The sequence below is a fragment of the Stenotrophomonas sp. genome, assembly GCF_050737075.1.
Lineage (GTDB): Bacteria > Pseudomonadota > Gammaproteobacteria > Xanthomonadales > Xanthomonadaceae > Stenotrophomonas.
On the sequence record NZ_JBOHXV010000020.1, the window covers coordinates 1 to 55,028 of the forward strand.

General features: G+C 65.2%; 58 protein-coding genes, 2 tRNA genes and 1 pseudogene (1 of these 61 running past the window's edge). 41 read left to right on the plus strand and 20 right to left on the minus strand.

Annotated features, from left to right (window positions below; genetic code table 11):
• Positions 1-27: 27 nt before the first annotated feature.
• A tRNA-Ser gene (locus ACREPD_RS07085) sits at positions 28-120 on the minus strand.
• Positions 121-255: 135 nt separating this feature from the next.
• Here ACREPD_RS07085 and dnaX point away from each other — a divergent pair.
• From dnaX to ACREPD_RS07105, 4 genes are read left to right on the plus strand one after another with little or no spacing between them, the layout of a single operon-like run.
• A complete protein-coding gene (dnaX, locus tag ACREPD_RS07090) occupies positions 256-2,184 on the plus strand; it encodes a DNA polymerase III subunit gamma/tau (protein WP_431598665.1) in 1,929 nt (642 codons plus the stop codon).
• A gap of 6 nt (positions 2,185-2,190) precedes the next feature.
• Entirely contained in the window at positions 2,191-2,511 is a 321-nt protein-coding gene (locus tag ACREPD_RS07095) for a YbaB/EbfC family nucleoid-associated protein (protein WP_421568606.1), read from the plus strand.
• A 2-nt stretch (positions 2,512-2,513) separates the two neighbouring features.
• Positions 2,514-3,110, plus strand: coding sequence for a recombination mediator RecR (gene recR, locus ACREPD_RS07100; RefSeq protein WP_431598666.1), 597 nt, complete (start codon positions 2,514-2,516; stop codon positions 3,108-3,110).
• A 17-nt stretch (positions 3,111-3,127) separates the two neighbouring features.
• Entirely contained in the window at positions 3,128-3,487 is a 360-nt protein-coding gene (locus ACREPD_RS07105; protein ID WP_431598667.1) for a histidine triad nucleotide-binding protein, read from the plus strand.
• Positions 3,488-3,542: 55 nt separating this feature from the next.
• Here ACREPD_RS07105 and ACREPD_RS07110 read toward each other — a convergent pair whose 3' ends face one another.
• From ACREPD_RS07110 to ACREPD_RS07125, 4 genes are read right to left on the minus strand one after another with little or no spacing between them, the layout of a single operon-like run.
• Positions 3,543-4,067, minus strand: coding sequence for a Slp family lipoprotein (locus ACREPD_RS07110; RefSeq protein ID WP_421568601.1), 525 nt, complete (start codon positions 4,065-4,067; stop codon positions 3,543-3,545).
• Positions 4,064-6,010 carry a transglutaminase TgpA family protein gene (locus ACREPD_RS07115; protein WP_431598668.1) on the minus strand — a complete coding sequence of 649 codons (1,947 nt, stop codon included), beginning with the start codon at positions 6,008-6,010 and terminating at the stop codon, positions 4,064-4,066. The genes ACREPD_RS07110 and ACREPD_RS07115 overlap by 4 nt, the downstream gene beginning before the upstream one ends.
• Complete coding sequence (locus tag ACREPD_RS07120) at positions 6,003-6,941, minus strand: DUF58 domain-containing protein (protein WP_431598669.1); 939 nt, start codon at positions 6,939-6,941, stop codon at positions 6,003-6,005. Before ACREPD_RS07120 ends, ACREPD_RS07115 begins: the two co-directional genes overlap by 8 nt.
• Positions 6,942-6,978: 37 nt before the next feature.
• Positions 6,979-7,932: an AAA family ATPase gene (locus ACREPD_RS07125; RefSeq protein ID WP_431598670.1), complete on the minus strand. Its 954-nt coding sequence runs from the start codon at positions 7,930-7,932 to the stop codon at positions 6,979-6,981.
• 40 nt (positions 7,933-7,972) lie between these two features.
• On the opposite strand from ACREPD_RS07125, the gene ACREPD_RS07130 reads away from it, so the two are divergent.
• The gene (locus ACREPD_RS07130) at positions 7,973-9,814 is read left to right on the plus strand and encodes a glycosyltransferase family 39 protein (protein WP_431598671.1); all 1,842 of its coding nucleotides are present in this window, start codon (positions 7,973-7,975) and stop codon (positions 9,812-9,814) included.
• Positions 9,815-9,817: 3 nt separating this feature from the next.
• Here the strand turns inward: ACREPD_RS07130 and ACREPD_RS07135 are convergent, their stop codons facing one another.
• Positions 9,818-10,390, minus strand: coding sequence for a Maf family protein (locus tag ACREPD_RS07135; protein ID WP_431598672.1), 573 nt, complete (start codon positions 10,388-10,390; stop codon positions 9,818-9,820).
• Between the two features lie 113 nt (positions 10,391-10,503).
• Here ACREPD_RS07135 and ACREPD_RS07140 point away from each other — a divergent pair, with 113 nt between their 5' ends.
• From ACREPD_RS07140 to ACREPD_RS07225, 18 genes are all read left to right on the plus strand, one after another.
• A complete protein-coding gene (locus ACREPD_RS07140; protein WP_431598723.1) occupies positions 10,504-11,013 on the plus strand; it encodes a YceD family protein in 510 nt (169 codons plus the stop codon).
• Positions 11,014-11,121: 108 nt separating this feature from the next.
• Positions 11,122-11,319, plus strand: a complete 198-nt coding sequence (rpmF, locus tag ACREPD_RS07145; RefSeq protein WP_017357626.1) for a 50S ribosomal protein L32 — start codon at positions 11,122-11,124, stop codon at positions 11,317-11,319.
• A gap of 88 nt (positions 11,320-11,407) precedes the next feature.
• Entirely contained in the window at positions 11,408-12,385 is a 978-nt protein-coding gene (locus tag ACREPD_RS07150) for a beta-ketoacyl-ACP synthase III (RefSeq protein ID WP_431598673.1), read from the plus strand.
• A 90-nt stretch (positions 12,386-12,475) separates the two neighbouring features.
• A complete protein-coding gene (locus ACREPD_RS07155; RefSeq protein WP_431598674.1) occupies positions 12,476-13,258 on the plus strand; it encodes a serine/threonine protein phosphatase in 783 nt (260 codons plus the stop codon).
• An 83-nt stretch (positions 13,259-13,341) separates the two neighbouring features.
• Complete coding sequence (gene fabD, locus ACREPD_RS07160) at positions 13,342-14,286, plus strand: ACP S-malonyltransferase (RefSeq protein WP_431598675.1); 945 nt, start codon at positions 13,342-13,344, stop codon at positions 14,284-14,286.
• A gap of 75 nt (positions 14,287-14,361) precedes the next feature.
• Positions 14,362-15,105, plus strand: a complete 744-nt coding sequence (fabG, locus tag ACREPD_RS07165) for a 3-oxoacyl-ACP reductase FabG (RefSeq protein WP_431598676.1) — start codon at positions 14,362-14,364, stop codon at positions 15,103-15,105.
• A 152-nt stretch (positions 15,106-15,257) separates the two neighbouring features.
• Complete coding sequence (gene acpP / locus ACREPD_RS07170; protein ID WP_421568588.1) at positions 15,258-15,497, plus strand: acyl carrier protein; 240 nt, start codon at positions 15,258-15,260, stop codon at positions 15,495-15,497.
• A 136-nt stretch (positions 15,498-15,633) separates the two neighbouring features.
• On the plus strand, positions 15,634-16,896 hold the full coding sequence (fabF, locus tag ACREPD_RS07175; RefSeq protein WP_431598677.1) for a beta-ketoacyl-ACP synthase II: 1,263 nt from the start codon (positions 15,634-15,636) through the stop codon (positions 16,894-16,896).
• A gap of 88 nt (positions 16,897-16,984) precedes the next feature.
• Positions 16,985-18,340 (plus strand): aminodeoxychorismate synthase component I, encoded by a 1,356-nt coding sequence (locus ACREPD_RS07180; protein WP_431598678.1) that lies wholly within the window; start codon positions 16,985-16,987, stop codon positions 18,338-18,340.
• Positions 18,341-18,484: 144 nt separating this feature from the next.
• On the plus strand, positions 18,485-19,543 hold the full coding sequence (gene mltG / locus ACREPD_RS07185; protein ID WP_431598679.1) for an endolytic transglycosylase MltG: 1,059 nt from the start codon (positions 18,485-18,487) through the stop codon (positions 19,541-19,543).
• Entirely contained in the window at positions 19,540-20,208 is a 669-nt protein-coding gene (gene tmk, locus ACREPD_RS07190; protein ID WP_431598680.1) for a dTMP kinase, read from the plus strand. Before mltG ends, tmk begins: the two co-directional genes overlap by 4 nt.
• Positions 20,201-21,160, plus strand: coding sequence for a DNA polymerase III subunit delta' (locus ACREPD_RS07195; RefSeq protein ID WP_431598681.1), 960 nt, complete (start codon positions 20,201-20,203; stop codon positions 21,158-21,160). The genes tmk and ACREPD_RS07195 overlap by 8 nt, the downstream gene beginning before the upstream one ends.
• Positions 21,157-21,510 (plus strand): PilZ domain-containing protein, encoded by a 354-nt coding sequence (locus ACREPD_RS07200; protein ID WP_421568579.1) that lies wholly within the window; start codon positions 21,157-21,159, stop codon positions 21,508-21,510. The genes ACREPD_RS07195 and ACREPD_RS07200 overlap by 4 nt, the downstream gene beginning before the upstream one ends.
• A 65-nt stretch (positions 21,511-21,575) precedes the next feature.
• Positions 21,576-21,650 (plus strand) — tRNA-Val (locus ACREPD_RS07205).
• A 188-nt stretch (positions 21,651-21,838) separates the two neighbouring features.
• Positions 21,839-21,994: a YodC family protein gene (locus tag ACREPD_RS07210; protein WP_431598682.1), complete on the plus strand. Its 156-nt coding sequence runs from the start codon at positions 21,839-21,841 to the stop codon at positions 21,992-21,994.
• Between the two features lie 47 nt (positions 21,995-22,041).
• A complete protein-coding gene (locus ACREPD_RS07215) occupies positions 22,042-22,224 on the plus strand; it encodes a hypothetical protein (RefSeq protein WP_431598683.1) in 183 nt (60 codons plus the stop codon).
• A 545-nt stretch (positions 22,225-22,769) separates the two neighbouring features.
• Complete coding sequence (locus ACREPD_RS07220; RefSeq protein WP_431598684.1) at positions 22,770-23,561, plus strand: NYN domain-containing protein; 792 nt, start codon at positions 22,770-22,772, stop codon at positions 23,559-23,561.
• Positions 23,562-23,991: 430 nt separating this feature from the next.
• Positions 23,992-24,699 (plus strand): toll/interleukin-1 receptor domain-containing protein, encoded by a 708-nt coding sequence (locus ACREPD_RS07225; protein ID WP_431598685.1) that lies wholly within the window; start codon positions 23,992-23,994, stop codon positions 24,697-24,699.
• A gap of 322 nt (positions 24,700-25,021) precedes the next feature.
• Here ACREPD_RS07225 and ACREPD_RS07230 read toward each other — a convergent pair whose 3' ends face one another.
• Entirely contained in the window at positions 25,022-26,404 is a 1,383-nt protein-coding gene (locus ACREPD_RS07230; protein ID WP_431598686.1) for a phage major capsid protein, read from the minus strand.
• Positions 26,405-26,982: 578 nt separating this feature from the next.
• Between ACREPD_RS07230 and ACREPD_RS07235 the strand changes: the two genes are divergently transcribed.
• The gene (locus ACREPD_RS07235) at positions 26,983-27,279 is read left to right on the plus strand and encodes a DUF3892 domain-containing protein (protein ID WP_431598687.1); all 297 of its coding nucleotides are present in this window, start codon (positions 26,983-26,985) and stop codon (positions 27,277-27,279) included.
• Positions 27,280-27,626: 347 nt separating this feature from the next.
• Here ACREPD_RS07235 and ACREPD_RS07240 read toward each other — a convergent pair whose 3' ends face one another.
• The 6 genes from ACREPD_RS07240 to ACREPD_RS07265 all read right to left on the minus strand — a co-directional run bounded on the left by ACREPD_RS07240 (position 27,627) and on the right by ACREPD_RS07265 (position 29,430).
• Complete coding sequence (locus ACREPD_RS07240; RefSeq protein WP_431598688.1) at positions 27,627-28,139, minus strand: hypothetical protein; 513 nt, start codon at positions 28,137-28,139, stop codon at positions 27,627-27,629.
• Positions 28,132-28,329, minus strand: coding sequence for a hypothetical protein (locus ACREPD_RS07245; RefSeq protein WP_431598689.1), 198 nt, complete (start codon positions 28,327-28,329; stop codon positions 28,132-28,134). The genes ACREPD_RS07240 and ACREPD_RS07245 overlap by 8 nt, the downstream gene beginning before the upstream one ends.
• A complete protein-coding gene (locus tag ACREPD_RS07250; protein WP_431598690.1) occupies positions 28,326-28,592 on the minus strand; it encodes a hypothetical protein in 267 nt (88 codons plus the stop codon). The genes ACREPD_RS07245 and ACREPD_RS07250 overlap by 4 nt, the downstream gene beginning before the upstream one ends.
• Positions 28,589-28,741, minus strand: a complete 153-nt coding sequence (locus ACREPD_RS07255) for a hypothetical protein (RefSeq protein ID WP_431598691.1) — start codon at positions 28,739-28,741, stop codon at positions 28,589-28,591. The genes ACREPD_RS07250 and ACREPD_RS07255 overlap by 4 nt, the downstream gene beginning before the upstream one ends.
• Positions 28,738-29,139 carry a hypothetical protein gene (locus tag ACREPD_RS07260; RefSeq protein ID WP_431598692.1) on the minus strand — a complete coding sequence of 134 codons (402 nt, stop codon included), beginning with the start codon at positions 29,137-29,139 and terminating at the stop codon, positions 28,738-28,740. Before ACREPD_RS07260 ends, ACREPD_RS07255 begins: the two co-directional genes overlap by 4 nt.
• A 78-nt stretch (positions 29,140-29,217) precedes the next feature.
• The gene (locus tag ACREPD_RS07265; protein WP_431598693.1) at positions 29,218-29,430 is read right to left on the minus strand and encodes a helix-turn-helix domain-containing protein; all 213 of its coding nucleotides are present in this window, start codon (positions 29,428-29,430) and stop codon (positions 29,218-29,220) included.
• Between the two features lie 102 nt (positions 29,431-29,532).
• Here ACREPD_RS07265 and ACREPD_RS07270 point away from each other — a divergent pair, with 102 nt between their 5' ends.
• Complete coding sequence (locus ACREPD_RS07270; protein WP_431598694.1) at positions 29,533-29,961, plus strand: Arc family DNA-binding protein; 429 nt, start codon at positions 29,533-29,535, stop codon at positions 29,959-29,961.
• 2 nt (positions 29,962-29,963) lie between these two features.
• Here the strand turns inward: ACREPD_RS07270 and ACREPD_RS07275 are convergent, their stop codons facing one another.
• A complete protein-coding gene (locus ACREPD_RS07275; protein WP_431598695.1) occupies positions 29,964-31,136 on the minus strand; it encodes an integrase arm-type DNA-binding domain-containing protein in 1,173 nt (390 codons plus the stop codon).
• Between the two features lie 746 nt (positions 31,137-31,882).
• Between ACREPD_RS07275 and ACREPD_RS07280 the strand changes: the two genes are divergently transcribed.
• Positions 31,883-33,586: a DUF262 domain-containing protein gene (locus ACREPD_RS07280; RefSeq protein ID WP_431598696.1), complete on the plus strand. Its 1,704-nt coding sequence runs from the start codon at positions 31,883-31,885 to the stop codon at positions 33,584-33,586.
• Positions 33,587-34,023: 437 nt separating this feature from the next.
• Positions 34,024-34,404 carry a hypothetical protein gene (locus tag ACREPD_RS07285; protein WP_431598697.1) on the plus strand — a complete coding sequence of 127 codons (381 nt, stop codon included), beginning with the start codon at positions 34,024-34,026 and terminating at the stop codon, positions 34,402-34,404.
• A gap of 10 nt (positions 34,405-34,414) precedes the next feature.
• On the opposite strand, the gene ACREPD_RS07290 is transcribed toward ACREPD_RS07285, so the two are convergent.
• Positions 34,415-34,924, minus strand: coding sequence for a DUF3011 domain-containing protein (locus ACREPD_RS07290; protein ID WP_431598698.1), 510 nt, complete (start codon positions 34,922-34,924; stop codon positions 34,415-34,417).
• A gap of 224 nt (positions 34,925-35,148) precedes the next feature.
• On the opposite strand from ACREPD_RS07290, the gene ACREPD_RS07295 reads away from it, so the two are divergent.
• The 4 genes from ACREPD_RS07295 (at position 35,149) to ACREPD_RS07310 (ending at position 39,519) form a co-directional block, all read left to right on the plus strand.
• The gene (locus ACREPD_RS07295; RefSeq protein ID WP_431598699.1) at positions 35,149-38,298 is read left to right on the plus strand and encodes an autotransporter outer membrane beta-barrel domain-containing protein; all 3,150 of its coding nucleotides are present in this window, start codon (positions 35,149-35,151) and stop codon (positions 38,296-38,298) included.
• Between the two features lie 19 nt (positions 38,299-38,317).
• A complete protein-coding gene (locus ACREPD_RS07300) occupies positions 38,318-38,587 on the plus strand; it encodes a cyclase (RefSeq protein WP_431598700.1) in 270 nt (89 codons plus the stop codon).
• Positions 38,588-38,887: 300 nt separating this feature from the next.
• Positions 38,888-39,214: a hypothetical protein gene (locus tag ACREPD_RS07305; protein WP_431598701.1), complete on the plus strand. Its 327-nt coding sequence runs from the start codon at positions 38,888-38,890 to the stop codon at positions 39,212-39,214.
• Positions 39,211-39,519, plus strand: a complete 309-nt coding sequence (locus tag ACREPD_RS07310) for a hypothetical protein (RefSeq protein ID WP_431598702.1) — start codon at positions 39,211-39,213, stop codon at positions 39,517-39,519. The genes ACREPD_RS07305 and ACREPD_RS07310 overlap by 4 nt, the downstream gene beginning before the upstream one ends.
• Positions 39,520-39,579: 60 nt before the next feature.
• Here ACREPD_RS07310 and ACREPD_RS07315 read toward each other — a convergent pair whose 3' ends face one another.
• On the minus strand, positions 39,580-42,987 hold the full coding sequence (locus ACREPD_RS07315; protein WP_431598703.1) for a response regulator: 3,408 nt from the start codon (positions 42,985-42,987) through the stop codon (positions 39,580-39,582).
• Between the two features lie 75 nt (positions 42,988-43,062).
• A complete protein-coding gene (locus ACREPD_RS07320; RefSeq protein ID WP_431598704.1) occupies positions 43,063-43,467 on the minus strand; it encodes a hypothetical protein in 405 nt (134 codons plus the stop codon).
• A 163-nt stretch (positions 43,468-43,630) separates the two neighbouring features.
• Here ACREPD_RS07320 and ACREPD_RS07325 point away from each other — a divergent pair, with 163 nt between their 5' ends.
• A complete protein-coding gene (locus tag ACREPD_RS07325) occupies positions 43,631-44,170 on the plus strand; it encodes a demethoxyubiquinone hydroxylase family protein (RefSeq protein ID WP_431598705.1) in 540 nt (179 codons plus the stop codon).
• A gap of 10 nt (positions 44,171-44,180) precedes the next feature.
• Here ACREPD_RS07325 and ACREPD_RS07330 read toward each other — a convergent pair.
• Positions 44,181-44,384, minus strand: a pseudogene (locus ACREPD_RS07330) (energy transducer TonB family protein); the annotation flags it as partial.
• Positions 44,385-44,460: 76 nt separating this feature from the next.
• Positions 44,461-45,717 carry a hypothetical protein gene (locus ACREPD_RS07335; RefSeq protein WP_431598706.1) on the minus strand — a complete coding sequence of 419 codons (1,257 nt, stop codon included), beginning with the start codon at positions 45,715-45,717 and terminating at the stop codon, positions 44,461-44,463.
• Positions 45,718-46,052: 335 nt separating this feature from the next.
• On the opposite strand from ACREPD_RS07335, the gene ACREPD_RS07340 reads away from it, so the two are divergent.
• The 6 genes from ACREPD_RS07340 (at position 46,053) to ACREPD_RS07365 (ending at position 51,463) form a co-directional block, all read left to right on the plus strand.
• Positions 46,053-46,466: a hypothetical protein gene (locus tag ACREPD_RS07340; protein ID WP_431598707.1), complete on the plus strand. Its 414-nt coding sequence runs from the start codon at positions 46,053-46,055 to the stop codon at positions 46,464-46,466.
• Between the two features lie 158 nt (positions 46,467-46,624).
• Entirely contained in the window at positions 46,625-47,095 is a 471-nt protein-coding gene (locus tag ACREPD_RS07345; protein WP_431598708.1) for a hypothetical protein, read from the plus strand.
• 3 nt (positions 47,096-47,098) lie between these two features.
• The gene (locus ACREPD_RS07350; RefSeq protein ID WP_431598709.1) at positions 47,099-47,731 is read left to right on the plus strand and encodes an AAA family ATPase; all 633 of its coding nucleotides are present in this window, start codon (positions 47,099-47,101) and stop codon (positions 47,729-47,731) included.
• A 72-nt stretch (positions 47,732-47,803) separates the two neighbouring features.
• Complete coding sequence (locus ACREPD_RS07355; RefSeq protein WP_431598710.1) at positions 47,804-48,928, plus strand: hypothetical protein; 1,125 nt, start codon at positions 47,804-47,806, stop codon at positions 48,926-48,928.
• Positions 48,913-49,464 (plus strand): hypothetical protein, encoded by a 552-nt coding sequence (locus tag ACREPD_RS07360; protein ID WP_431598711.1) that lies wholly within the window; start codon positions 48,913-48,915, stop codon positions 49,462-49,464. The genes ACREPD_RS07355 and ACREPD_RS07360 overlap by 16 nt, the downstream gene beginning before the upstream one ends.
• A gap of 64 nt (positions 49,465-49,528) precedes the next feature.
• The gene (locus tag ACREPD_RS07365; protein WP_431598712.1) at positions 49,529-51,463 is read left to right on the plus strand and encodes a PEP/pyruvate-binding domain-containing protein; all 1,935 of its coding nucleotides are present in this window, start codon (positions 49,529-49,531) and stop codon (positions 51,461-51,463) included.
• A 21-nt stretch (positions 51,464-51,484) separates the two neighbouring features.
• On the opposite strand, the gene ACREPD_RS07370 is transcribed toward ACREPD_RS07365, so the two are convergent.
• Positions 51,485-52,582: a DNA glycosylase AlkZ-like family protein gene (locus tag ACREPD_RS07370; protein ID WP_431598713.1), complete on the minus strand. Its 1,098-nt coding sequence runs from the start codon at positions 52,580-52,582 to the stop codon at positions 51,485-51,487.
• A gap of 173 nt (positions 52,583-52,755) precedes the next feature.
• Here ACREPD_RS07370 and ACREPD_RS07375 point away from each other — a divergent pair, with 173 nt between their 5' ends.
• The 3 genes in view from ACREPD_RS07375 to ACREPD_RS07385 are tightly spaced (at most 27 nt apart) and all read left to right on the plus strand, a layout consistent with a single transcriptional unit that may run on beyond the window.
• Positions 52,756-53,499 carry an SDR family NAD(P)-dependent oxidoreductase gene (locus ACREPD_RS07375; RefSeq protein WP_431598714.1) on the plus strand — a complete coding sequence of 248 codons (744 nt, stop codon included), beginning with the start codon at positions 52,756-52,758 and terminating at the stop codon, positions 53,497-53,499.
• A gap of 21 nt (positions 53,500-53,520) precedes the next feature.
• The gene (locus ACREPD_RS07380) at positions 53,521-53,946 is read left to right on the plus strand and encodes a VOC family protein (protein ID WP_431598715.1); all 426 of its coding nucleotides are present in this window, start codon (positions 53,521-53,523) and stop codon (positions 53,944-53,946) included.
• A gap of 27 nt (positions 53,947-53,973) precedes the next feature.
• Positions 53,974-55,028 carry the 5' portion of a sensor histidine kinase gene (locus tag ACREPD_RS07385; protein ID WP_431598716.1) on the plus strand. Its footprint extends 22 nt past the window's final position, so the window shows 1,055 of its 1,077 coding nt (coding positions 1-1,055); it begins with the start codon at positions 53,974-53,976; the stop codon falls past the right edge of the window.

The following is a 55,028-nucleotide window of genomic DNA, read 5'->3' on the forward strand; positions in this document are numbered from 1 at the left end:
CCCGAAGGCGGCCTTTTTGCGTTTGTCTGGCGGAGAGAGGGGGATTCGAACCCCCGAAGCGCGGTTTAGACGCTTACACACTTTCCAGGCGTGCTCCTTCAACCGCTCGGACACCTCTCCGGACCTGCTGCGATAACCCGCTGCAGGGGCGCAGATTCTAGCGGGGGAATTGGAATCGCACAAGCGGTACGCGATAGGGGCAGGGGGGCTGGACAGGCGTGGCACAATGGACGTTCTGATGAAGACGGTGGCCTGATGTCCTATCTCGTCCTTGCCCGCAAGTGGCGTCCGAAGCGTTTTGCCGAGCTGGTAGGCCAGGAACACGTGGTCCGTGCGCTCAGCAACGCGCTGGACAGCGGCCGGGTGCACCATGCGTTCCTGTTTACCGGCACCCGAGGGGTCGGCAAGACCACCATCGCGCGCATTTTCGCCAAATCGCTGAATTGCGAGCAGGGCACCAGCGCCGACCCGTGCGGCCAGTGCCCGGCCTGCCTGGATATCGATTCCGGGCGCTACATCGACCTGCTGGAAATCGATGCCGCGTCCAATACCGGCGTGGACGATGTCCGTGAGGTGATCGAGAACGCCCAGTACATGCCCTCGCGCGGCAAGTACAAGGTCTACCTGATCGACGAAGTGCACATGCTTTCCAAGGCGGCGTTCAATGCGCTGCTGAAGACGCTGGAAGAACCGCCGGAACACGTGAAGTTCCTGCTGGCCACCACCGACCCGCAGAAGCTGCCGGTCACGGTGCTGTCGCGCTGCCTGCAGTTCAACCTCAAGCGGCTGGACGAGGACCAGATCCAGGGCCAGATGACCCGCATCCTGGCCGCCGAGGAGATCGAATCCGACCCAACCGCCATCGTGCAGCTGGCCAAGGCCGCCGATGGCAGTCTGCGCGACGGCCTGTCGCTGCTCGACCAGGCCATCGCCTATGCCGGCGGCGCGCTGCGTGAAGACGTGGTGCGCACCATGCTCGGCACCGTGGACCGCACCCAGGTGGCGGCCATGCTGGAGGCCCTGGCCGACGGCGATGGCGTGCGCCTGCTGCAGGTGGTGGCCGCGCTGGCCGAATTCTCGCCGGATTGGAGTGGCGTGCTCGAGGCCCTGGCCGAGGCACTGCACCGCATCCAGGTGCAGCAGCTGGTGCCCGGTGCCCAGGCCGACGGCGAGGGTATCGATGCCGCCGCCTTCGCCCAGCGCCTGCGCCCGGAAGTGGTGCAGCTCTGGTACCAGATGGCGCTCAGCGGGCGCCGCGACCTGCACCTGGCGCCCAGCCCGCGTGCCGGCTTCGAAATGGCCGTGCTGCGCATGCTGGCCTTCCGTCCGGCCGCTGCGGTGCCGCCGGTGCCGCGCGACCCGGGCACCGGTACCGACGTGGGTGCCGGTTCACGTGGGGCCGAGCAGGGCGGCATGGCCGCCGCGCCGGCCGCTGCCGCGCCCGTGGCAGCAGTGACGGCGGTGGCCACTCCGGTCGCCGCCAGTGCGCCCGTGGCGCCTGTCGTTCCGGTTGCCGACCCGGCGGCGCCGAAACCGACGCCCGCACCGGTTGCGGTGCCGGCCGACGCCGACGACCTGCCGCCGTGGCACCAGGCCGGTGCCGAGGACCGCGACGAGGCGCTGGCTGCCGAAATGGCCGGTCCCGACGCGGCCATGGTGGCCCCATGGGAAGCCCCGCCGGAGCGCCCGGTGGCGCCGCCGGCGCCCGTCCCGGCACCGGCCGCCCGTCCGCAGGGCATCGCAATTGCGCCGTCGGCCGCCGCCACACCCGCGGCCAGCGGTCCGGTAGCGCTGCAGTCCGCCGAAACCTGGCTGGAGCTGGTCACCCAGAGCCAGTTGAATGGCCCGTCGCGGCAGCTGGCTGCGCACGCGGCATTCATCGGATTTCAGCACGGCGTCTTGAAACTGGCCGTATCGCCCGGATTTGAGTACCTGTGTTCGGACCGTTCGCTGGCGGCCCTGACCGAGGCGCTGTCCGGCCCGCTCGGGATGACCCCGCGGATCGTGATCGAACACCATGGCAGCGCCGAGGCCGAAACGCTGCACCAGCGTTCCGACCGCCAGCGTGGCGAACGACAACAGGCGGCCGAAACCGCCTTCATGGCCGACCCGTCGGTGCAGCTGCTCATCCAGCAGCATGGCGCGCGGGTCGTGACCGATTCCATCCGTCCTTTTGATGAGTAATACGACATGCGCGGCAACATCGCCCAACTGATGCAGCAGGCCCAGAAGATGCAGGAAAACCTGCAGAAGGCCCAGGAAGACCTCGCCAAGCTGGAAGTCACCGGCACCGCCGGTGGTGGCATGGTCAGCGTGACCCTGACCGGCGCCAAGGAGTGCCGCAAGGTGCGTATCGATCCGTCGATCCTGTCCGATGCGGAAATGACCGAAGACCTGGTGGCGGCTGCCTTCAATGACGCCTCCAACAAGATCGACGCCGAGTCGAAGAACCGCATGGGTTCGGCCACCGCTGGCATGCAGCTGCCGCCCGGCATGAAGCTGCCGTTCTAAGCGTGAGCCTGCCGCTGCTCGAGCAGTTGATCGAGGCGTTCCGCGTCTTGCCGGGCGTGGGCCAGAAAACGGCCCAGCGCATGGCGTACCACGTGCTCGAGCGCGAGCGCGAGGGCGGGCAGAAACTGGCCGACGTGCTGGCCAAGGCGATCGAGCGCATTGGCCATTGCGCGCAATGCCGCGACTTCAGCGAGACCGAGATCTGCGCGGTATGTGCCAATGGCAGCCGCGAACGACAGCAGTTGTGCGCGGTGGAGTCGCCGGCCGATCGGCTGGCGATCGAGACCGCCACCGGCTTCCGTGGCGTGTACTTCGTGCTGCAGGGACGGTTGTCGCCGCTGGACGGCGTGGGCCCGCGCGAGCTTGGCCTGGACCAGCTGGAGGCACGCCTGAAGCAGGGTGAAGTGCAGGAGCTGATCATCGCCACCAGCGCCACCGTGGAAGGCGAGGCTACCGCGCATTACCTTGCGCAGCTGGCGCGCACACACGCGGTGCGCCCCAGCCGGCTGGCGCAGGGCCTGCCGTTGGGCGGCGAGCTGGAGTACGTTGATCGCGGCACGCTGTCGCACGCGTTCGGAACGCGTACCGAAGCGACGTAACCCCATCAGGTGACCCCATGACTGAAGACACCCTGTTCGGCAAGATCATCCGCCGCGAAATTCCCGCCACCATCGTCTATGAAGACGGCGACGTGCTGGGCTTCAAGGACATCGCGCCGCAGGCGCCGGTGCACGTGCTGTTCATTCCGAAGAATGAGGCCATTCCCACGCTGGACGATGTGCGGCCGTCGCAGGCGCACCTGATCGGCAAGCTGGCGCTGGCCGCCGCCGACTATGCACGCCGCGAAGGCTTCGCGCAGGACGGCTACCGCATCGTCATGAACTGCCGCGAGCACGCCGGACAGACCGTATTCCACATCCATCTACACCTGCTGGCCGGGGCGCCGCTCGGACACTTCGGCACCCCCAACGCATGAAAAAACCGCCCGGAAGGGCGGTTTTTTTACACGAGTACCGACCAACGGTCGGTAATTACCACCAACCCCAGCCGCGATAGCCCCAGCCCGGACCCCAACCCGGGCCCCACGGGCCGTACGGGTAGACCGGCACCACGTCCACCTGGCGCTGTTCCGGCCAGAGGTAGACCACGTCGGCCTCCAGCTTGGGCAGGCGGTAGTCGTATTCGCCGATGCGGGTGTTCTCGTAACCGGCGATCTTGCCGATGAAGGTCACGTCGCGCCCTTCCTCGAACACGGCCGGATCATAGAAACCTGCGCGGCAGGCAATGAAGCGCCCGTCGCTGGCATCCGACGACGTGGTGGACGGGCGGCCGCTGCTGTTGAGCGGGCGCGACAGCAGCTGGAAGCAGGTCTGGCCCTGGCCCGGCACGGTTTCAATGATGCGGCCGCCCCAACGCACGGGCGTGCCCACCTGCTGGGTGGCCACCGAGTCGCGCGGGTTGACCACGCTGAACTGCCCCTGCAGCGGTTTGGGCGCGGTGGCGCAGGCGGCCAGCGCCAGCGAGGCAGCAAGGGGAAGCAGGATCTTGACGTTCATGAGGTTGCTCCGGTGGACGGGCGGTGCCTGCGCAGGTCGCGCACGAGTGAAGGGTCGAGCTCAGCGCCAGCGTAGCGCGCCTGAACGAAACGGATGCTGAGTGACAGCAACGCCGGGTCGGGGCGCTGGCGGTGGACGCGCTGCGCCCAGTCCGTGGCCGATTCCGCCGTTCCCCTGGCCAGGCCATGACGCGCGTAACGCCGCCCCAGCCGGTGCCAGGTCCGCAGCAGTGGATCGCGCTCGCGTTCGCCCCGGGCCAGCAGCCATGCCATCCAGCCTAGCGCCGCGGCCGCGAAGGTAGTGAAAATGCCGATCAGCTGCGCCGGCTCCAGCTTGTCGATGCCCAACGGGCGCAACAGCTGCTGCTGGCGATTCGCGTCGAATGACAACACCAGGTCGTTCCAGCCACGGCGCAGGAAATCACCCACCTGGCTCAACTGCAGCCAGCGGCCTTCCAGCGTGGTGCCGCCCGCGCCGCCGAGCCGGTCTTCGAGCGTGTCGTAGATGCGCTCGGGTGCCACCGCCGCCGTCGGGTCTACCCGCACCCAGCCGCGCTGCGGCAGCCACACTTCGGCCCACGCATGCGCATCCATCTGGCGCACGACCCAGTAATCGCCGTAGGGATTGCGCTGGCCGCCGGCGAACCCGGTGACCACCCGCGCGGGAATGCCGGCATTGCGCATCAGGACCACGAACGACGAACTGAAGTGCTGGCAGAAGCCGGCCTGCTGGTCGAACAGGAACTCGTCCACGGCGTTGCGCCCGGGTGCCGGCGTGGAAAGCGTGTAGGCGAAGCGCGCGCGGATCCAGTCCAGTGCGCGCGCCACGATGGCCGCATCGTCCTGCCCGGCCTCGCCCCGCCACTGCCGGGCAAGTGCGGTGGTGCGCGGGTTAAGGGCCTCCGGCAACTGCAGGGCGCTGCGCCGCTCCCAGTCGCTGAGCGGTTCGGTATAGGCCTGCGCCGGCGAGGACTGCAGGTGCCAGCGGGTGAGCGCGGCCAGTGGGCGGTCGCTGCGCAGGCTGTAGTTCCCATCCAGGCGACTGCCGGCCGGCGCCTGCAGGGGCAGGTCCAGCGCGACCAGCTGGCGGCGGTCGGTGGGTTCGTAGTCGATCTGGTAGTCCCAGCGCGGGGGCGCGCGGGTCACCGCCGCGGGCGGGCGCTGGTCGGCATAGCGCTCCTGTTCCCAGCGGCGGCCATCGAAATGGGTCATCACGGGGCCGCGCCAGTAGCGCTGTTCGGGAGTGGGTACCGGGCCGAAGAACGTCACGCGCAGCGCCGTGCTGTCGTCGGCCATCAGGTCGAGCCACTCGCTGGGCTCCATATGGTCGGACAGCCCCGGCTTGCCGACCGCGCGCTCGGGCAGTCCCCACAGCGGCTCGCTGAGCCGGGGGAACAGCCAGAACGCGGCCAGTGCCAGTGGCAGGCCCAGCGCGGCCAGCTTGCCCACGCCGCGCAACTGGCCGCCCAGTGCGGGGCTGGGTGCCTCGCCTTCGGCCTGGGCCAGGCGCTGCAGGGTGAGCAGCGTGGCCAGCGTGGCCAATACGGCCAGTGCCATCGTCAGCGGTCCCTGGTCGAGCAGGAAGGACGAGAAGGGGGCGAACAACGCGAAGCCCAGCAGGCTGCGCGCGTCGCGCAGGCTGCGCAGCTCGCTGGATTTGAGTGCGAGCATCGCCGCCAGCAGCGCACAGCCGCTGTCGCGGCCCGGCCGCGGGCCCATCTGCCAATAGACCGCCGCCAGCATGGCCAGCACCAGCAGCAGCCGCACCGGCCCAGGCAGCACGCGCTGGCCGGAAAGCACGGCGGTCAGCACCGCCACCAGCGCGAATACGCTGGCCAGCAGCGGTGGCAACTGCAGCAGCAGGGGTGCCAGCGCCAGCGCGCCGCTGGCCAGGGTCCAGCGCCGCGCGGCGGGCGAGAGCAGGGAGGCGGGCAGGTCAGCCATGCGGCATCAGCGCCAGCGCGCGTTGGCAAAGGTGGTGATGGCTGTTGCCCTGGCTGGGGCCCAGCACCGGGTTGCCTGGTACCTGCAGCGTGTAGCGGCGGCCCTCGCGTTCGGCCAGGTCGACCCAGCGCGCCAGTCGCGCGATCCGTGCTTCCGGCGGCAGCGGCGCAAGCTGCCGCCAGTCCAGCAGGATATCCACGCCCACCGGCTTCTCGTACTCGCGCACCAGCAGCGTGTCGCGGCGTGCCGAGTGCTTCCAGGAAATGCTGCGCGGCGGATCGCCGGCGCGATACGGGCGCAGCTGGTGCAGTTCGTCGCCACTGGCATGCACGCGTGTGTGCAGCGGGTCGCCGCCGCCCTCGGGCAGCGCCGGTGCGTGCGTTTCAGGTGTGGCGTAGACCAGCAGCGGCGTATCCGGCCAGACCCACGACCACGCGCGTACCAAGCCCAGTGGCTGGGTGGTGGAGATGCGGATGCGATCTAGATCGAGCCAGCCGCGCTGATGGGTGGGCAGCGCGAGGTCCACTTCGATCTGGTCGGCGTCCACCAGGTGCCCGAATGCCAAGGCATCGCCGAGCGCCAACTGCAGCCCGCGGCGCTGGCGCGTATCGGCGCGCGAAAGACTCACCCGCAGCCGCAGCGGCGCACCGGCCACCACCGGGTCCGCCGACACCGCGTCGACCTGCAGTCCTGACAACTGCAGGTGCGCGCTGAACGTGCTGGCGATGGCCACCGTCGACAGCAGCAGTGCGAGCAGCAATGCCGGGTTGTTGTTGTAGTTCAGTGCGCCCAGCAGCATGACCAGCAACAGCACGGTCACGAACAGGCCAAAGCGCGTGGGCAGGACATAGATGCGCCGCCGCTCCAGCCGGCACGGCAGGCCCTCCGGGCGGCGCGGTCGTGTGTAATGCCGGCCTTTGGCCGGCAACATCGCATTCTTCAAGCGGTCTCCCCAGCCGCTGCGCATCTCAGTCCACCGGCACGGTCTGGAGGATGGCGCGGGCCAGTGCGGGCCCGTTGCTGGCGTCGGCCTCCGGCACCAGGCGATGCCCGGCGACCGCGACGAACAGCGTCTGCACGTCTTCGGGCACCACGTGACCGCGACCCAGCAGCAGCGCATGCGCCTTGGCCGCGCGCAGCAGCGCCAGCCCCGCACGCGGCGACAGCCCGACGCGTACCCCGGCGTGCTGGCGGCTGCGGGCCAGCAGTGCCTGCACGTACTGGATAAGTGCCTCGCTTGCATGCACCTGGCCGACGGCCTCGCGCAGCGTGCGCACCTGGTCGTCGCTCAGGCAGGCGGTCGCGCGTGCGATCAGGTGGCGGCGATCGGCGCCGCGCAGCAGTTCGCGTTCGGACTCGGGATTGGGGTAGCCCAACGCCAGGCGCAGCAGGAAGCGGTCCAGCTGCGAGTCGGGCAGCGGGAACGTGCCCGACAGGTCTACCGGGTTCTGCGTGGCGATGACGAAGAATGGATCCGGCAGCGGATGGGTCACGCCATCCAGCGTGACCTGCTGTTCGGCCATCGCTTCCAGCAGCGCACTCTGGGTGCGTGGCGGTGCGCGGTTGATCTCGTCTGCCAGCAGTACGTTCGTGAAGACCGGGCCGGGATGGAACTGGAACTGCCGGCTGCTCGCTTCGTAAACTGAGACGCCCAGCACATCTGCAGGCAGCAGGTCGGACGTGAACTGCACGCGCTGGAAGCCCAGCCCCAGGCTGGAGGCCAAGGCATGCGCCAGCGTGGTCTTGCCCAGCCCCGGCAGATCTTCAATGAGCAGGTGGCCACCGGACAACACGGCAACGAAGGCCAGCCTGACTTCATGGGCCTTGCCGAGTACCAGACCGTTGACCTGGTCCTGGGCGTCGCGCAGGGCTTGTCGCACTACATCGGTTAGCATGGCTGGCACGCGGGGCGAAGTTTGCATGTCCGTCTCGTGTCGTTGATTCCTTCGATTCTATAGAGCAATGCAGGGCGAACAACGCGCACGCACAATTTTTCTGGTGTTGTGGACGCTGATCACGGCCGTCAAGCTTGTGGTAGCCGCGCGTCTGCCCTTGTTCGTGGACGAAGCGTTCTACTGGCAGGAAGGTCAACACCTGGCCGCGGCCTATTCGGACCTTCCGGGCCTGACCGCCTGGCTGGCCCGTCTCGGCGTGGAGCTGGGTGGCCAGCACGTGCTGGCGCTGCGGCTTCCGTTCCTGGCCATTGGTGCGATGCTGCCGTGGCTGGTATCGCGCATCGCCACGCGCTGGTTCGGCGCCGTTGCTGGTTGGCAGGCGGGCAGCCTCACGCTGTTGATGCCGCTGTCGGCCACGCTGGGCATGCTCGCGGTGCCGGACGTGCCGATGGCACTGGCCGCGGTGCTGTGCCTGGACGCCGGTGCGCGCCTGCTGCGCACCGTCGACGCGGCCGCAGCGGTGAAGCTTGCGCTGGGGCTGATGATCGGTGCGCTCAGCCATTACCGTTTCATCGGGGTGATTCTGGTTGGCTTCATCGTGCTGCTGCTGTTGCCGCAGGGGCGGCGCACGCTGCGTGATCCGCGCGTGTGGGTGGCGCTGGCGGTGGGCGTGCTGGCCTGGTTGCCGCTGCTGGCGTGGAATGCCGACAATCAGGATGCCGGTCTGAAATTCCAGGTGGTCGAACGTCACCCATGGGCGTTCCAGTGGAGTGGCCTGTGGTTCCTGGTGATCCAGCCGATGCTGGTCACCCCGATCCTGTGCATCGCGATGTGGAAGGTGGCGTTGGCCGGCACCCGCTCGGGCGGCGGCGCGCGCGCGCAGTGGCGTTACTTCGGTCTGGTCGGTGCGGTATCCACGGCGTCGATCTTCGCATTGGGCTTCTTCACCGACGTGGAGCGCATCAGCTTCCATTGGCCGCTGCCGGGTTACCTGGCGCTGCTGGTGGCGGTGCCGGTGGTGCTCAACGGCTGGCCGCGCTGGCTGCGGCGCACCGGCTGGTGGCTGGCCGGTGCCGGCCTGGCGCTGGCGTTCGGCTACTACCTCATGGTGTCCACGCCGGCCCTGCGCGAGCAGTTGGCCGGCGACAAGTATTACCCGCGCAACTTCGCCGGCTGGCAGCCGTTGGCCCACGCGGTGCGCGAGGAGCTGGCCGCGATGCCGCCGGGCACCCGTGTGCTGGCAGGCAACTTCAAGGTGGCGGCCGAGCTGGGCTTCCAGCTGGACGACCCGCGCATCGAGGTGCTGCGCCACCCGCTCAATGACAAACATGGCCGCACCGCGCAGCTGGGTCTGTGGGGGTTGCTGCACGATGGTCAGCGCGATGCGCCGATGCTGCTGGTGCTCTCACCCAGTGACCAGCGCTACCGCGATCTGCTGGAGCGTTACCACGCTGTCTGCGCACAGGTGGGGCCGTTGCCGCCGCCGCGCGTGGTCAGCCAGGACCACGGCTACCAGCGGTTCCTGCTGTTCCGCCTGCCGGCCACGCGCACCGAGGGGCCGTGCGTGACCCCGGCCATGGCGTGGTTGGACACGCCGCAGCCCGATGCGGAGGTTGGCGACAGCGTGCAGATACGCGGCTGGGCCTTCAAGGACGGGGTCGGGCTGTCGCGCGTGGAGGTGCTCGTTGACGGCCGTCCGGCAACGACCGCTGTGTACGGCCGCCCGTATGACGTCACCGGTTTCTGGAAGATCTCCAGCGACCCGCAGCACCCCAACGTCGGCTTCGACGCCACCCTCGATACGCGCGGGCTGGCCCCGGGCCGGCATTGGCTGGGCCTGGTCCTGCACGGCAACGACGGCAGCGTGGAGACCTGGCAGGAGCAGGCGCTGGTGGTGCCCGGGCGCTGAGGCTCAGGGCAGGCGGTAGCCGGCTTGGCGCAGCAGTCCGCTGAGCGCGATCAGCGGCAGCCCGATCAGCGCGGTGGGGTCGGTGTTCTCGATCGCCTCGAACAGCGTGATGCCCAGCCCCTCGCATTTGAAGCTGCCGGCGCAGTCCAGCGGCTGCTCGGCGGCGACATAGCGGGCGATCTCCGCCGCTTCCAGCGGCCGGAACCGCACGTGGGTGAGGTCGCAGTGCGCCAGTTCCTGCGCATCGCGGCGCAGGCAGACCGCCGTATGGAAGGCCACCGTCTGCCCGGACATGGTGGCCAGCTGGGCGTGTGCCCCGGCCACATCGCCAGGCTTGCCCAGCGGGGCCCCGTTCAGGTCCGCGACCTGGTCCGATCCGATCACCCAGCGCCCCGGATGGCGGGCCGCCACCTCGGCGGCCTTGGCCGCCGCCAGGCGGATGGCCAACGCCCGCGGGGCCTCGCCGGGCGTCGGAGTCTCGTCCACCTCCGGCCGCGCGGTCTCCAGCGGCAGGCCCAGCCGTTCCAGCAGTTCACGGCGGTAGCGGGAGGTGGAGGCGAGCAGCAGGGCAGTCATGCGACAATACCGGGGTACGGAAGGGTGGGGCGCACTGTAGCGCACCGCGCTGTTGCGGCCCGTCGTGCGGGGAATTGACAACTGCCAACGGCGTCCTTAACATTCAGCGGCTTATGTCCGCGAACGTGCCCGAATTGCTGGATGCCTGGCGGATGGTCGCAGCACGAAGGTGCTTCGACGGTCAGGTAGAACTGGCAGAAATGACCCGCCTGCAAGGCCTTGTCGCCGATTCCGAGGGAAAGTGCACGTTTGCGCTTGAATTCGGCCACGACGACATCCTGCGGGTATCCTATGTGGATCTGACCATCGATACCGAGCTGCCGCTGATCTGTCAGCGCAGCCTGCAGCGTTTCCTGCTGCCGGTGTCGGTGAAGCAGCGGCTCGGCCTGATCCGCAACGAAGACGAAGAGTCTTCGCTGCCGGAAGAGTACGAGGCGATGCTGGTGCCCGAAGACGGCAACCTGCGTCCGCTGGATCTGGTTGAGGACGAACTGGTCCTGGCCGTGCCCGTGGTACCGCTGTCGCCCGAGGGCGAGGCGGTGGACCGGGACTGGGCACCGACCGAAGAAGAACAGAGCAAGGCCAATCCGTTCGCGGCATTGGCGGCGCTGAAGAAACAATAGCAGCCGGATTGTCGTCGGCGGCTGCGGCGAAAGCGAAGAATGTGCTGGGCGCTGGCGTCCTGCGCGACGATACGACGAAGCTAATCGAACTGAGTTTGGAGCAATCCCATGGCTGTGCAGAAATCCCGTGTTACCCCGTCCCGCCGCGGTATGCGCCGTGCGCATGACGCCCTGAGCGCCAAGCAGCTGTCGACCGACCCGACCACCGGCGAAGTGCATCTGCGTCACCACATCACCGCTGACGGTTTCTACCGCGGCAAGAAGGTGATCACGACCAAGTCGAACTCGGCCGTCGAAGAAGATTGATTTGTGAGGGCCGCTGCCCGGTCGGGCAGCGGCCTTTACCCCTTTCTTCCCGGCTGTCATCTTTGATGGCCGTGCTACAGGAAAAGCAATGAGCAAGCGGATCTACTCGAGGATCGCGGGCACAGGTAGTTATTTGCCCGAAAAAGTGTTGACCAACCAGGATCTGGAGAAAATGGTCGACACCACCGATGAGTGGATTCAGACGCGCACCGGTATTCGTGAGCGGCACATTGCCGCCGACACGGAAACCACCAGCGACCTCGGCTACCACGCCGCGGTGCGTGCGCTGGAAGCGGCCGGTATCGACGCTTCCCAGCTCGACATGATCGTGGTGGGTACCACCACTCCTGATCTGATCTTCCCGTCCACCGCGTGCCTGATCCAGGCCAAGCTCGGTGCGACCGGCTGCCCCGCCTTCGACGTCAACGCAGCCTGTTCCGGCTTCGTGTTCGCGCTGAGCGTGGCCGACAAATTCATCCGCTCCGGTGACGCCCGCCATGTGCTGGTCATCGGTGCCGAAACCCTGACCCGCATTGTCGACTGGACCGAGCGCACCACCTGCGTGCTGTTCGGCGATGGTGCCGGCGCGGTCGTGCTCAAGGCCGACGAAGACACCGGCATCCTCAGCACCCACCTGCATTCGGACGGCAGCAAGAAAGAGCTGCTGTGGAACCCGGTGGGCGTCTCGGCCGGTTTCGGCGAGGGTGAGCAGGCCCGTGGCGCGATCCTGATGAAGGGCAACGACGTGTTCAAGTACGCCGTCAAGGCGCTGGACTCGGTCGTGGACGAAACCCTGGATGCCAACGGCCTGACCAAGTCCGATCTGGACTGGCTGATTCCGCACCAGGCCAACCTGCGCATCATCGAAGCCACCGCCAAGCGCCTGGACATGTCCATGGACCAGGTGGTGGTGACGGTGGACAAGCACGGCAACACCTCCTCGGCCTCGGTGCCGATGGCGCTGGACGTGGCCGTTCGCTCGGGCCGCGTGGAGCGCGGCCAGCTGCTGCTGCTGGAAGCCTTCGGTGGCGGCTTCACCTGGGGTTCGGCGCTGCTGCGTTATTAATACGTTAATCGGCAGGTAGCGCACGACCGTGGGTCGTGCGGCCACAACAACGGCCCCGACGGGGCCGTTTTGCATTTTTGGAGTTGCGTCATGGTCGAACCCATCGTCATCGAGGGCCAGCGCGCCTGGCTCAAGCAGTACGGTGAGAGCAGTCGCGCGGTCGCGCTGGGGCTGTTGAATTTCATTGCCAATCGCTTTCAGCTCGACGCGCTGCGCCCGCCGCCGCACCGGGGTGGCGACGCCGCCCGTGAGACCGAGGCGCGCCGGCTGGCCGAACTGCAGGCGCAGGGCGTCAATGTGCCGCACGTCATCGGCAGTGGCCATGCCGCGCTGGTGCTGGGCGACAACGGCACCTCCTTCAACACCTGCCTGCGCCAGGCAAACGATGCCGGCCGCGACGCACTGGTGTCGGCCGCCATGCAGGCCATCGCCGCGGCGCATGAAAAAGGCGCGTATTTCGGCCAGCCGTTGCCGCGCAACCTGACCTGGGACGGGCAGCACATCGGCTTCATCGATTTCGAGGAAGACCCGCTGGAAGTCATGGACCTGGCGCAGGCCCAGGCGCGCGACTGGCTGATGTTCGGCTACGGCGTGGCCAAGTATTACGAACATCGCCCGGCGCAGTTGCAGGCGCTGATGGCGGCGGCCATGGACGGCGCCGCCCCCCCGGTGCTGGCGCACGCGCACGAGGTCTCCGGCCGCCTGCAGCGCCTGGCGCGCTACAGCATGAAAATGGGGCGCTCGGCGCGCGCGCTGGCGCACGGCATCCTGGTCGTGCACGGCGCCACCACGCTGGGCGTGCTGATGCTGGTGGGGATCTGCTTCGACTTCTTCTCCGACGGCGATCTGGACATTCTGCAGATGTTTGTTTGACCCCCTCAATACGCGCCAGTACAGACGAAGCGCGCTAATCCCCCTTATCATTCGCCGTTCGTTTTTTGCAGGCGGAACTCCGCGTGACCGACTCCAATCTCGCTTTCGTGTTCCCCGGCCAGGGCTCGCAGTCGCTGGGCATGCTGGCCGAACTGGCCGAGCTGCACCCGCAGGTACGTGAAGCGTTCACCGAAGCGTCTGAAGGCGCCGGCGTGGACCTGTGGGCCCTGTCGCAGGGCGGCCCGGAAGAGATGCTCAACCGCACCGAATACACCCAGCCGGCCCTGCTGGCCGCCAGCATCGGCGTGTGGCGGGTGTGGAATGCGCTGGGCGGCGCCACGCCGGCCGTGCTGGCCGGCCACAGCCTGGGCGAATACACCGCGCTGGTGGCCGCCGGTGCGCTGACCCTGCGTGACGGAGCCCACCTGGTGCGCCTGCGTGGCCAGTTCATGCAGGAAGCCGCGCCGACCGGCGTGGGTGCCATGGCTGCCGTGCTCGGCGCCGAAGACGCCCTGGTGCTGGAGGTCTGCAAGCAGGCCGCCGGCAGCCAGGTCGTGGTGCCCGCCAACTTCAATTCGCCGGGCCAGATCGTCATCGGTGGCGACGCCGCCGCCGTCGATCGTGCCCTGGCCCTGCTCGCCGAAAAGGGCGTGCGCAAGGCCATCAAGCTGGCCGTCAGCGTGCCCTCGCACACCCCGCTCATGCGCGAAGCCGCCAACCGGCTGGCCGAGACCATGGCCGGCCTGGACTGGCGCGTGCCCGCGCTGCCCGTCGTGCAGAATGTCGACGCCCGCGTCCACGACGGCGTCGACGCCATCCGCCAGGCCCTGGTCCAGCAGCTGTACCTGCCCGTCCAGTGGACCGGCTGCGTGCAGGCGCTGGCCGCGCGCGGCGTCACCCGCGTCGCCGAATGCGGCCCGGGCAAGGTGCTGACCGGATTGATCAAGCGCATCGACAAGTCGCTGGAAGCGCGCACACTGTCCACGCCCGCCGACTTCGAAGACGCCCGCGAGACCTGGGCTGCCTGACACTTTCGATCGCGTCCGTGACGCGCCAGCCTTCGGGCCGGTGCGGCGGGGTGGTCCCGTCTGAGGAAACAGAATATGAGCAAGCCCCTTCAGGGTGAAATCGCACTGGTGACCGGCGCCAGCCGTGGCATCGGTGCCGCGATTGCCGACGCACTGGCCGCGCAGGGCGCGACCGTCATCGGTACCGCCACCACCGACGCCGGCGCCGCTGCCATCGGCGAGCGCCTGGCTGCGTCCGGCGGCCACGGCCGCGCGCTGAACGTGACCGACCCGACCGCGCTCGAGGCCGTGCTCGACGGCATCGCCAAGGAATTTGGTGCCATCACCATCCTGGTCAACAACGCCGGCATCACCCGCGACAACCTGCTGCTGCGCATGAAGGACGAGGACTGGCAGGCCATTCTCGATACCAACCTGACCAGCGTGTTCCGCACCTCCAAGGCGGTCATCCGCGGCATGATGAAGGCGCGCAAGGGCCGCATCATCAACATCGCCTCGGTGATCGGCGTGACCGGCAACGCCGGCCAGGCCAACTATGCCGCCGCCAAGGCCGGCATCATTGCCTTCTCCAAGTCGCTGGCCAAGGAAATCGGCTCGCGCGGCATCACCGTGAACGTGGTGGCGCCGGGCTTCATCGACACCGACATGACCAAGGCCCTGCCCGAAGAACAGCGCACCGGCCTGGTCAAGTCCATCGCCCTGGAACGCCTGGGCGAACCGACCGACATCGCCAATGCGGTGGCGTTCCTGGCCGGTCCCTCGGCCAGCTACATCACCGGTGAAACCCTCCATGTGAACGGCGGTATGTACATGCCGTAAGCATGTGGCGCACGGATCGCGCCGCAAGTGGTTGATCTGAAAGGCGTTTAGCATCCATGCAAGGCGCCACTGGTTTCCACTACACTATCCCACGGTCATCCATCCTCGGATGGCGTCACTTTGAACCACTACTCCATCTGGAGCGATATCTAATGAGCACCATCCAAGAACGCGTCAAGAAAATCGTCGTCGAACAGCTTGGCGTCAAGGAAGAAGAAGTCACCAACAGCGCATCGTTCGTCGATGACCTGGGCGCTGACTCGCTGGACACCGTTGAACTGGTGATGGCGCTGGAAGAAGAATTCGAGTGCGAGATCCCGGACGAAGAAGCCGAGAAGATCAGCACCGTCCAGGCTGCAATCGACTACATCACCGCCCACGTCAAGGCTTGATGTCAGGCGGCTTGCGCGCGGTTGTGGCCAACGCCGCCACCGCGCGCAGCAAACCCATGGGGCCGCGCTTGCGGCCCTGTGCATTTAAGCGTTGTACCGCGTCATACCCGCAACACCCGGGTCAGGAGAATCTGCAATGAAGCGTCGCGTCGTCGTTACCGGCATGGGCATGGTCTCGCCGTTGGGCAATGATATGGCCACCAGTTGGAAGGGCATCACCGAAGGCCGTTCCGGCATCGGTCCGCTGACCAACGTTTCGCAATCCTACCTGGACCGTTTCACCACCAAGATTGCAGGTGAGGTCAAGGAATTCGACATCACCGCCGACAACGAACAGTTCGGCAAATTCCGGGTCAGCGGCAAGGATGCCAAGAAGATGGACCCCTTCATCCATTACGGCCTCGGTGCCTCCTTCATGGCCTTGAATGATTCGGGTCTGGAAATCACCGACGCCAATGCCGAGCGCATCGGCGCCATCGTCGGCGCCGGCATCGGCGGCCTGCTCGGCATCGAAGAGCAGACCATCGAGTTCCACGAGGGCAAGAAGATCTCGCCCTTCTACGTGCCCAAGACCATCATCAACATGTTGCCGGGCCAGCTCAGCATCATCACCGGTCTGAAGGGCCCGTCGTTCTCGGCGGTGTCCGCGTGCGCCACCTCCAACCATTCCATCGGCACCGCCATGCGCATGATCCAGTACGGCGATGCGGACGTGATGGTAGTGGGCGGTGCCGAGCGCGGCTCCTCGCCGACCGCGCTGGGCGGCTTCTGCGCCATGAAGGCCATGAGCACCCGCAATGATGCGCCCACCGAGGCCTCGCGCCCGTGGGACAAGGACCGCGACGGCTTCGTGCTCGGCGACGGCGCCGGCATCCTCATCCTTGAGGAATACGAGCACGCCAAGGCACGTGGCGCGCGCATCTATGCCGAGCTCGCCGGTTTCGGCGCCAGCTCCGACGCGTACCACATGACCGCCCCGAGCGAGAACGGCGAGGGCGCCGCGCGCTGCATGACCATGGCGTTGAAGGACGCCGGTGTCACCCCGGACCAGGTGGGTTACCTCAACGCGCACGGCACCTCCACGCCGCTAGGCGACCTGGGCGAGACCATGGCCATGAAGACCGCCTTCGGCGACCACGCCCACAAGATGATGGTCAGCTCCACCAAGTCCATGACCGGCCACCTGCTCGGCGCGGCCGGCGGCGTGGAAGCCATCTTCTCGGTGCTGGCCCTGCAGGACAACATCATCCCGCCGACCATCAACCTGCATGAAGCGGGCGAGGGCTGCGACCTGGATTACGTGCCGAACACCGCACGCGACGCCAAGGTGGATGTGGTGATGTCCAATGGCTTCGGCTTCGGCGGCACCAACGGCACCCTGGTGTTCAAGCGCGTCTGAGTTCGCCGCGTTCCGTACCCCTGCACCGGGCCGCCATCATGGCGGCCTTGGTGTATCTGGCCCCCGCACTCCCATCGGTTTCCCCGCCATGTTCCAGACCCGCCTGCTGCCTGATTCCACCGATTTGCTCGCCCTGCAGCGCCTGGCGCCGCAACGCTACCCGCTGCTGATGGAATCCACCGCCTCGGGTACCGCGCAGGGGCGCTGGGATCTGCTGCTGATGGGCAATGGCGAGTCGCTCGCACTGCACGCCGATGGCGTCGTGCACGACCACGCCGGCAGCGCGCATGACGGCAGCTTCCTGAACGTGCTGGACGCCCACTGGCAGGCCCTGCGCCTGCCGCGCGAAGAAACCGGCCTGCCGTTCCGCGGCGGCTGGGCGCTGATGCTGGACTACGAACTGGCCGGCCAGATCGAAACCGTGCTGGCGCTGCCCGTGCGCGCCGATGGCCTGCCCAGCGCACTCGCGCTGCGCTGCCCGGCCGCCGTCCTGCACGACCGCGTGCTGGGCCAGTTCCATGCCGTGTGCGAGACCGACCACGCCGCACTGCTCGACACCCTGCTGGAGGACCTGCAGGCCGCCGCCACGCTGCCGCCGCTACCGCAGTGGCAGCCACCGGCGCAGATGGACGAAGACGCGCCCACGCGCTTCACCGACGGCGTGGGCAAGGTCATCGACTACCTGCGTGCGGGCGACGTGTTCCAGGTGAACCTGTCGCGGCGCTGGTCGGCGCGTTTCGATGAAACGCTTTCGCCGCAGGCGCTGTACGCGCAGTTGCGCGTGGCCAACCCGGCCCCGTTCGCCGGCCTGTTCATCGCGCAGGGCAGGGCGGTGGTGAGTTCTTCGCCCGAGCGCCTGGTGTCGGTGCATGGCGACGACGTGCAGACCCGCCCCATCGCCGGCACCCGCCCGCGTTTCGCCGGCGATGACGACGCCGAGCGCATCCGCGAACTGGTCGGCCACCCCAAGGAGCGCGCCGAGCACGTGATGCTCATCGACCTGGAGCGCAACGACCTGGGCCGCATCTGCACCCCGGGCAGCGTGGAGGTGGATGAGCTGATGACCGTGGAAAGCTATGCCCACGTGCACCACATCGTGAGCAACGTGCGCGGCCGCCTGCGCCAGGGCGTCAGCCCGGGCCAGGTGATTGCCGCCACCTTCCCCGGCGGCACCATCACCGGCTGCCCCAAGGTGCGCTGCATGCAGATCATTGCCGAGTTGGAGCAGACCGCGCGCGGCGCGTATACGGGCGCCTTCGGCTGGCTGAACCGCGATGGCGACCTGGACCTGAACATCCTGATCCGCACTGCCGAAGTCGCCGCCGACCGCGCCAGCTTCCGCACCGGCGCCGGCATCGTCGTCGATTCGGACCCGGCCAAGGAGCTGGATGAGACCCGTGCCAAGGCCCGCGGCCTAATGCGCGCGCTCGGCCGCCACGACTGACCCAAGGTATGCTGTAAAGGGCCATACGTGCGGTTGCCCGCACCGTTACCGGTCGCGTAGAGACACGCCATGCGTGTCCCCGCAGAAACGAACACACCCGTAGAGCCACGCCCTGCGTGGCTGCACCACCCCACCGAGGTATGCATGGCAGGCGTAAAACGAGGTTGTCTCACCGTCCTTGCGGTACTGCTGCTCGGCGCACTGCTCCTGGCCGCCGCAGGCGCCTGGTTCTGGCATAGCCAGAGCAGCTTCGCCGACGAACCCATCAGCCCCGACCAGCCCAGCATGGTCATCGCCTCCGGCGACGGCCTGCAGACCGTGCTGCGCAACCTGCGCAAGGCCGGCGTGGAAGAGGGCAGCGACACCCAGTGGCAGCTGCTGGCCCGCCAGCTCGACGCCTCCGGCAAGCTCAAGGTGGGCGAATACGCCCTCGACCCCAGCCTCACCCCGCGCGAGCTGCTCACCCGCATGCGCCAGGGCCGCACCCTGCAGCACCGCGTCACCATCGTCGAAGGCTGGAACATCCGTCAGCTGCGCGCCGCGCTCAAGCGCGCCGAGCCGCTGGTGCACACCACCGACAGCCTCGACGACGCCGCCCTGATGAAGGCGCTCGGATTCCCCGACCAGCATCCGGAAGGCCGCTTCCTGCCCGAGACCTACGTCTACCAGCGCGGCGACACCGATGTGGACGTGCTCAAGCGCGCCCACGCCGCCATGGAAAAAGAGCTGGCCGCCGCCTGGGAAAGCCGCGCCGACGACCTGCCGCTGAACACGCCCTACGAGCTGCTCATCCTGGCCTCCATCATCGAAAAAGAAACCGCGCTGCCCAGCGAGCGCCCGCAGATTGCCGGCGTGTTCATGCGCCGCCTCAAGATGGGCATGCGCCTGCAGACCGACCCCACCGTCATCTACGGCATCGGCAGCAGCTACGACGGCAACATCCGCAAGCGCGACCTCACCACCGATACCCCCTACAACACCTACACCCGCGCCGGCCTCACTCCCACGCCGATCGCCATGCCGGGCCGTGACGCCCTGCAGGCCACCGCGCGCCCCGCAGCGGGCGACGCGCTGTACTTCGTGGCCGTGGGCGACGGCAGTGGCGCGCACGTGTTCTCGGCCAATTACGCCGACCACAACGCGGCCGTGGCCCGCTACCTGCAGCAGCTGCGCCAGCAGCGCAGCCAGGCGGCCCCGCAGTGAGCCCCGCGCTGCACCGCCACCCGCGCTTCATCAGCCTTGAGGGCGGCGAGGGCGCGGGCAAGTCCACCGCCATCAACGCCATCCGCGAGGCCCTGCATGCACGTGGCCACGAGGTCGTGCTCACCCGCGAGCCCGGTGGCACCCCGCTGGCCGAGCGCATCCGCGCGCTCATCCTCACCCCGGATGCGGAGGTCGCCGCCGAGCCGCTCTCCGCCGAGGCCGAGCTGCTGCTGGTCTTCGCCGCCCGTGCCCAGCACGTGCGCCAGGTCATCGAGCCCGCCCTGCGCCGGGGCGCCTACGTGCTCAGCGACCGTTTCACCGATTCCAGCTATGCCTACCAGGGCGGCGGCCGTGGCCTCGACCCGGAATGGATTACCGACCTGGAGCGTCGCGCCGTGGGCCTGCTGCCGGGCCTGACCCTGCTGCTGGATGTCGACGTGGCCGTGGGCCGCGCCCGCGCCAATGGCCGCGACCTCTGGCCGGACCGCATCGAGAGCGAGCAGGACGATTTCTTCCAGCGGGTGCGCGCGGTGTTCCGCCAGCGCGCCGCGCAGGACCCCACGCGCTTCCGCCTTATCGACGCCAGCCAGGACCAGGCCGGCGTGGCCGCGTCCGTCGTGGCCGCCATCGACGCCTGGCTGGCGCAGGAGCACCCCCGTGACTGACACCTTCTCGCCGTGGCAGCAGCGCGCCTATGACCAGACCGTGGCCGCGCTCGACGCCGACCGGCTGGGCCACGGCCTGCTCATCTGCGGCCCGGCCGGGCTGGGCAAGCGCGAAGTAGCGCTGCGCCTGGCCAAGCACGTGCTGTGCAGTGGCGAGCCCGCAGCCGCCCTGCGCAGCGCCCAGCTGATCGCCGCCGGCACCCACCCGGACCTGCAGCTGGTCTCGTTCATTCCCAACAAGACCGGCGACAAACTGCGCACCGAGATCGTCATCGAGCAGGTGCGCGAGATCTCCCAGAAGCTCTCGCTCACCCCGCAGTACGGCATCGCCCAGGTCGTCATCGTCGACCCGGCCGACGCCATCAACCGCGCCGCCTGCAACGCGCTCCTGAAGACCCTGGAGGAGCCGCAGCCCGGCCGCTACCTGTGGCTGATCAGCAGTGACCCGGCGCGCCTGCCGGCCACCGTGCGCAGCCGCTGCCAGCGCCTGGAATTCAAACTGCCGCCGCGCGAGGAAAGCCTCGCCTGGCTGCAGGCCCAAGGCCACACCGAGGCCAGCGCCCGTGAGGCCCTGGACGCCGCACGCGGCCACCCCGGTCTGGCCGACGACTGGCTGCGTCACGACGGCCTGGCCCTGCGCCGGCAGGTGGCCACCGACCTGGAAGGGCTGGTGGCCGGCCGCTCCGGCGCGGTGGAGTTGGCCCAGCGCTGGACCAACGACGAGCACGCGGCACTGCGCCTGCGGCACGCGGCGGATCTGGCCTTGGCGCAGGCCACCGGGGGTGGCTTGACCGATCCGGAGCGATTGCACAAGCTTGGGGCCTGGTTCGACGCCGCCAACCGTACCCGCGATCTGTTGCGCACCACCGTGCGCGCCGACCTGGCGGTGGTGGAATTGTTGTTGGCCTGGAACAAGGTCAACGAGCGGCAAGCAAAGGGGAATAGAGCATGAGCGCCACCAACGCCCGCCAGGGCATCCTGTCGCTGGCCGTCAAGGATAAAACCGCGCTGTACAGCGCCTACATGCCATACGTGAAGAACGGCGGCATCTTCGTGCCCACGCCCAAGCGCTACTTCCTGGGCGACGAAGTGTTCCTGCTGCTGACCCTGCCAGACTCCAGCGAGCGCCTGCCGGTCGCCGGCAAGGTGGTCTGGGTCACCCCGGCGGGTGCCCAGGGCAACCGCGCGGCGGGCATCGGTGTGCAGCTGGCCGACGGCCAGGAAGGCGAGAACGTGCGCAACAAGATCGAGACCGCGCTGGCCGGTACGCTGAATTCGGACAAGCCCACGCACACGATGTGAAGAAATTTCGGAAAACCCGTTGACGCGAAATTTTGCCGCCCTATAATGAGCGGCTCAGCAGCATCGGGCGGTTAGCTCAGCGGTAGAGCATTGCCTTCACACGGCAAGGGTCACAAGTTCGAACCTTGTACCGCCCACCATATAAAACCCTGGTTTTGAAGGGTTAACGTCAAAGCCGGCCTCGAGCCGGCTTTTTCGTAAGTGCACGGTAAGTGCGATTGAATGTCGCACCCGCCATGATTTCGAGTGATCTCCCCTTGAGTTGCTCATTGGCCGGCACCATCACTGTTCTTGCCCCTTAGGGCTTTGACCAGAACAGGGAAGAGACATGGATTTCAAAGCTGGTGATGTAGTGAAGCTGAAGAGCGGCAGTTTGCCGATGACCATTGCATGGATCAAAGATGGTGAGGCTTGGTGTGAGTGGTTTGACACCAAGAGTGAGCCCCAGGGTCGGCGCTTCTCGCTGGTGTTGCTGACTCGCTAGTAGTGACACGCCCCCGCTCGTACGTGCATGGGCGGGGGCAACTCACGTTGAGCGAAGTCCGCATTGCCGTGCTACTGCTGACCGCCATACTCTTTTCGGTGGCGGTGGCGGTGGCGGTGGCGGTGGCGGTGGCGATGCTGGTGAACAAGGGTGCGCACGTCCGTCAGCAGCGTTTTGCTCTGCTGCACCGCCGCCGTAGTAGCTGCTTGGCTGTTCTTGTTCACCACTAGGTCGAATACAGCGTGCGCGAAGTTGTCGGGCAGGGTCTCGATGTTGTCCGCCACCTGCCCCATGCTGTGCCGTTTTCCTTGTTTAGATCCTCAACTTCATTCCATTGATCACCCTAGGGACTTACGCGCCTTGCAGTCCTCCCCCGAAGGATAGTTCTAGTGAACGAGCCACCATGTGGTTCCACAATGAATGTGCCGGTCGTAAGCGGAGGTGCACAAGGAAGAACCATATCGCCACGGATCATGTGCCGCGTGAGGATACGGTTGAGTATCCTGATGCCTTGGCAGCTGAGCTCGATCAGGGCAACCCAATGCTGATCCGTAGATGCAGCGCAGCAACGGAGATGGCCCATCAACTTGGAACTGCCAAAATAGGTTCTGCCGCTAGATAGTTCCATTTTTGGAACTCAGCGTCCCTTTTTAGGTGTCGTCATTACGTAACGCATGCGTAACAGTATGCGTATCCGAGCCCCCGCTCTCCGCCGCCCCACTCATCTAGGGTTGGCTGAACCGGGGGCTTTTTTTTTGAAGCTACGGACGGCGAAATGCCTACAGCGATCCTCATAGACGGCGGCTACTTCGTCAAACGTTTTCGGCGGATTGAGCCCCACAATGCACAAAATGCACAAAGGGCAGCGGAGCTTGCGTTTCGATGGTCAATTCTGCATCTGAGTCAGATGGGAAAGCGCAAAGAGCTGTACCGCATTTTCTTTTACGACTGCCCTCCGCTCGATAAGCGGATGCACAATCCCATTTCCGGTCGGTCGGTTAACTTCGCTCTGTCGGAAGAGGCGGTGTTTCGCAATGAGCTCCACCGCCTTCTGAGGACGAAACGAAAGGTGGCGCTGCGCCTCGGCGAGCTCTCGCAGCATGTGTCGTGGACCATCCCTGCGGCGATGATTGAGGATCTACTCAAGCGCCGAATCTCGATAGACCAAGTGGAGGCCGTGCACGTTGTTCCAGACGTTCGGCAGAAGGGAGTGGACATGCGGATCGCGGTCGATATCTCGTCGCTGTCTCTCAAGAAGCAAGTGGATCAGATCGTGCTCTTCGCAGGGGACGCAGATTTTGTCCCCGCAGCGAAGCTTGCTAGGCGCGAGGGTATCGACTTTGTTCTAGATCCGATGTGGAATGATCGCCTCAACCCTGGACTTAATGAGCATGTCGACGGGATTCGGTCAGTCAGCCCTCGACCGAATCGGCATACCGCCGGTAGAGCTGGGGAGCAGGCCGGCAACCCTTCAGTCGAATGCGTGCCTGATGTTGAAGTGGCTCAGGCCGTCGAGGCGATCGAGGCCCAAGTCGTGGCCAATCTGAGTTCAGATACTCCTTCGTAGCAGACCAGATGGGCGCTTGCGCCCTAGGTTGATATTTCGCCGGGGCTTCGCCCTGAGGATTACCGAGTTGGCGAGCATCCATTCAGGTCATATCGACCGGAGCTGTGGAGGTCGGCTTACCTCAGATCTGCATATTCGGCGTGCCGCTTTGGCTGGAGTTCGGCGCTTCTCGGTGCTGTTCTTGGCAGGTACGCATGTGCAGGTTGGCGTAAGGCTACGAAGTGCGGGACCAATGGTGTTGAGGCCATTCGCACCACCAGTGCGAACTCGATAAGTCAGGTGTCGCTGTCCGGCGGGCGGCAGTTGGGAGATTGCCTGGCAACCGGTGCCGTGGTTACATGCATTTGCTGTAGTCAACAGTGAACTTGGAAGTTTGCTTCACGGATGCACTCGAGTTAGTTACCTAATAACTGCAATCAGGAGGATTCGCATGAGTAGGTGTACAGCGCCAAGTAGGGGGCATCGCTCCGCCAGCGCGGCTGCCAATTGCCCGGCATGCAGTAGCCGTAGGCATGGCTATGGTGGATATACCCCTTCGTACGTATCCGGTTACCCATCGAGCTCATCTTCTCTGGGAGGCGGATCACGCAGCGGGAGTGGCGGTGGCGGCGGTTCTAGAACAGCCAAGCCACGGTGGTCGCGGCCCAGCTCGGGGGTTTACTACACTCCGGATGAGGTGCGTGCCCTTAACCCCGTACGCACTAGCGTGGAACAGCGAGCGCCTAGCCCCGACCTCCGGGATGTCTTTCTTTGTCACGCGTGGGATGATCGGAAAGGTGCTGCAAAGGAGCTTCATGACCTGCTGGAGGCGTCCGGGGTATCCGTGTGGTTCAGTGAGAAGGATGTGCTTCTAGGGTCTTCCTTGCTCCGCGAAATTGACAAAGGCCTAGCTCGTTCTCGGGTCGGTATTGTGCTGGTCACACCCTCGTTTCTGGAAAGGGTGGAGGGAGAAGGCATTGCCGATAAGGAGCTATCTGCCCTTTTAGCCAGAGATTTGCTCGTTCCGATTGTGCATGAGACGACATACGACGCGCTGCGCGAAGTGAGTCCGTTGCTTGGATCGCGTAGCGGGCTGAGCACGAAGGAGGAATCTCTCGTTGACATCGCGGCCAAAATTGCCGAGCTGGTGGCACCTTGACCAATGACGGCCGCCTCCATGGGCAGCCGTCGTCGCTCGTCCACTCCATAGGGATCGAGCGCTGGATCAGCCGTGCTCCGCCAACGTCATCAGGTCTAGGTAGTTGCCGCAGACAGCGGGAGCCGACTGACCGGGCTCAAAAAAATCGATTTTCTCAACTGACGGCGCAAAAAAGCAGTGGGGCGCACGTATCGCGTGGGGGAAGCCATCAACTTTTGACCTCCCCCGGGGTGCCAGGTCACAGCGCTTTCGCTTCGCTGCCCTGGCTGCCGGTGTTGTTACGGACACCGCCGGCCGGTCCGCTGCCATGCCCTGGCGGGTGTTATTCGGCCGCGGGAGCGCGGACGCCCTGCAGCACAGCAAAGGCCTTGGCGTACATCGCTGCTACGTCCAAGCGGGTGTGGCAGATGAAGCCCACCTCACCGGTCTCGGCGTACAGCTCGTTGAGCAGCTGCACGGAAATACCTTCACGCATGAAGAGGGTGAACAGCGAATAGTCGCCGATGAAGATCTCGGCCGTGTCATCCGCCGCGCCCAGTTCAATGTTGGTCGGCAGCTGCGAGGTGGTGGTCAGGCGCCAGCCTTCCAGGGCCGTGGGGCGGCGCAGCGGCTGCCCGGTGGTGTCGGCGAAGAGCGCGATGGTCTCTTCCTCGCGCGGGCTCATGATCGCCGCGGTGGGGGCCGGCGCGTTCGCCTCCTTGATGAGGCGCGTGGCGTTGATGAAGCGCGCCCAGTTCTTCAGTTCGACACCGTTGGCGCCTGCCGGCAACTTGTGAATGCCCTCAATGTTCCGCAGGCCTCGGATCTCCGGGTCGACGCCGCTGCCGAGCAGGCTGGCGCGATCAATCTCGACGGCGAAGGCCTGCGCGATCGCCGTACGCAAGGCCGGTTCGATGTTCGGCGAGTCCATCAGCAGTTCACGGCTGATCTTGAACCGGAAGGCCAGGCTGCGCGGGATCACCTCGATGGAGCGGAAAGCGGGCTCCGACTCGGCGACCTGGCCGTGCTCTTTACGCCAGCCGGCAGTCGGAATCGCGGCCGTGGCGGCGATGTTGAACGACTTGGCCGGCGTGTTGAGGACAGCGACGTTCATGCCCGCGGTCAGGAGCGCGGATGCGGGCACCAAGGCATTGAGTATCCCCGGCAGCAGCACGGTAGGGACGGTGTAGCCGCCTGCAGTGTTGGTGCCCACGCTGAGCGTGTTGCGCACGCCCTCGCTGGTCCGCATGTTGGCGACACCTCGGAAGAAGTCGGTGAGGGACGCGCAGCCTTCGTCGTCGGTGCTGTTCTGCCTGCGATTGCCTGCGCCCAGCTTGGCCGCGATGGTCGCAGCGTTGCTCAGGTCTGCGTTGCTGAGCAGCGTGCCCACTTGGTTGCCGTCCTGGTCAAACAGGGCAGCTTCCCGCGAAGCGGTGACGCCGCCGATGTGCCTTTCGGCGGTCTCTTCCATCATCATCTGCCGATTGATGATCTCGATCTCGGCGCTCAGGGCTTCGACGGCCAGCAGCACGTCATCGGTCAGGTTCTCGGGTTTGGCCTTTGCGTGCGCGACCAGTGCATTTGTCGCGCGCCGCAATTCCCCGCGCCGCGCCAAGCGTTCGGCCTTGGGCATGTGGCTGGTCGGGGTGTCACCGGGATCGCTGAGGTTGAACCCGATCTTCCCCAGCTCGGCCTTGAGGGTGAGCTGGGCGTTGTTGTTGTTCATGGTGGCCCGCAGCGCGTGCAGGTCCTTGGAATGCGTAGTGTTCGGCATGTTTTCTCTCAAGTTACGACCCGGGAAACGCAAAAGCGCGCCCGAATCAGTGGTGGCTGATTTCAGAGCGCGCTTTGGCGTTGCCTTGGCCGCAACATCGGTCCGGTGTCAGGTTTGCCCGTGGGGCTATCTGTCTTGGACGCGCTCAGTTTATCTCTGTCGGCTGTTGCCGGAAGTGGTTTCGTTACGTTGGATGCAGCGCGCGTCGAATTCGATGCGCTTTTTGCCGACATGCTTCCGAGCAGTAGCGGCGTGGTCGCCCGGTCATCTGGTGCCTGAGCGCGGTGCCGCAGACCTCACACTGAAATTCAAATTCTGTGGATGCGCGAAGAAAAGAGGGGGCGCGTATCGGGGCGCGAGGCCGATCAACTTTGGACCTCCCCCCGGCGCCAAGCCCATACGATTCTGGGGGTGTGCAGTCGCGCGCCCATGTAGTTGCCGCGCGGGGGCTTTGAATGAATGCGGTGCAGCTGTCTTGGGGCGTATCGTCACCGAGCCAGGGCGTTCCTGGCCCACCTAAGGAGAGGGGCATGGGCTTGTTGACCGAAGAGCGTGAAGTGCGCTGCATTAGGAAGGCGGATCGGCAAGATCCGTACACTCGAATCCAGGCGGTCGGCGGGGGTGGCTCGCTGCTGACCATGTGGACCATGAGCCTTGATGAGGCGATCAAGGGCATTGAGGCCGGCACACTCAAGCTGTACACGCACGTGGGCGGCCACAAGCGGAACATTGTTGTGGTTTCACGGTTGATGGGTTCGAAGTACCTGCGGACTGAGGCAGACAGAGACACGCCTGACAATCTTCTGTCCCTGCCGGAGTGCCCCTGATGCTGCGCGCGCAATGAGGTGCGTGACTGGCGGCTCGGGCTGCCGGTCTCTGTTGGACGAGTTCTTTCGGCCAGATATCTGCGTTGAATCTTTCAGCGCGCGAATGAGGCATGTCGTTCACCGGGTGCAGGTCGTGCAGGGGGTGCGCCCCGTGCAAAGTCGCGTAATGCTCCGGAGAGGCTTGGAGCGGATGAAGCGTGTGAAGCAGGGGCACAGAAACAACTGCACCAGGCGTCCGCTGCGCTACCGCCTGGTAGTAGTTATCTGTGTAGCGTCTGGCGCTACGGTTTTTTGCCATAACTCCCTCCATCCGTAGCGTCAGACGCTACGCTTTGGTTAATTTGTCGTTACGCGGCTTGGTCGGTGTAGTGCTGGACGCTACGGTCCGTAGCGTCTGGCGCTACCGTGATTTTTTGGCATTCGGTGGCGTATGGCTTCCATCGCATGTAAGTTCGCTTGGCGTCCACGTCGTCGCCGGCCGGGCCGATGTTGGTCAGGAGGAACGACCGCGCGCGCCCTGTACCGGTCTTCTGGTCGAAGCTGCCGGCCTTTGCTTCCTCGATCCATCCGCGCTCCAGCAGCGCCTTGAAGGCACTCTGCACAGGCCGTTGCGTGACCCCAGTGCGCTGCATCGCCTCGCGGACGCTGAGGAACACCTCAGCGCCGGCGGACGGCCGGTACAGCGCGCGCAACTCGATCAGCAGCGCGCGTGCGACGGGATCGAGGGTGCGGAACGCCTGGCACTCCAGTTCCCAGGCATACAGGCGGACGTGGGGCGAGATGGGCACGTAGACGCTACTGCTGCGCCCCGTCGCCCGTGCCCGTCGCTTGGCCAGCTTGCGGGCTTCTCGCTCACTCATCAGCCTCCCCTACGATTACGAGCCTCACTTTCTTGCCCAGGTAGTGCTTTGGCAGGGCAGTGAAGGGGATGCAAGCCCCGACCTGAGAGCGATAGATCACTTCCACTGCGACAGATGATTCCAAGGGCTGCAGTGGGCGCTCTGACGCTTTTGTCTTGCCGGCCGCAGCTGTGTCGAAGAGATCATTCATCGGTCCGCCTCCACGCGCAGCGCGGTAGAGAACAGGGACTCTGCGTCCCTGGCCAACTCCAGATAGCCCTCAAACTCTTCCACGCGCGCTGCAGCGATCCGCTGGAGCCGGAACAGCTCAGCCCTGCCTGCTGGGTCTGCAGCCAGTTCCCGAAGCCGTTCGGGGCTGGCGGAGGCCGCCATGTGCCGCAGGAGCGCTTCGGCATTCGGACTGACCCGGAGCCGGGGCATCGCCGCCTTCCTTTTGGAACGGCGGCCAGTCATGGCTTGGCTCCTGCTGGCATTGACGCAGCGCGTTCCATGGCGGCGTAGACGCGCTCTGCCAGCGTTTCGAGGCGCATCTGCTCGCTGGCAGTCAGTACGGGGATGCGAACGATCCGCGCGGCCGGGAACGGGATGATGACGACGCTCACGCCCGACCTCCCTTGGCCCAGCAGTTTTGGATGTTGTCGCGCAGATCTGACATGTCGTCGTAGGCCTGGCACCAGATCAGGTCAAACGCCAGGTGGATGCCTTCGACCTCGCAGGGTGTGAGCCCATGCTGGTAATACGCTTCCGGGTCGCTGATCTGCTCGTGCACCCCTCGGTGATCGCGCATTAGCATCTGCTGCAGCGTGCCCATAGCCTGTAGCGACCGATCAAGTCGTGCCATGCGGGCGCGCAGGTAAAGCCCAGGCTGCAGGCTGTCCCAGATCCCATCCGACCAGTGGTGCTGGGTCCGGGCCTGCTGGGGAGGGTCAGGCTTTTCTGAATGTGCGTCGAGGGTTTCCCCGATTGCGTCCGGGGCTGGGCGGTGTAGGATATTACTCATGGTCTGGTCGTTCCTCGCAAGGGTTCGGCAGTGACTTCGACGGCTCGGATGGGTAGGACCATCCGGGCCGTTTCTACTTCAGGCGGCCGCCGCATGGGGTTTCCCTTCGGCGGAAGCTTTCTCCATCGCCTGCTGGCACTCGACCAGGGCCTGATGACTGCACAGGCGGCGTTTCCCATCCTTGTACGTCCGCACTTGGCCTGCTTTCTGCAGCTCATAGAAGCGGTGGCGGCTGATGCCCAGCTGTTCGGCGGCCTCCTCCGGGTTGTACGCAAGCTTTGGCTTCTGCATCGCTAATTTCCTGTGTGGTTGAATGCAGCACCGTGCTGCATGTGCAGACCATAGCACCGTGCTTTATTGACCGCAAGCACGGTGCTGCATCAGAATGCCGGCATGGCGAGAACCGACCCTCAAGTGAATGTGCGCATGCCGGCGGACCTCAAAGGGCGCCTAGAGGACGCCGCCAGCGAATCCGGCCGCTCGGTGACAGGCGAGATCGTTCATCGCCTTGAGTCGACTTTCCCGAAGACGTTGGACTGGTTGAGGCACAATCGAGCGGAGGAAGTGCACACTCTCCGCGTTGCAGTCGACCAGCAGGTTCAGCGTGTAAGCGCCCTGAAGGCCACAGGCCTACTTCAGCAGCATGATTTGCTTGAGCTGGGGCGGCGGCGGTTGTTGCTGCAGACTCTGGAGTCGGATGCGCACATGCTCGAGATGATGGACGACGTCCGGCCAGACGAGCTGATCGACTTTGCTGAGGTCGGCGCGACGCCTCCAATCTCCATGGAGGCGCACCGGAACGCCAAGAAAGCCGGAACGTAGGGCTACAGGAACTGCACCTGCGCCAGCTTGTCGCGCGCCGCGCCCTGCACCAGGTGCCCGTAGTGCTTCTCGATCATCGCCAGTGACGTGCCGGCCAGCTTCGCCACGGTGAGCAGGTCCATGCCGCCCACGATGGCATCGGTGATCCAGCAGTGGCGCAGGGTGTAGAGCGTGACGCCGGCAGGCAGCCCGGCGCGCGCTGCGGCTTCCCTAACCGGATCGCTCCAGGCATCAGCCGTCCAAGCTTTCCCGCCGTCCTGGGTGAACAGGTGCGCCTTGGGTAGCTTCCCCTTGGACAGCCGGTCGAACATGGCACCGGCAGCGGGGGAGAGCGGAATCTTGCGGTCATGGTCCTTGCTTCGGAACCTGACGCTGGCTGTGCGGCCGTCGTAGTCGGAGCGTAGGCAGATGGCAGGATCTCCCGGCCTGCAGCCGGTGAGTGCAACGCACTCGATAAGGTCGCGCACGGGCCCTATGGCGGCGTCCAACAGCGCGCGCCGCTGCTCCCGTTCGAGGTACAGGCCCCGGCGCTGGCTGGCGTCCTTGAGCGGCTTGACGGCGTTCCACTCGAAAGCCACGTCCGGTGATGCCTTGCGGCGGGCCACCGCGTGATTCAGGGCGGCCACCAGCACGGTGCGCATCCTGTTGACGCTGGACTTGGCCAGCGGCTTTACCACCGGCGGCCGGCCTCGCTTAACCGGAAGGGCAGGGAGGTCGCCTCGCTCAACGCGATCGCGCCAGGCCTCGATGTGATCCTGGTGCAGGTCGGTCAATCGCACCTTGCCAAGCTTGTCGGCGTACAGACACCTTTCGAAGCGCCGATCGGCGTCCGCCGCGGCGGTGTCCCTGCCATCCTTCTTGAGGGTGGCCACGTAGTCGCGGCAGGCGTCGGCTACAGTGGTGTCTGCCTTGGGCCTGGTCACAGCCACGGGCGCGCCGTGTTGGGAAGCCTCGGAGAGCGCCCCCAGCGCCGCAGCGCGCGCGCCCGCCAAGGTCATCACGGGATGCTTGCCTATGGTCCGCCTCTTCCCGCGCCCCCAGGTCACGATGTACGACTTGACCCCGGACGGCTGCACCCGCAGCAGCAAGCCCTTCATATCGGCATCGCTTATCTCGTAGGGCTTCTCGGCCGGCTTGGCCAGCTCCACGGCGCGGATCGTCAGCTTGGTTCCCATGTGTCCGTAAGTGCGTGGTAAGTGCAAATTGCAGTGTGCGGCGAAATCCAACCGGACGCAATGACACTGGAAAACAAGGGACTCTTGGCCGTTCCCTTGAGGAACAAGGCTATATCTCGTCCTTCACACGGCAAGGGTCGCAGGTTCGAACCCTGCACCGCCCACCATGATTCAGACGAAAAAGCCTCCGGAAACGGGGGCTTTTTTTTCTTCTATGGAGCGGTGCGATCCGCATGGCCACCCTTGCGGTCGGCTTATCAGGCTGGCGAAGACAGGCCAAAGTACTAGCTAGGGTGATTCGTTGGTAAATCGCGCCCCGCTCCCCTTTGGGGGGGGGGCGGGGCGGGCGCCATGGCCCATCACTGGGAGGCTTGGTATGCCCGGCAGCGTGTGTGCGCAAAAAGCCAGATCAGCGCTGGAAATTGTCCATTGCGATGCGATCGCACTCGCCATGCTGAGCAGCCAATGATATCTCGAGTGCCATGGGTCGGTTCATGTGAGTAGCCCGACGTGACTGTGGGGCAAGCATATTGACAAGGCTAGGCCAGTCCTATCGGATTGCATTGCACTTGCTTCAACGCCACTCTGTCCAATAGGGTGTTAATGCAATCGAGTGCAGTGGAGGTTCCGAAACCGCAGACATCGCATTGCAATTCATCGGATATCAAGAAGGAAGTGGCCGGCTCGGTTACGTTTCATGGACGAGCACGCAACTCTCTCGAACAGCAAGTCAAAGGGGGTGGGAGTTGAAAATTGAATCGCACGACCGAAGCATTAAGGATCTGTTGGGCGCAGACTATTACGTTATTCCTAGATTCCAGCGGCCATACTCGTGGGACAACGAAAACATCACAGATTTTTGGAGTGACGTCGTTGTCAACTCGTCTTCCGACTATTTCATTGGCTCGATGGTGGTGTACACGATCTCCGGAAAGCTGGGGGTCGTGGATGGACAGCAGCGTCTCACCACGATCATGATCTTGATGAGCTGTCTGCGCGATGCGCTCGAGGAGGCCGGCTTTGGAGACCAAGCGTCCGGCCTGCATAAGCTGATCGAACGAGAGAATATTGAGAACGCGCGAGAATTTGTGCTGCAGACTCAGACGTCGCACCCCTATTTTCAGGATGCGGTGCTTTCCCGCGAGCCGGCTGGCGTCGCTGTCAAGGTTCACAAGGAGGAGGAGCGCTTAAAATCCGCTCACGATCAGTTTAAGCGACTCCTCTCAACTTTGGTGGAGTCGTTCGACGCAGATCCTGGATTGTCTGCAAAAAAGCGAAAGCTGGCAAAGCAAAAGCGATTGATAGACATTCGGGATGCTGTGCTTTCGCTTAAGCTGATACTTGTGACGCTTGACTCGGAGGACGATGCATACCTGATATTCGAGACGCTAAACACGCGTGGAAAGGATCTAGCCCTGGCCGACCTCGTGAAGAATCACTTCAGTAAGACTATTAAGAAGGCCAACAGGGACCTAGATCAGGTCTCATTGAAGTGGGCGAGGGTTCGGGAAACGATCGAGGGAAAGCGTGAGCTCGATACCGATACTTTCATCTACCACTGGTGGCTTTCAAAGCACGAATACACTGCTCAAAAAAATATCTATAAAGAGTTCAGAAAGATCGTCACGGTGGCTAACGCAAAGGCCTTTCTGGATGACTTGGTAGTGTCTTCGAAACACTATCGAGCAATTCATGATCCCGACTATAGGAAGTGGCAGAGGCCTGAAATCGCGGTGAGGGCATCGCTTTCTGCTCTTAATCTATTTCGGGTCAGGCAGCAGGTACCTGTGACATTGGCTCTATTTTCGGGATATGTAGGGAAAAGAGTAAAAATAAGCCAGATATCAAAAGCCGTGGGCGAGGTGGAGAAGTTTCATTTCATATTTACTGCCATTACATCTCAGCGATCCAGTGGGGGTATATCTAGTATGTATGCCATGTTGGCGCGAAAGATATCGGGGGTAAAAAACCCTCAGGATGCGACTGGTGTGCTAAGAGAGCTTACGCAGAAGCTGAAAGAGAGAGTGCCAAGTGAAGAGGAATTCTTGGCGCTATTCCCTAGTTTGATCTATACGGCGACTCAGTCGAAGGAGCGAGGGCTGGTGAAGTATGTCCTAGCAAAGATATCAAGGCACCTCGGCCATGCCTACGGTGCAGATATGGATGAGCTCACCATTGAGCACTTGGTTCCGCAGAGTTTAGTAGGGAAGGATGGATGGGATGAGGGCACTATCGGTCAGGTCGGAAATTTAGTTCTCGTTTCGAAGGATCTCAATGAAAAGCTCGAGAATAAGAATTTCAAGGAAAAGAAAGATATTCTGAGGAAGTGCAAGATGGATGTGATTCTTCCACCAGAATTCCTTGCTGTAGACGAGTTGACTCCGGGCCTCATTGCGCAGCGAACGAGGGAGCTTGGCGCTCTCGCGTACGCGAAGGTTTGGAAGATATGACTCAAAGAGCATGGTTTAGGTCGCGCCCACCGCTCCATTCCATACTGCCACGGAGCAAATGTCGTCTTGCCGATCGTTCTAGAGTGAAGTGGCTCGAGCCTCTCCATAGCGTGGCCCGGGTGAAATCCGATCTATGACGGCGATCTTTGGGGTGGATGGTCGACAGCGAGAAATCTGAAAATTAACCATGGCTCTTCTGAGCTTCTGAGGCAATCGTGCATGCACGATCTGCTCTCATACGGCGGACAGAGCCTTTTTTTTCTGCGGAAGGTAGTAGTACGTTGCTGACGCTCAACCTGGTCCGCGACCCAGCCCCCGCCCGTAGTTGGAGGCCAAAGGTTGCTAGAGCAAGGCACTGTCCACTCCGATAGTGCAGTGGTTCGTTGATGAGATGAACCGCTGAGCTTCAACAATTCATAGCCACAAGGGAGACCTCCATGCGTACCACCGCTGCGACGTTGCTGCTTCTCTCCATCGTGTACGCATTCGCCATCGTGTGGGGCGTTGAGTGGCTGCTCGATTATCTCAGGTCGCGCACCTTCGGCTTGGGGCCTGAAGTGCACCCGCGCTGGGTGCGCACTGCACTGGCCTTCGCGCCGTTCGCCTTGTTCTCGCTTTGGGCCGCCATGCGGCGGCCGCCGCACCTGCGCAGGGGCTACATCGCTGGGTTGCTGGCCTCGCTCGCGCTGTGGAGCTGGTACTACGCAGACGGTTTCATGAACACCGGTGGCGGCGCCAACATCGGCCTCGGCATCATCATGATGCTGTCGCCGCTACCGGTGTTCCTCGTCCTATGGTTGTTCGCACGCAAGGCGTAACTTGCTGACCTCAGCGTAGCTGGCAAATTCCGTTGGCGCCCTTGCGGCCGGTGTAGGACACCGACAGCGTCCCGTCCGGGTTCTTGCTCAACGAGATGACGGTGCCGGTTGCCGCATCCTTCGCCTCGAAGTAGTTGTCGTTGGACCTCTTCAACGTCGCTTCCTTGCCGTTGACGTACACCGGGCCGCCCTGGTCGCCATGAACGTCCAGCCCGCCGGGGCAGCTCGCGTTGAACAGCGGCAGGCCACCACTGGCTGCCGGGGCCGCAGCGGCGCTGGCCGAACCATTCGAGAACACGGCGCGACAGCCCTGTTCGACCCACACCGCGTGCTTGCTCAAGCCCCAGGTCACGCCTTCGGTGCAGGGAGACTTGCTCAGCTGACGCGAGACCCGAACTTCGCCCTGGGTGTCCATCGGGCATTCGGTGCGGCCGCGCCCCTTGGATTCGCAGGTGACATCTGCAGCCCACGCAGGCGCAACGACCATCAGCGCCAGACCCACTACGATGTATGTACGCATGGTTGATTCCTGAACTGTTTAGCGCCCTGCCGCAGGCGATGAATGGCGGGGAAAACGTAGCGTCCGTGTCGTTGCGTAGCGGTGAAGCCGCCGTCACTGCGGTGCCAGCGTTTACGGGCTCAGTAGAAATACGCAGCGCCCCCCGTAATTCAACGGTTGCCCTGAGCGCACCGAGCGCCAACAGTTGGCTTTCACGCTCCCAAGCGATCAGGTCGGGTGGCAGCATGGAAGTCACAGCACGAGGACTGTTGCCTTCAAGGCTGGCGATTGCCGTGCGCGATGCGCTCCCCGCGCTGGGCCCGGCAGTCATCGCGTGCGCCGGTCTGCTGGGTGCAAGTGTCGATGCCGTCGCGCAGAGCACGGTCGTCATCGATACCAATCGCACCACCACCGTAGTGCTGCCGGCGGGTGGCGGAAATGCAACGGTGGCCGCGGGCATTACCGTCGCACCGACAACTGGCTACGGCATTCTCGGTGGGGTGGGGGATGCATGGCTCGTCACCAACCTGGGCACGGTAACCGGCGTACAACCTGCGGTGCAGTTGCAGGGAAATGGAAGCCGTTTCATCAACAGCGGCACGGTGGGTGGCACTGGCTTTGGTGTCTACAACAACAATGCTGCGCTTGCCGTTGAAAACAGCGGCACCATCAGCACGGGCAACATCGGCGTGTACACCTCGGGCGAGCTGACGCTGTCCAACACCGGCCTGATCAAGGGCACGGTGCGCGGGATATACGGCAGCCTGCCAAATGCGGGAGTCGGCGCAAGCATCACCAATACGGGGGTGATAGAGGGAGGGGTGTCGGGCATCGAGCTGACCACCGGTTCCAGTGCATCCACTACGCCCACCATCACCAACAACAGCGGTGGCCGCATCTCGGCACTCAACGCTGGTGGACTGGGAATCTCGGTCAGTCACGGTTCTACACTGGTGACCAATGCCGCCGGTGGTCTGATCCAAGGGCCTGGCTCGGCGGTGGCAGGCACGGATCTCTTCACGGACCTGATGGTGGATAACGCAGGCGTGCTGTCGAGCACCACCGGCCCTGCGATCTGGTCCTATGGCGGCGGTGAAATCACCAATCGCGCGGGTGGCCAGATTACCGGTGCGGGCGGGATCGCCTATGTCCGCAGCCGGTTCAACACCGGCAACGTACTGACCAACGCCGGTACCATCACCGCAACGTCATCCACGTTCGTCGGGGGCAATGGCGCGACCGCCGGTTCGGGCGCGGCAGTCTATATCGGCGCGTCTTACGCGCTGACCGGCGCGCAGGTGATCAACCAGGCCGGCGGGTCGCTCATCGGGCCTGCGTACGGCGTCTACAGTGGCAACGCCACGCTTGCCGATGATTCCGGTCCGGTCACGGTGGATAACGCCGGATTGATCCGGGGTAACGTGGCGATTGCGCTCAACAACGCGCCCGGCACCGTCATCAATGCGGGATCGTTGGAGAGTACCGGCACGGTGGCGGTACAGTTCGATCAGACGACCGCCTACGACGACCGCATGACTCTTCGCACGGGCTCGCGCGTAGTTGGTACGGTGCTGGCCGGCCCCGGTACGGACACCCTGTTCCTGGAGGGCACCGGCACTGAAACTGCGGCTCTGTTCCAGGCATTCGAGCTGCTGCGCATGCAGGGGCAGGACTGGACGCTCTCGGGAACGGGCACGTTCGCGCAACAGGCATTCATCGACACCGGCACGCTGCGGGTGACCGGCGCGCTGAGCAGCCCGCAATGGTTGATATCCGCACCGGGAACGCTGGCTGGCAGTGGCGTGGTCGTTGGCAACGTGGCGAACGCAGGCACGCTGATGCCCACGGGCCAGCTGACGATTCGGGGTGACTACCTCGGGCAGGACGGCCGCCTTGCCGCAACCAGTGTGCTGGCCGGTGATTCGTCCCCTGCCGATCGCTTGATTCTGGACGGCGGCAGCGCCACCGGCGCCACCCGCGTGGCTGTGGCCAATCTTGGTGGCGGCGGTGCGGTCACCCAGCAGAATGGCATTCCGCTGGTGGTCGCCCTCAACGGCGCCACGACCGGCGCAGGCAGTTTCTCGCTGTTGTCGCCCGTAGTGGCTGGCCCCTACGAATATTTCCTGTACCAGGGCGGGCTGGGCGGGGCAGGGAGCACGGACAACCAGAACAGCTGGTTCCTGCGGTCGGTGGTCGACTGTGCGTCGCCAGGTGCGCCATCGCCGCCTTGCCCGGCACCTCCGCCGCCACCACCCCCTCCGCCGCCTCCACCGGATCCCCCAACGCCTCCAGATCCCCCCACACCCCCAGACCCACCGACGCCTCCGCCCGAGCCGCCGACACCACCGGTTCCGCCGGTTCCTCCCGAACCGCCTACGCCTTCGTACCGGCAGGAGGTATCGCTTGGGGCTGCGTTGCCGACGATGGCGGCCATCTACGGTCGCGCCATCGTCGGTACGCTGCATGAGCGGGTCGGCGATGAACACCTGCTGGGCCAGCGCGACGACCTCGGCACGGGCGGCATGAACGGTGCCTGGGTACGTGTGCTGCACCACGATGGCGAGCGCGATGGCGGCAAGCTGGGTGTCTACGGCAATCGCGGCCCTGGCTTCGACTACACCTTCAATGCACTGCAGGTCGGGTTGGACCTGTACCGCGCAGTCGGGGATGACGGCAGCCATCGCCACGCCGGCGCCTATCTGGCCTACGGAAAGGCGCGCGGCAGCGTGCGCCACCATCTGCTGGACGTCGACTTCCACGCCGGCGAAGACGACTTCAACGCGCGCACGGTGGGCGCGTACTGGACGGCGTTCAACGCCCGCGGCGCGTACGTCGACGCCGTCGCGCAGTACACCGGGTACGACCTGCGTGCACGTTCGACGCGCCTGCCGGACATCTTCGCCAATGGCGACGGTGCACTGGTCTCAATGGAGGGCGGCTGGCCCTTGGCCATCGGCGCTGCGCCGCAAGACGGGGGCGGTTGGCATATCGAACCGCAGGCACAGGTCATCTGGCAGAAGGTCGACATCGACGATCTGGTCGACGCCACCGCTCGCGTGCGCTACAGCGATGGCGATTCCACCGTGGGCCGGCTGGGACTGCGCCTGAGTCGCACCGGGAGCGGGGCGGCGGGTGGGGCACCTGCGACCAGCGGCTGGATCCGCCTCAACGCGTGGCACCAGTTCAGCGGCTCGCCGACCACTGAGTTCTCGAGTGCCTCCGGCTACGTGCCCTTCAGCGTCGATCTGGGCGACAGCTGGGCAGAGCTGGGGGCGGGCGGCACGTGGCAGGTGAGTCGCGGCGGTTACCTGTTTGTCGGCCTCGACTACACCTGGAGCTTCGACGGCCACGAGACAGCATGGAACGGAAACGTGGGCATGCGTTGGCACTGGTAGCGTGCGAGAATCCGGAAAAATGGACTACCCGAACCGGATGGCTTCAATGCAAAAGCGTGTCTGCTTCGATTTTGAAATCGAGTTCAGCAACGGTGGCGGAATCCAGGGCCAGGAGTTTCGCCTGGATATCGATGGCGATGACATCGAAGATGACGCGCTCGCCGACTACATCGTTCGCGATATGCGGCTGTTGATGGTGGGCACCGTGCGCATTCTCAACAAGCGCATCATCGAGGAGGCGCACAAGCGGCCGTTGGAAGCCGAGGCTGATGTCGCTAGCGACCCGTGATGGCGCCATTTGAACGGCGCTGAGTCCGGCGAAGTTGGCCACTTGCGTCGCCTGTAGGTCTGGTCCATCAAATTTGGAAGACCGACAGAAACAAGCGATTTCCCATCGTCCACAGCACCCCGCATGGTGTTCTCCAGAGCCTAGAAACTCTAACGTGAGAGAGTTGGACGTTCCTTTGTCGGGAGGGTGGCTAATACAACACCCCCGAGGAAATACGCCATGCCGGGTCTCATTTGACGGTTTCTAGCCTCCCGACGCCCCTGCCATCCCGGCGAGGGCGCTCCAAACTGGAGGTCCAACATGCTTACTCAGTGGGCGGACACGCCCCTCGACGAAGTCCCCAAGCGCAGAGGCGGCTACTCCCGCCCCGCACGCACCTGCAAGGTCACCGCGCTGTGGTACGACGCCATCGACTCGATGAGCCGCGCGGAAGAGATTCCGCATATCCAGCTGCGCGGTCGCCGGCTGCGTGACATCGGCTTCGTGATTGGTGCCAAGTTGGCGGTAGAGGCCAAAGAGGGCGTCATCACCCTCACGGTGATCGAGCGGCCCGCGCCGGTAGTGCCGAAGATTCCCAGGAAACTGCAGCGCGAACAGCGGGAAATAGCCCGCAGGAGCCAGTCATGAGCAGGAACGTTCTGATGCAGGCAAAGATGGAAGACGAGCTGCGGGCCAGCTTCCAGGCCGCGGCGGCGCGCGAATGCCGGCCAGCGGCGCAAGTGCTGCGGCAGCTGATGGAGGCGTACGTGGCCGCGCAGTCCTCCCCGGAGGCGACCGATGGACGGCGGCGTAGCAGCGCTGTTCGCATTGCAGCTGGCGCGGTGGTCAGCCTGGCGCCGGCTGCGTCGCTCGCTGAGGGCGACGACCGCGATCTGGATGAGGTGGCGCAGCGCCAGTACGGCTGGCACGACACCCCGTTCGGGACGGGGTGAGGCCGGGAAACTTTACGCGGACGATGGGCACGCTGCGTCTCCAGGTGCCCACGTCCGCTGTCACGCCATCAACCACACCCGGATCAGCGACACCAGCTTGTCCACGTCCAGCGGCTTTGCCACGTAATCGCTCGCGCCTGCCTGGATGCACTGCTGCTGGTCGTCGGGCATGGCCTTGGCGGTGAGGGCGATGATCGGCAATTTGCCGAAGCGTCCGTCCTGGCGGATCTCACGGGTCGCGGTCAGGCCATCTTTGACCGGCATCATGATGTCCATCAGCACCAGCTCAATCGGCGCCGGACCTTCAACCGCTGCGGTCAGCGTGTCGATGGCCTCCTGGCCGTTGCGCGCGATGGTCACCTTGCAGCCGTGGGGCTCGAGCACGTTCATCAGCGCGTAGATGTTGCGCACATCATCCTCCACGATCAGCACGCGGCGGCCTTCCAACGCGGTGTCGCGATGCTGCGCCGTGCGGAGCATGCCCTGTTTGGACTCGGGCAGCTCGCTCACTACCTGGTGCAGGAACAGCGTCACTTCATCGAGCAGGCGCTCGGGCGAGCGCGCGCCCTTGATGATGATCGAACTCGAATAGCGGCCCAGGCGCACCTCTTCGGCGGGCGACAGCACCCGGCCGGTGTAGACGATGATCGGCGGCAGCGCATTTGGGCTCTGCTCACTGAGCATTTCAAGCAGCTCGAAGCCCGAGGCGTCGGGCAGGGTCAGGTCCAGCACCATGCAGTCGAACGTATGTTGGGCCAGCATCTGCAGGCACTCCGACGCCGAACGCGCGCCGATCGTCTCCACGTCGGCCAAGGCCAGCAGCTCGCGTACGGCGTCCAGCTGCACGGCGTCGTCCTCGACTACCAGTACCAGCCGTGGGCGCAGCGACAGGCGGCGCTCCAGCGAAAGCAGCACGCCGGCGAGTTCCTCGCGGGTGGTGGGCTTGCCCAGGTAGCCCACCGCGCCCAGCGACAGCGCCTTGCGCGAATGATCCATCGCGGACACCACGTGGATGGGAATGTGCCGTGTGCGCATATCGTGTTTGAGCACGTCCAGCACCGACAGACCGGACTGATCGGGCAGGCCGACGTCCAGCACGATCGCGTGCGGAAGCTCCGAACGCGCGGCGGCCAAGGCCTCACTCGCGGTATGCGCTACCCGCGCGCGGAAGCCCATCTCGGTCGCCAGGTCGCTGACGATCTGCCCGAAGGCGATGTCGTCCTCAACGATCAGGATCAGTCCGCGTCCATTGCTGCTCGCATCGCTGGGCTGCCGTGTTGCGAGCGGCGCCGGTCGGGCGTCCTGGGGCAGGGAAGGGCGGATGGCTGCGGGCGCGGCGTGTGTCGGCGCCATTGACGGGGCCGCCGGACGGGCTGCGACCACGAGCCGGAAGCAGCTGCCCTTGCCGGGCTCGCTTTCCACGGTGATGTCGCCGCCCAGCAGGCGTGCAAGCTCCTGCGAAATGGACAGGCCCAGGCCGGTGCCGCCATACCGCCGGCTGATGGAGCCGTCTGCCTGTTGGAATGCCTCGAAGATGCGCGCCTGCTGATCGGGTGCGATCCCGATGCCGCTGTCGGTCACCGAGAACGCCACACGGCCATCGCGCGTTGCCGATGCCGATACAGTCACGCCGCCTGCCTCGGTGAACTTCAATGCGTTCGACAGCAGATTCTTGAGAATCTGCTCGATGCGCTGGCGATCGGATTCGATCACCGGCGGGCAGTCGGCCATCATTGAAACGTCCAGTGAAAGGCCCTTTTCGCTGGCCACCGGTCCGAGCAGCTCGGCAATATCCGACAGCAGTTTCTCCACGCCAAAGCGCTCGGCGTGCACCTCGATATGCCCGGCCTCGATCTTGGACAGATCGAGGATTTCATTGATCAGGTTGAGCAGGTCGGTGCCGGAGGCGTGGATGGTGCGCGCGAACTTCACCTGTTCCTGGCTCAGGTTGCCGTCGCGGTTGTCGCCCAGCAGCTTGGAGAGGATGAGCGCGGAATTCAGTGGCGTGCGCAGTTCGTGGGACATGTTGGCCAGGAACTCGGACTTGTACTGACTCGCGCGCTGCACCTTGTGCGATTCGGCCAGGATGGCGGCGTTGGCGCGCGCCAGTTTGTCGCGCTCGCTCTCGAGCTGCTGCGACTGGTCGAACAGCTGGTTGTTGGTCTGCTCCAGCTCGGCCTGCTGCTCCTCCAGCTCGTGCTGGGAGCCGCGCAATGCCCGGCTCTGTTCTTCCAGCTCTTCGTTGGAGACGCGAAGTTCCTCGCTCTGCACCTGCAGCGCTTCGGATTGGCGCTGGGTCTGTAGCAGCAGTTCGGAAAGCTTGGCGCGATACGCGGCCGATTGCAGCGCGACCGCCATGTCGGCGGAGGCCAGCTCCAGCAGTTCGACCACCTCGGCAGGCACCGCGCCGAAGAAGCCCAGCTCGATGACGCCGCTTACTTCGCCCTCGTGGATGCTGGGGGCGATGACCAGGTGGCGTGGCTGGGACTGGCCCAGTCCCGAGCCCACCGTGAAGTAGCCCGCCGGCACATCCGACACCACCAGAACGCGCTTCTCGTCCACCGCACGACCGAGCAGGCTTCCGCCGTCGCGGAGCCCGTCGGCGCCGTCTGGCGAGGCCGCGATGCCCACGGCGCCGATCTGGCGGAAGCCGCCGGCCTCCGGCACGAACAGCATGCCCGCTTCGGCGCCGGTGTAGCCGGCCAGGAAGCCCAGGCTGGCCTGCGCAAGCGCGCCGTTGTCCAGGTCGCCACCGGTTGCGGTGGTCAGCTCCAAGCGGCCGCGCTGCAGCCAGGCATCCCGTTCGCGCGCGCGGGTGTGACGGCGGAGCAGGAACGCGATGAAGATCGTCAGGACAATGCCCAGCACGGCACTGGCCGCGCCGGAGGTCAGCGCCGCGCTGTAGGCCGATTCCATCTCCGCCAACCGGCGGGCGCGCTTGTCCAGTTCGATCGCGCTCATGGAGGCCAGGCGCGCACGAATGTCGTCCATCGCGGCCTTGCCCCGATTGGAGCCGACCACGACCAGAACCGGCTCGAGTCCCTGGGTACGGCGCAGTTCGATCGTTTCCTGCAGCTCGTCCAGCTTGTCCTGGACCCTGCGCGCCAGCAGCTTGAGCCTTTCCCGCTGCGCGGGGTCGTCCGCCAGCGCCTTGTCCGTTGCCTCCAGCCGCGTGCTGGCCACACCCAGCGCCATCCGGTAGGGCTCGAGGTAGCTGTCGTCCCCGGTCAGCAGATAGCCGCGCTGGCCGGTCTCGGCGTCCTGCACCGCCGAGAGGACGTCCCCCAGGGCGGTCATCGTCTCCTGGGAGCGGATGACCAGGGCGCTGCCCTCACGAATGGTGTGGATGTTCTTGCCGGCCAGGTAACCGCTGCCGAGGAAGAACAGCATGACCAACAGCAGCGGCAGGAGCGTGCGGAAGGCATTACCGGCCGGGGTTGCAGCGCGGGATTTGGGCGTGGTGGTCATGGGCGGGCAGCAGGATGGATGCAACCGGTCAGCGTATCACGCTGGGGCGCGGCGCAAACAGGTCGCCAGCCATGCCTAGAGCCTGCCGGCTGACGTGTAACGCGACACACCCTGTTCGATCAGGACCTGCAGCTCGTGCAGAAGATCCGGATCCAACGCCTCAAAGTTGAAGCAGGACTTTCCCTGCATGCGCTTCTTCAGCGCGGGGCTGATGCCGGCCAGCAACTCGGGGAAGTGGTAGACGGGCATGAAGTGGAAGGAATGCCTTCGGCCCGAGACTTTCACCGCCCCGAAGAACTGCGGCTTGCCCTTGGCATCCACGTTTCTCCAGTTGGCGTAGAAGTGGCCGTCTTCATCGTGTACGACCAGCAGCTTGGGTGTGTAGGGGAGCAGCAAGGCGCGCAACGCGGCGAACAGGTCGGGCGCGTTCGGCGGTGCTGCACGCTTTGGCGGAGTGGCTGGCGTTCCTGGAGAGTTCATGGCCTTGGCCCCGATTGCGAGCGCGGTTGGGAGAGCTTCTGAACGTATCGAGGCCTGAGCCTATCACGCGTCAATTGTGGGCTTCCTTCATTGCGCTGTATCTTCTTCCAAAGGGTCAAGCCGGCTACGGATGCACCCTGAAAAAAAGATGGAGGGAAGTGGGATGGAGGTAGCAACGCAGTCTGCAGCCACCGATCTGGGGGGCCGCATCATCAAGGTCAACCATGCTGGCGAGCATGGCGCCATCGCCATCTACACCGGCCAGATTCTCCTGGCCCGGTTGACCGCGCCACGCCTGGTGGATGAGCTTCGCGAATTCCGTTCGCACGAACAGCGGCATCGGGCCATTTTCGGCGCCGAGCTCGAGCGGCGTGGCCGCCGCCGCTGCCGTAGCTACTGGCTCTGCGGGATGGGGGGTTTTGTCCTGGGCGCTGTCACAGGCCTGTGTGGAAGTGCGGCCATTTCTGCAACGACGACCGCCGTTGAGAGCGTGGTGCTGCGGCACCTCGTGCATCAGCTTGAGGTTCTACAGGGCCACGATCCAGCCGCTGTGGCGGCCATCTCATCCATCGTCGCCGAGGAGCAGCAACATCACGACCAAGCGCTGGAACATGTGCAAGCGGGCACATTCTGGCCCAGGGTGCTCGGTCCGATCGTGTCCAGCTCAACTGAAGCCGTCATCTGGCTGGGCATGCGGTTGTAAGCGGTGGCACTCAGTGCAGCGAGAAATTGGCCGGAACACGGACCCTTCCCGCGACCGGCTTGCCGGCCACCTGCGGCGGGTTGAAGTGCCAACCCGCCGCCGCTTCCATCGCAGCCGTATCCAGCTTCGGGAATCCGTTGGATTTCTCCAGCTCCACGCGCGTGACGCTGCCATCGGCGGCGAGGTCGAGGAGCAGAACAACGATGCCCGATTCGCGACGACCTTCCTGAGGGTGAAATCTGGCGCGATGGTATCGCGCGGGTGGGTAGCCGGAAAGTGGGCTGTGTTCGCTATTCTTCCTTCAGCCTCTTCAACACCACCGCTTCAAACGCCTTGCCGCTCTGCTCAGCGTCGCCAGCATCGCCGGGCTGCAGCAGACCACTCTCAAACGAGGCCGTGATTGCCGCCTGAGGGCCACCAACGACCCACGCGGTCTGGTCGCCCGTATGCAGATTGGCAAAGCGCTCAGGCCGCCCGCGGTCGGCGAGCATGGTGTTGAGCAGGCGCAGTACGGTTTCTACGTCATACCAGTCATCAAGATTTCGGGCCGCTGTCTGGTAGCGTTTTCCGTCCAGATACGCAGTGAGCGTGTAGGGGCCGACGTCCTCGGCGGGTACGGCTTCCTCGAACACCGCGCCCGCGAGCGCTGGCTGCACGAGCGATGCCAGTTTGCGCAACAGCGAGTCGTGCTCGTTGGGGAACTGGTCGGTTTCCGCGTCGAATGCGTATACGTGGCCAGCAATGCCCAGCATTGATGTCGCGTCAACGGTATCGAAAGCCGCCACAGGCATCTCTGCCACGCGTGGGAAGCCGGCATTTGCAAGCATCTGCCGCACGACTGCAATGTCCGCAGCGGAAGCCTTGGGGGGCGCATCCGGCTGGACGGAGGGCGTTCTCCTCTTGGGGCCTGATTCGCACATGGGATGTGGTCGAGCCATATTCGAGCACGCGCGCCAGGCAAGCTGATGCAACTGCGGGTCGCCTGTCCGGAAGAATGCCATGGCCAGCTGGTCTGCCTGTTCGCGGTCCCTTACGCGGGCATGCAACGCGCGCAGCGCAGCCCATGCGTCTGGCTCGGGCCGATCGGCGAGCGACCCTGCAGCCGGCCGCAATGCGCTCAGATCGCCCGCATCGACAGCCTGCCCGGCGGCACGGACCAACAGCCTGCGGTCCGTAGGCGCCGGGTATCCGTTGTCTTCGGCCTGGTAGGCTTCAATCACGGCCCAATACGGGGTGTCCGGTCGCAGCAGGTGGCTAACGTCTTCGGGTGCACGGCACGTCGCCGCATACGCGCCTGCCAGTGCGTCACGCAGCGGTGTGGCTGCGCCGGCCATCAAGGGGCGAATTGTTGTGCAGAAGGCAGGTGTCCCGTTCCGGAACCGCATCACTGCGCGCCACTCGGCAATCCAGCCGGCGGCTTGTGCGGGCGGCACGCGATCTGCCGATTGTTGGACTGCGGAGAGCATCACCGGGTCGCCCGCGAGAAGCAGATCGACTACATGCCCAACAGGTGGCAGGGACGAGTCGCCATCGACCCAGGTCAGCATTCCCTGCGCCGTCGAAGGCAGGGGCGCGGAGTACCGCTGCGGCAGTGGCGAAAGGTCAATGGTGACGGCTGGCTGCGTACCAGTAGCGGTAAATACAGTTTCGCTCGAACATGCTGAAAGTGACACGGCACATAGCGCAATGAGGTGGCTGAAAAGAGCTATGTGACTTCGCATTCCCTGCAATCTCCGCTCCATCCGCCTGTTGGCGTGCAGAGCAAGTATATCGACGCTGTTGGCCTTAGCCGACCTGTCTTCGCGCCGGGCTCACGCTGTGGGCGGCTTGCATCGCCGTTCCTGGCGTCGGACCATGCGCCACGAACGCCCAAGGAACTTCCATGGCCCGTGCAGTCATCGCCATAATCCTGCTGATGCTCGCTGGCTGCGCCTCGCTGCCCCCGGATGCCGTCACATGGCGTGGCCATGCGCCGGGACGCGTCAAGGCCAAGGTGACCTTGTTTTCCCCAGCGTTGCCGGCGCAGGGATGGCTGGTCGAATCGGAACCTGATCAGGCTGCCGGCTACCTCAGTTACACGAAATGGGGGCCGAGTGGCGAACGCTACTGGGCGAAGGCCTACTTTCAGGTCCGGCAGGCCTGGGAGCCCGAGGCCGAGTATCTGGGCCGCTTCGAGACAAAAGACGGCTTCAGCGAGCTCTGTGTGGGCAACCCGGTGCACGGCGGCTTCCAGGAAGGCGATACGTATGTTTTCACCAACGCCTACGACTATTGCGCACGTCTCGCCAGGCGATAGGCCGAAAATCCGCCGGTCGGGCGCCGCATTCTAGAAGGGCAGGCTTATAAAGGGAATTCCTTACAAAACAATGGGGTGGATTCGGCTGGTACCGGGTTCGAGACCGCCTCATAGTGTGGCGTAGTGCCAAAAAGGCACATTTTGGCCGCTGGTGTACGATGAGCTACACATCCATCTTCGGGTCGGCTGCCATGAAGCCTTCTGACACCGGTTTGTTGAGCCCCAAGACGGGCGCTTTTGTCTCCGTTCGAAAGAGCGAGAAAAAGAGCAACCAAGCGCCACTGTCGAATCTGCCCACCATGACCGCCAGCCAGCTGAAGAAGGGAGGTTGGCCGGGCGTCATGGCACAAGTGAACAAGACTGCGGCGGTGGCGGTGACGAATCATCACCGCACCGAGGCTGTGATACTTGCAGCCGACCACTACGAATCACTCGTGCAGCGGGCTGCGAAGCCGAAAGTAGCGGGTTCGGTCCTGGAGGTGGGGGCCGCGTCCAAAGAGATCGCGTTGGCGCATCTGCAGCGTGCGTTCGACCTGCGTCTTGCCAAGCTGAAGGATGGGAAGTCCCTGGCTGCTGCGACCAGCAAGCGCGCGCGCCGTGGGAAGGCGAACATCGGGCCGTCGCTCTGAATCATGCCGAGAATCCTGGTCCTGGCCGGCGTCAACGGGGCGGGCAAGAGTTCCCTGCTCGGCAACTACCTCAGGGATGACGGACTGACCTGGTTCAATCCGGACGCGTTCACGCGCGAGCTGGAGGGGGCCGGATATGCGCACGATGAAGCCAACGCCAAAGCGTGGGAAGAAGGCAGGAGCCGGCTTGCCCGAGCCATCGCCAACGGCGAAGACTACGCATTCGAAACCACGCTTGGCGGCAGCACGATCCCAGCGCTGTTGCGCGAAGCAATGGAGACGCATGAGGTGATCGCGTGGTTCTGCGGGTTGTCCAACGCCGAGCTGCATATCGAGCGGGTCGCGGAGCGGGTGGCCCAAGGCGGTCATGACATCCCGGAACACAAGATCAGGGAGCGCTTTGACCGGTCACGGCAGAACCTGATCGCGCTTGCCCATGGCCTGACCACGATTCATGTATACGACAACAGTGCTCCCATGTACGACGGGGTCGCCTCGCCACAATTGGTGCTGGAGCTGGATAGGGGTGTCATCCTGTATCCCTCCAATGTGGAAGAGCTGGGTGCAACGCCGGCCTGGGCAGCGCCCATCGTTGAACATGCTGTGCAGCTTCACCCGCCCGCCTGGCTTGGTTAGCACGTTTTTTGGATCTACACGCCGGCCCCGGTCGGTCGTAGAATCGCGAATCCAACGGTGAAGGATCACGACATGAAGCACATGCGAGCGGGGCGTGGCGGGTTGGCGATCACAATGGCTGCTCTGGCGCTGCTGGCCGGGTGCGGCGACATGACCTTGTCCGAGCCGGGTGTGAAGGCACCCGCGACAGAGGATGCGCACAAGCCCGTCGCTGAGCAGCCGGTTCCAGCCGGGCCGGCTCCCGTTTCGGAAGCGCCTGCGAGAAGCAACCCCGCACAGGAGCCGGGCGCCACGCGGCCGTTCGCGTTCGAGGTGCCCGCCCGGGGCGACATTCCGCCCGCGACCTGTGCGTTCGACGGCTTCGCGCTGCCGGCCAACGCCAAGGTCTATGCGGCCGGTGCTTATGGCGGCAAGGAGGCCGACTTCCAGATCGACCAGAGTGGCCACCAGGCAACCACCATCCAGGTGGCGGTGCATGAACCCCATGCGCCGGTGGTGCTGTTGCTGGGCGCCTATGAACCCACGGTGTGGAGTATTGGCTGGACCCGTGGCACGCAGATCGCTGCGGTGCTGGTGACCGGCTATCACCGGCAGCAGCTGACCGGCTTGCCGGCGAACGTGCCGCTGCTGGTGAGCACCTACGACAACCGTGGCCCCTGCGGCTATGCCTATGTGGGCGGCGAAGGTTCGTCCAAGCTCAACCCGCTGGCGCGCGAGGTGTTCGGGCGTGCGGTGGACGTGGCGTACCCCGCGCGCGACGGCCGTGCGGTGATTGGTACGCTGCCGCCGGGCGCTGCGCTGGTCACCGATGCGGCGGCAACGCCGGTGAAAGAGTTCCAGGTGAAGGACGCACCGCTGGCCGGGCAGGCAGGCATTGACGCGGCACTGCGCAGCGGTACCTTGCGGCCGGCAACACCCGCCGATCTACGTGCGTGGGAGGCTGCGCGCCAGCGCAACCAGGGCGCGCCAGACATCCCGCGCATCGAGGGGGGCGACACCGAACGCTCTTCGGGCATGCCGTACCGCAGCTACACGGTGCGCAAGGCCTTCGTCATTCCTGCCGGCCTCAACGGCGCCCACTCGGCCACGTTCTTCGTCGCCCCGGGTGTACCCGTACCCACCGGCGACCCGGGGCATTCACAGGTGCGCCTCATCGAAGATGGAAGCTGCAGCGGCCCAACGTGTGGGATGCGATGACAATGCGACGAGCCTGTTCGTGTTGGCTGGGAGGTCATTCTTCCCGGATCAGACCCTTTGCGCTTTTTCTCTTTGTTCTTGCCGTCGCCGCGCAGGCCCATGCGATTCCCGGCGAGGAGTTCTGCGGCGAAGCGACCGCAGTCTATCTTCCTGAGCCCCAGGGAAAGCCGGCACCCAATATCGAGCTGGCCAACTTCCAGTTCACCAGTCCTGAAGACCGATGCGGGCGCAATCTCCCGAACGATGCGCTGATGAGGCTTCACGCGGAGATCAAGCCGCTGGCAGCGACTGCCTTTGCGGACAGCCGTGCCAGTTTTTCCGTCATGGTTCGTTACACGATCACGGCGGATAAACCGGCGACCTTCGACATGAAAGTGAGCGATGCACCCGAGAGCGAGCGGCCGCGCCTCACCCGCTTCTACACTGAAGCGGCCGCGCTGAACGACGCCCGTTCGACCAGTGGCACGGTCTATGTCGTCTTCCACTACAACATTTCCCCCCGAGCGTCCGTAGCGCGGCCGGCCAAGGGCGGGTAGGGACATCATGGAACGAGCCAGTAAATCCCCTGCCTGGCCACAGCGTTGGTTGACGTGGGGAGCAATGCTCACCCTGCTGCTGTGCTGGGCCGCGCCTGTAGTGGCGCAGACCGCACGCAAGCCTTCATCCTACGAATATCGGCCGGGCAGTGAAGTCGCGCCCGCACAGCCGGCAACCGGGCCGGATTATCTGTCGCGCATCGACAGCCGCGCACAGTTCATGCAGCTTGCCCGCGTCTACAACGCCGGTACGGCGCTGGAGATGCCGCACCTGATCTTCGTGATCGACCGGAAGAACGCGGCACGCATCTACTACATCAATACGCCGCGCTTCGACCTGCATGAGCAGTTCGTTCGCCGCCAGGGGCTGGTGCGTTCCCTGGACAAGGCGACGCTCAACGCGCAGTACCGCGATCCAGAGCGGCGGTTCCTGTTCGGCACCCTCAGCTGGCAGCGTGACCTGCCGGGCTACACCTATGAATTTTGGGAAGGCGACAAGCTCACCGCGCCGCTGTTGCGGCAGACCGACGAGGTGCTGCACGCCTCGTTCCGCGACCCCATCCGCTTCAAGACCAACTCCACCCAGCACGAGCAACTGGCCAGCGGCATGGGGCTGGCGTATGTCAGCCAGGAGGCGCTGATCCGTGAGCAGCGCTTCCTGCCGCTGAACACCGGCCGGGCGGAAGGGCGGATTCGGATCGTCCGGTCGGAGGCGCAGCTGCGCACCCTGACTCCGCGCGATATCCCGGTGCTGGACGAGGTGCCCATCGCGCTGGCGCCGGTGGCAGGCCTGGTGACGCAGCGCCCCTCCACGCTGCTGTCGCACGTCAACCTGCTGGCCAAGGGCTGGGGCATTCCCAACGTGTATGTGCGCGATGCGCATAACGCGCTGCGCCAGTACGACGGGCGCTGGGTCGCGCTGGAGGTCACCAATAACGACTACCGGGTAACGCCGCTGGCTGGCCCCCCGAAGCGCCCCACTGCCACGGCGACCCGTCCGGTGGCGCGCAACCTGCCGCGCCCGGACCTGTCCGTCGTGGCGCTGAAACCGCTGGCGGCATTGCGTGCGCGCGACAGCAGCCACTGCGGAGTAAAGGCCGCCAACCTGGGCACGCTGAAGACAGCGCTGCCCCCGGCCGCGCGCGTGCCCGACGACTTCTGCATCCCGGTCGCGCACTACCAGGCGATGACGCAACGGCTGCGCATTCCACAACGCCTGCAGGAACTGCAGCGCCGACCGGGCTTCAGCACCGACCCGAACGTACGCCGTGATGCACTCACCGCGCTGCGTGCCGAGATCGCCAACGCAGCGCCCGACGCCGCCTTCGTCCGCGCGCTGGACACGCAGTGGAAGGGGCAACTGAAGGGCGCCGGGGTATTTGTGCGCAGCTCGTCGAACTCGGAAGATCTGCCGGGCTTCAGCGGCGCGGGTCTGTATACCACGGTGCCCAATGTGACCCGGACCGATGCGGTGGCCAAGGCGGTGCAGACGGTGTGGGCGTCGGTCTACAACTTCGAGGCGTACGAGGCTCGTACCGCTGCAGGACTCGGGCAGGATGCGGTGGCCATGGCGGTGCTGGTACAGGTGGCCGCGCCCTCGGACAGCTCCGGGGTGATGATTACGCGCGACCCCTTCGACGCCGCCCGTCGCCACATCACCTATATCTCGGCCAAGCGCGGACTCGGTATCCGCGTGGTCGAGGGCAAGCGCCAGGCCGAGCAGGTAATGTATTCCACGTGGTCCAAGGCGGTGCAGGTACTGAGCCGGTCGGCGGAAGACACCCAGCTGGTGACCAATGCAGGGGGCGGCGTGCGCGAAGTACCGATTACTGGTTCACGTCAGGTGCTGACCGATGCACTGATCGCGCGACTGGCCAAGGTGGGCGCAACCACCAAGCAGGCGCTGGGTGGCGTGGACCAGGATATCGAGTGGGCGGTGGTGGGCGATGAGGTGCTGATCCTGCAGTCCCGGCCCTATGTGGACGGGAGCGCAAAGTAGCGGGGCAGTGGCGCGTCGGCTTCAACGCGGGCCAAGAAACCGCGTGAAGCGCTCCAGCTCGTCGTCCAGCGCGTTGCGGAAGGCAGCGCCTTTTGGCGCAGCGCCGGCGGCGTAGCCGAAGCTCGACTCCAGTCGTCCCACGCGCACCGCCAGATTGGCCCAGCCGATGACCTGGTCACGCCAGAGCATCGGCAGCGCGTAGTAGCCGAACTGGCGCTTGGCGGCCGGCGTGTAAGCCTCGAACTTGTAGGTCCAGCCCCAGAGCAGCGCGAACCGCCGGCGGTCCCATACCACGGGGTCGAAGGGAGCGAGCAGGCGCAGCTGGTCATCGACGGCATAGCGCCGCGAGCGCGGGTTCTCATCGGCCGGCCAGTACCACGTGGTGCCGTCGATGCGGTACGAGGCCAGCTGATCCTGCGCCAGCCGCAGCGCGGTGCGGGTGTGCGCGGCCAGGTGCGGTGCGCCATAGCCGAGCAGCCGCGCCAGGTAGGTCAGGCTGGCGGCCGGCAGGGGCGCGTACTTGCGCACCACAAGATCGATCAACGCTGCTGCGCGCAGGGCGCGTCCTGCAGGTGTCTCGTCGGCGTCCAGGTGTTCCGCCACTTCGTACACCCGCGTGCCGCTGTCGCGCCGTTTCACCCGCAGCAGGCCGCGGTAGTGCATGCCGTCGAGCAGATGCGTGCTTGCGTTGCTTGAGCCGCCCCAATAGTTGGTCACGCGTCCGTGTGCGAAGTGCTGGTCGACTTCGCGCGGATGCACCGCGCCGCGCTCGCGCACGAAGGCCAGCACGTCGGCCGCCTTGCGTCGCGTGGCGGCGTCCCATGCGTTCTTGGCCTGTCGCGGGTGGATCAACGCCAGGTGTGCGCGTGGCAGGAAGCCATAGTTGACCAGGTAGTCCTCGTCGATCGCCAGGCGGGCGTAGCTGCGTTCCAGATCGCCGGCGTGGTAGTCCCTGACGCGGTGGCGCAGGGTCAGATCCTGCGCCCGCGCCGGCGCCCGGATCGGGTCGGCCTGCAGGAAGCCCAGCCGCCGGATCGCCACCGGCAGCGTGGTCGGCGTGAACAGGGTGCGTGCCACAGCGTAGCGGCGCAGGTCGTCAAGGCTTGCTTCAGCGGCCATGGGGAAATTCAATCGGGTCGGTAGGGCCGCTTTCCATGCCCGCATTGGACACCCCGCGGCAAAGGCTGACAAGGCGCAAAGCAGGAATAGGCAGGGATCGGCGAGGATCGGGCCGGCGCCCAGGGGCATGCGCCCCTAGCCTGTGCATCACCCCCTTGCACAGGAGCACCCGCATGAAATGCGTACTGATCACCGGCGGCAGCCGAGGCATTGGCGCCAGCGCCGCACTGCAGTGCGCGCAGCGCGGCATGGGCGTCATCCTCACCTACCACGCGCAGCCCGACGCCGCCGCGCGCGTAGTGGAACGCATCCACGCCGAGGGCGGCACCGCCGTGGCCCTGCCGCTGGACGTGGGCAACAGCGGCAGCTTTGCCGCCTTCGCCGCGCAGGTAGCCGAGACGCTGCAGGGCAGCTGGGGCGCGACCCGCTTGAGCGGGCTGGTGAACAACGCCGGCTTCGGGCTGTTCAACCCGATCGAGACGGTGACCGAGGCGCAGTTCGACAGCCTGTTCAACGTGCATCTGAAGGGGCCGTTCTTCCTCACCCAGGCGCTGCTGCCGCTGCTGGCTGACGGTGCGGGTATCGTCAACATCACCAGCGCGACCACGCGGGTGGCCACGGCCGGCGTGGCGCCGTACGCCGCCTTCAAGGGTGGGCTGGAGGTGCTTACCCGCTACATGGCCAAGGAATTCGGCGAGCGCCGCATCCGGGCCAATGCGGTGGCGCCCGGTGCGATCCGCACCGAGCTGGGCGGTGGGCTCAACGACGCATTCGAAGCAATGCTGGCCGCCCAGACGGCACTGGGCCGGGTAGGGGAGCCGGACGACGTGGGCCGCGTGATCGCCGGGCTGCTCGGCGATGATATGGCTTGGGTCAACGCACAGACCGTCGAAGTGGCGGGCGGGTACAACATCTAGTTCGCAACTCGGGAGTAGCACATGCTCGACCACGTCTTTCTTACCGTCACCGACACCGCACGTTCCATCGCGTTCTACACGGCGGCACTGGCGCCGTTGGGGATCGTCAACCGGCTCGACTACGACGGCCGGCAGGGGCCGGCGGGGCACCCGGACCTGAAAGGGTTCGGGGCGGACGGCCGGGTCTTCTTCTGGCTGCGCCAAGGCGTTGCTGCCGCGCAGGCGGCGCACGTGGGCTTCGTGGCCGAGTCCACGGCAATGGTCGACGCCGCCCATGCAGCCGCGATGGCCGCCGGCGCCCGCGAGATCCATCCCCCCGGCCCGCAGCTGCACTACGATCCGCGCTACTACGCCGCGCAGGTGCGTGACCCCGACGGCTACAGCCTGGAGTTCGTCTACAAGAGCTGGCAACACGGCCATACCATCCCGACCGAATCCGCCGCATAGTGCAGTCCCCGCCAGCGAGTCCGCCCCGTGAGCACAGCCCTCCCCACGACCGTGTTCGCGCCCAGGCGCGGGAACCTGTTCTGGCTGCTGCAGACCGGTGGCTGGTTCTCGTACTTCCTGCTGAGCTTCCTGGCCGCCATGGGCGACGGCAAGCCGCTGGGCTACGGGGTGGCGTCGCTGTCGGTTGCGCTGTGTGGGTTTGCCACCACCAGCGTGCTGCGGCTTGGCTACCGCCGGCTGTGGGGCAAGCCCATGCGGGTGATGGTGCCCGGCGCGGCGCTGATGCTGGTGGTGGCCACGCTGGTGCAGATGAAGCTGCACGTGGGCATCACCTTCAGCTACTGCGACGACTGCCGCCTACACAGCTTGCTGGGCTACGTGTGGTATTTCGCATCGGCGTTCTATCTGCTGCTGTCGTGGAGCGGGCTGTACTTCGGCATCAAGCTGGCACAACAGCTGCAGCAGCAGAAGGAAACCGCGCTGCGCGCCGCCAACGCCGCCCATGCCGCGCAGTTGCGCATGTTGCGCTACCAGCTCACCCCGCACTTCCTGTTCAACACGCTCAATGCAATTTCGACGCTGGTGATGGATGACCGGCGCGATACGGCCCACCGCATGATCTGCAGCCTGTCGTCGTTCCTGCGCCATTCGCTGGAGTCGGACCCGGAGCAGCCGGTAACGCTGGCCGAGGAGGTGGAGGCGCTTGAGCTCTACCTCGACATCGAGCGCCTGCGTTTCGGCGACCGGCTCTGCGTGGTGCTGGATATCGAGCCGGTGGCGTACGGCGCATGGGTGCCCAGCCTGATCCTGCAACCGCTGGTGGAAAACGCCATCAAGTACACGCTGGCCGCCAGCGAGTCCGGCGGCCGCATCGAGCTGGTCGCGCGTCGTGACGGTGACATGCTGGACCTGCACGTGCGCGACGACGGGCCGGGCTTCATCGCACCGCCCAGTGGCCGTGGCGCCGGGGTGGGCCTGGCCAACACCCGCGAGCGCCTGCGCGTCCTCTACGGCGAGCACCAGCAGCTGGACATCGTGGCCCGCCAGCCGCGCGGTACCGACGTGCATCTGCGCCTGCCTTT

Coding starts and splice junctions, on each gene's coding strand:
- dnaX (WP_431598665.1), top strand. CDS start 256: ATGTCCTATCTCGTCCTTGCCCGCAAGTGGCGTCCGAAGCGTTTTGCC.
- ACREPD_RS07095 (WP_421568606.1), top strand. CDS start 2,191: ATGCGCGGCAACATCGCCCAACTGATGCAGCAGGCCCAGAAGATGCAG.
- ACREPD_RS07105 (WP_431598667.1), top strand. CDS start 3,128: ATGACTGAAGACACCCTGTTCGGCAAGATCATCCGCCGCGAAATTCCC.
- ACREPD_RS07110 (WP_421568601.1), bottom strand. CDS start 4,067: ATGAACGTCAAGATCCTGCTTCCCCTTGCTGCCTCGCTGGCGCTGGCC.
- ACREPD_RS07115 (WP_431598668.1), bottom strand. CDS start 6,010: ATGGCTGACCTGCCCGCCTCCCTGCTCTCGCCCGCCGCGCGGCGCTGG.
- ACREPD_RS07120 (WP_431598669.1), bottom strand. CDS start 6,941: ATGTTGCCGGCCAAAGGCCGGCATTACACACGACCGCGCCGCCCGGAG.
- ACREPD_RS07125 (WP_431598670.1), bottom strand. CDS start 7,932: ATGCAAACTTCGCCCCGCGTGCCAGCCATGCTAACCGATGTAGTGCGA.
- ACREPD_RS07130 (WP_431598671.1), top strand. CDS start 7,973: ATGCAGGGCGAACAACGCGCACGCACAATTTTTCTGGTGTTGTGGACG.
- ACREPD_RS07135 (WP_431598672.1), bottom strand. CDS start 10,390: ATGACTGCCCTGCTGCTCGCCTCCACCTCCCGCTACCGCCGTGAACTG.
- ACREPD_RS07140 (WP_431598723.1), top strand. CDS start 10,504: ATGTCCGCGAACGTGCCCGAATTGCTGGATGCCTGGCGGATGGTCGCA.
- rpmF (WP_017357626.1), top strand. CDS start 11,122: ATGGCTGTGCAGAAATCCCGTGTTACCCCGTCCCGCCGCGGTATGCGC.
- ACREPD_RS07150 (WP_431598673.1), top strand. CDS start 11,408: ATGAGCAAGCGGATCTACTCGAGGATCGCGGGCACAGGTAGTTATTTG.
- ACREPD_RS07155 (WP_431598674.1), top strand. CDS start 12,476: ATGGTCGAACCCATCGTCATCGAGGGCCAGCGCGCCTGGCTCAAGCAG.
- fabG (WP_431598676.1), top strand. CDS start 14,362: ATGAGCAAGCCCCTTCAGGGTGAAATCGCACTGGTGACCGGCGCCAGC.
- acpP (WP_421568588.1), top strand. CDS start 15,258: ATGAGCACCATCCAAGAACGCGTCAAGAAAATCGTCGTCGAACAGCTT.
- fabF (WP_431598677.1), top strand. CDS start 15,634: ATGAAGCGTCGCGTCGTCGTTACCGGCATGGGCATGGTCTCGCCGTTG.
- ACREPD_RS07180 (WP_431598678.1), top strand. CDS start 16,985: ATGTTCCAGACCCGCCTGCTGCCTGATTCCACCGATTTGCTCGCCCTG.
- mltG (WP_431598679.1), top strand. CDS start 18,485: ATGGCAGGCGTAAAACGAGGTTGTCTCACCGTCCTTGCGGTACTGCTG.
- ACREPD_RS07200 (WP_421568579.1), top strand. CDS start 21,157: ATGAGCGCCACCAACGCCCGCCAGGGCATCCTGTCGCTGGCCGTCAAG.
- ACREPD_RS07210 (WP_431598682.1), top strand. CDS start 21,839: ATGGATTTCAAAGCTGGTGATGTAGTGAAGCTGAAGAGCGGCAGTTTG.
- ACREPD_RS07220 (WP_431598684.1), top strand. CDS start 22,770: ATGCCTACAGCGATCCTCATAGACGGCGGCTACTTCGTCAAACGTTTT.
- ACREPD_RS07225 (WP_431598685.1), top strand. CDS start 23,992: ATGAGTAGGTGTACAGCGCCAAGTAGGGGGCATCGCTCCGCCAGCGCG.
- ACREPD_RS07230 (WP_431598686.1), bottom strand. CDS start 26,404: ATGAACAACAACAACGCCCAGCTCACCCTCAAGGCCGAGCTGGGGAAG.
- ACREPD_RS07235 (WP_431598687.1), top strand. CDS start 26,983: ATGGGCTTGTTGACCGAAGAGCGTGAAGTGCGCTGCATTAGGAAGGCG.
- ACREPD_RS07240 (WP_431598688.1), bottom strand. CDS start 28,139: ATGAGTGAGCGAGAAGCCCGCAAGCTGGCCAAGCGACGGGCACGGGCG.
- ACREPD_RS07245 (WP_431598689.1), bottom strand. CDS start 28,329: ATGAATGATCTCTTCGACACAGCTGCGGCCGGCAAGACAAAAGCGTCA.
- ACREPD_RS07250 (WP_431598690.1), bottom strand. CDS start 28,592: ATGACTGGCCGCCGTTCCAAAAGGAAGGCGGCGATGCCCCGGCTCCGG.
- ACREPD_RS07260 (WP_431598692.1), bottom strand. CDS start 29,139: ATGAGTAATATCCTACACCGCCCAGCCCCGGACGCAATCGGGGAAACC.
- ACREPD_RS07265 (WP_431598693.1), bottom strand. CDS start 29,430: ATGCAGAAGCCAAAGCTTGCGTACAACCCGGAGGAGGCCGCCGAACAG.
- ACREPD_RS07270 (WP_431598694.1), top strand. CDS start 29,533: ATGGCGAGAACCGACCCTCAAGTGAATGTGCGCATGCCGGCGGACCTC.
- ACREPD_RS07275 (WP_431598695.1), bottom strand. CDS start 31,136: ATGGGAACCAAGCTGACGATCCGCGCCGTGGAGCTGGCCAAGCCGGCC.
- ACREPD_RS07285 (WP_431598697.1), top strand. CDS start 34,024: ATGCGTACCACCGCTGCGACGTTGCTGCTTCTCTCCATCGTGTACGCA.
- ACREPD_RS07290 (WP_431598698.1), bottom strand. CDS start 34,924: ATGCGTACATACATCGTAGTGGGTCTGGCGCTGATGGTCGTTGCGCCT.
- ACREPD_RS07295 (WP_431598699.1), top strand. CDS start 35,149: ATGGAAGTCACAGCACGAGGACTGTTGCCTTCAAGGCTGGCGATTGCC.
- ACREPD_RS07300 (WP_431598700.1), top strand. CDS start 38,318: ATGGACTACCCGAACCGGATGGCTTCAATGCAAAAGCGTGTCTGCTTC.
- ACREPD_RS07305 (WP_431598701.1), top strand. CDS start 38,888: ATGCTTACTCAGTGGGCGGACACGCCCCTCGACGAAGTCCCCAAGCGC.
- ACREPD_RS07310 (WP_431598702.1), top strand. CDS start 39,211: ATGAGCAGGAACGTTCTGATGCAGGCAAAGATGGAAGACGAGCTGCGG.
- ACREPD_RS07315 (WP_431598703.1), bottom strand. CDS start 42,987: ATGACCACCACGCCCAAATCCCGCGCTGCAACCCCGGCCGGTAATGCC.
- ACREPD_RS07320 (WP_431598704.1), bottom strand. CDS start 43,467: ATGAACTCTCCAGGAACGCCAGCCACTCCGCCAAAGCGTGCAGCACCG.
- ACREPD_RS07325 (WP_431598705.1), top strand. CDS start 43,631: ATGGAGGTAGCAACGCAGTCTGCAGCCACCGATCTGGGGGGCCGCATC.
- ACREPD_RS07335 (WP_431598706.1), bottom strand. CDS start 45,717: ATGCTGACCTGGGTCGATGGCGACTCGTCCCTGCCACCTGTTGGGCAT.
- ACREPD_RS07340 (WP_431598707.1), top strand. CDS start 46,053: ATGGCCCGTGCAGTCATCGCCATAATCCTGCTGATGCTCGCTGGCTGC.
- ACREPD_RS07345 (WP_431598708.1), top strand. CDS start 46,625: ATGAGCTACACATCCATCTTCGGGTCGGCTGCCATGAAGCCTTCTGAC.
- ACREPD_RS07350 (WP_431598709.1), top strand. CDS start 47,099: ATGCCGAGAATCCTGGTCCTGGCCGGCGTCAACGGGGCGGGCAAGAGT.
- ACREPD_RS07355 (WP_431598710.1), top strand. CDS start 47,804: ATGAAGCACATGCGAGCGGGGCGTGGCGGGTTGGCGATCACAATGGCT.
- ACREPD_RS07365 (WP_431598712.1), top strand. CDS start 49,529: ATGCTCACCCTGCTGCTGTGCTGGGCCGCGCCTGTAGTGGCGCAGACC.
- ACREPD_RS07370 (WP_431598713.1), bottom strand. CDS start 52,582: ATGGCCGCTGAAGCAAGCCTTGACGACCTGCGCCGCTACGCTGTGGCA.
- ACREPD_RS07375 (WP_431598714.1), top strand. CDS start 52,756: ATGAAATGCGTACTGATCACCGGCGGCAGCCGAGGCATTGGCGCCAGC.
- ACREPD_RS07380 (WP_431598715.1), top strand. CDS start 53,521: ATGCTCGACCACGTCTTTCTTACCGTCACCGACACCGCACGTTCCATC.